The organism is Streptomyces tateyamensis (assembly GCF_003205575.1).
Classification (GTDB): domain Bacteria; phylum Actinomycetota; class Actinomycetes; order Streptomycetales; family Streptomycetaceae; genus Kitasatospora; species Kitasatospora tateyamensis.
This window is the reverse complement of sequence record NZ_PYBW01000083.1, coordinates 18593-64463: the sequence shown is the minus strand read 5'-3', so window position 1 is coordinate 64463 and position 45871 is coordinate 18593. Positions and strand designations below refer to the sequence as shown.

General features: G+C 73.3%; 46 protein-coding genes and 1 riboswitch. Of the genes, 28 read left to right on the top strand and 18 right to left on the bottom strand.

Features of this window, described 5'->3' with window-relative positions; genetic code table 11:
- The coding region (locus C7C46_RS22540; protein WP_146259175.1) for a hypothetical protein at positions 1 to 206 on the bottom strand (206 nt) is incomplete at its 3' end.
- 156 nt (positions 207 to 362) lie between these two features.
- Here C7C46_RS22540 and C7C46_RS22535 point away from each other — a divergent pair.
- The 11 genes from C7C46_RS22535 to C7C46_RS22485 all read left to right on the top strand — a co-directional run bounded on the left by C7C46_RS22535 (position 363) and on the right by C7C46_RS22485 (position 9568).
- Complete coding sequence (locus C7C46_RS22535) at positions 363 to 767, top strand: PPOX class F420-dependent oxidoreductase (protein WP_110671717.1); 405 nt, start codon at positions 363 to 365, stop codon at positions 765 to 767.
- Positions 768 to 811: 44 nt separating this feature from the next.
- Positions 812 to 1618 (top strand): MOSC domain-containing protein, encoded by an 807-nt coding sequence (locus C7C46_RS22530; protein WP_181442469.1) that lies wholly within the window; start codon positions 812 to 814, stop codon positions 1616 to 1618.
- 137 nt (positions 1619 to 1755) lie between these two features.
- A riboswitch (FMN riboswitch) is annotated at positions 1756 to 1883 on the top strand.
- 175 nt (positions 1884 to 2058) lie between these two features.
- Positions 2059 to 2748, top strand: coding sequence for a riboflavin synthase (locus C7C46_RS22525; protein ID WP_110671716.1), 690 nt, complete (start codon positions 2059 to 2061; stop codon positions 2746 to 2748).
- Entirely contained in the window at positions 2745 to 3386 is a 642-nt protein-coding gene (locus C7C46_RS22520) for a nicotinamide mononucleotide transporter family protein (protein ID WP_110671715.1), read from the top strand. The genes C7C46_RS22525 and C7C46_RS22520 overlap by 4 nt, the downstream gene beginning before the upstream one ends.
- Positions 3383 to 4648 (top strand): bifunctional 3,4-dihydroxy-2-butanone-4-phosphate synthase/GTP cyclohydrolase II, encoded by a 1266-nt coding sequence (locus C7C46_RS22515; protein ID WP_110671714.1) that lies wholly within the window; start codon positions 3383 to 3385, stop codon positions 4646 to 4648. The genes C7C46_RS22520 and C7C46_RS22515 overlap by 4 nt, the downstream gene beginning before the upstream one ends.
- Positions 4649 to 4687: 39 nt before the next feature.
- Positions 4688 to 5173, top strand: a complete 486-nt coding sequence (gene ribH, locus C7C46_RS22510) for a 6,7-dimethyl-8-ribityllumazine synthase (protein WP_110671713.1) — start codon at positions 4688 to 4690, stop codon at positions 5171 to 5173.
- A 125-nt stretch (positions 5174 to 5298) separates the two neighbouring features.
- Positions 5299 to 5571 carry a phosphoribosyl-ATP diphosphatase gene (locus C7C46_RS22505; RefSeq protein WP_110671712.1) on the top strand — a complete coding sequence of 91 codons (273 nt, stop codon included), beginning with the start codon at positions 5299 to 5301 and terminating at the stop codon, positions 5569 to 5571.
- 42 nt (positions 5572 to 5613) lie between these two features.
- Positions 5614 to 6459, top strand: a complete 846-nt coding sequence (gene hisG / locus C7C46_RS22500) for an ATP phosphoribosyltransferase (protein ID WP_110671711.1) — start codon at positions 5614 to 5616, stop codon at positions 6457 to 6459.
- Positions 6460 to 6537: 78 nt separating this feature from the next.
- On the top strand, positions 6538 to 7002 hold the full coding sequence (locus tag C7C46_RS22495; protein WP_110671710.1) for a PH domain-containing protein: 465 nt from the start codon (positions 6538 to 6540) through the stop codon (positions 7000 to 7002).
- Positions 7003 to 7217: 215 nt separating this feature from the next.
- Positions 7218 to 8531, top strand: a complete 1314-nt coding sequence (locus tag C7C46_RS22490; RefSeq protein ID WP_110671709.1) for a hemolysin family protein — start codon at positions 7218 to 7220, stop codon at positions 8529 to 8531.
- Positions 8528 to 9568 carry a hemolysin family protein gene (locus tag C7C46_RS22485; RefSeq protein WP_110671708.1) on the top strand — a complete coding sequence of 347 codons (1041 nt, stop codon included), beginning with the start codon at positions 8528 to 8530 and terminating at the stop codon, positions 9566 to 9568. Before C7C46_RS22490 ends, C7C46_RS22485 begins: the two co-directional genes overlap by 4 nt.
- Before the next feature lie 33 nt (positions 9569 to 9601).
- Here the strand turns inward: C7C46_RS22485 and C7C46_RS22480 are convergent, their stop codons facing one another.
- The 3 genes from C7C46_RS22480 to C7C46_RS35215 form a co-directional block, all read right to left on the bottom strand.
- A complete protein-coding gene (locus C7C46_RS22480; RefSeq protein ID WP_110671722.1) occupies positions 9602 to 11512 on the bottom strand; it encodes an AAA family ATPase in 1911 nt (636 codons plus the stop codon).
- A gap of 299 nt (positions 11513 to 11811) precedes the next feature.
- Positions 11812 to 12453 (bottom strand): uridine kinase family protein, encoded by a 642-nt coding sequence (locus tag C7C46_RS22475; protein WP_110671707.1) that lies wholly within the window; start codon positions 12451 to 12453, stop codon positions 11812 to 11814.
- A 168-nt stretch (positions 12454 to 12621) separates the two neighbouring features.
- Entirely contained in the window at positions 12622 to 13080 is a 459-nt protein-coding gene (locus C7C46_RS35215; protein ID WP_181442468.1) for a hypothetical protein, read from the bottom strand.
- Positions 13081 to 13284: 204 nt separating this feature from the next.
- Between C7C46_RS35215 and C7C46_RS22465 the strand changes: the two genes are divergently transcribed.
- The 4 genes from C7C46_RS22465 to fxsA all read left to right on the top strand — a co-directional run bounded on the left by C7C46_RS22465 (position 13285) and on the right by fxsA (position 17788).
- Positions 13285 to 13725: an Lrp/AsnC family transcriptional regulator gene (locus tag C7C46_RS22465; protein ID WP_110671706.1), complete on the top strand. Its 441-nt coding sequence runs from the start codon at positions 13285 to 13287 to the stop codon at positions 13723 to 13725.
- A gap of 42 nt (positions 13726 to 13767) precedes the next feature.
- On the top strand, positions 13768 to 15372 hold the full coding sequence (locus tag C7C46_RS22460) for an amidohydrolase (RefSeq protein WP_110671705.1): 1605 nt from the start codon (positions 13768 to 13770) through the stop codon (positions 15370 to 15372).
- 99 nt (positions 15373 to 15471) lie between these two features.
- Positions 15472 to 17133, top strand: coding sequence for an apolipoprotein N-acyltransferase (lnt, locus tag C7C46_RS22455; RefSeq protein WP_110671704.1), 1662 nt, complete (start codon positions 15472 to 15474; stop codon positions 17131 to 17133).
- Positions 17134 to 17191: 58 nt separating this feature from the next.
- Positions 17192 to 17788, top strand: a complete 597-nt coding sequence (fxsA, locus tag C7C46_RS22450) for an FxsA family membrane protein (protein WP_110671703.1) — start codon at positions 17192 to 17194, stop codon at positions 17786 to 17788.
- 81 nt (positions 17789 to 17869) lie between these two features.
- Here fxsA and C7C46_RS22445 read toward each other — a convergent pair whose 3' ends face one another.
- The 3 genes from C7C46_RS22445 to C7C46_RS22435 all read right to left on the bottom strand — a co-directional run bounded on the left by C7C46_RS22445 (position 17870) and on the right by C7C46_RS22435 (position 20330).
- Entirely contained in the window at positions 17870 to 18244 is a 375-nt protein-coding gene (locus tag C7C46_RS22445) for an RNA polymerase-binding protein RbpA (RefSeq protein WP_110671702.1), read from the bottom strand.
- A gap of 219 nt (positions 18245 to 18463) precedes the next feature.
- Complete coding sequence (locus C7C46_RS22440) at positions 18464 to 20050, bottom strand: P-loop NTPase family protein (RefSeq protein ID WP_110671701.1); 1587 nt, start codon at positions 20048 to 20050, stop codon at positions 18464 to 18466.
- 85 nt (positions 20051 to 20135) lie between these two features.
- Complete coding sequence (locus C7C46_RS22435; RefSeq protein WP_035840595.1) at positions 20136 to 20330, bottom strand: hypothetical protein; 195 nt, start codon at positions 20328 to 20330, stop codon at positions 20136 to 20138.
- A gap of 318 nt (positions 20331 to 20648) precedes the next feature.
- Here C7C46_RS22435 and C7C46_RS22430 point away from each other — a divergent pair, with 318 nt between their 5' ends.
- The 4 genes from C7C46_RS22430 (at position 20649) to C7C46_RS22415 (ending at position 22778) form a co-directional block, all read left to right on the top strand.
- Positions 20649 to 21077, top strand: a complete 429-nt coding sequence (locus C7C46_RS22430; RefSeq protein WP_110671700.1) for an ankyrin repeat domain-containing protein — start codon at positions 20649 to 20651, stop codon at positions 21075 to 21077.
- A gap of 83 nt (positions 21078 to 21160) precedes the next feature.
- Complete coding sequence (locus tag C7C46_RS22425) at positions 21161 to 21646, top strand: GNAT family N-acetyltransferase (RefSeq protein WP_110671699.1); 486 nt, start codon at positions 21161 to 21163, stop codon at positions 21644 to 21646.
- Positions 21647 to 21876: 230 nt separating this feature from the next.
- On the top strand, positions 21877 to 22188 hold the full coding sequence (locus tag C7C46_RS22420; protein ID WP_110671698.1) for a hypothetical protein: 312 nt from the start codon (positions 21877 to 21879) through the stop codon (positions 22186 to 22188).
- Entirely contained in the window at positions 22185 to 22778 is a 594-nt protein-coding gene (locus tag C7C46_RS22415) for an acyl-CoA thioesterase (RefSeq protein WP_110671697.1), read from the top strand. The genes C7C46_RS22420 and C7C46_RS22415 overlap by 4 nt, the downstream gene beginning before the upstream one ends.
- Before the next feature lie 91 nt (positions 22779 to 22869).
- Here C7C46_RS22415 and C7C46_RS22410 read toward each other — a convergent pair whose 3' ends face one another.
- The 3 genes from C7C46_RS22410 to C7C46_RS22400 are packed head-to-tail and all read right to left on the bottom strand — an operon-like array spanning position 22870 to position 25051.
- Positions 22870 to 23277 (bottom strand): RidA family protein, encoded by a 408-nt coding sequence (locus tag C7C46_RS22410; protein WP_110671696.1) that lies wholly within the window; start codon positions 23275 to 23277, stop codon positions 22870 to 22872.
- Between the two features lie 53 nt (positions 23278 to 23330).
- The gene (locus C7C46_RS22405) at positions 23331 to 24071 is read right to left on the bottom strand and encodes an IclR family transcriptional regulator (protein ID WP_110671695.1); all 741 of its coding nucleotides are present in this window, start codon (positions 24069 to 24071) and stop codon (positions 23331 to 23333) included.
- Positions 24068 to 25051, bottom strand: coding sequence for a sugar kinase (locus C7C46_RS22400; protein WP_281278576.1), 984 nt, complete (start codon positions 25049 to 25051; stop codon positions 24068 to 24070). Before C7C46_RS22400 ends, C7C46_RS22405 begins: the two co-directional genes overlap by 4 nt.
- Positions 25052 to 25168: 117 nt before the next feature.
- Here C7C46_RS22400 and C7C46_RS22395 point away from each other — a divergent pair, with 117 nt between their 5' ends.
- The 3 genes from C7C46_RS22395 to C7C46_RS22385 are packed head-to-tail and all read left to right on the top strand — an operon-like array spanning position 25169 to position 28709.
- Positions 25169 to 26416 (top strand): alanine racemase, encoded by a 1248-nt coding sequence (locus tag C7C46_RS22395; RefSeq protein ID WP_220040674.1) that lies wholly within the window; start codon positions 25169 to 25171, stop codon positions 26414 to 26416.
- Entirely contained in the window at positions 26416 to 28014 is a 1599-nt protein-coding gene (locus C7C46_RS22390) for an N-acyl-D-amino-acid deacylase family protein (RefSeq protein WP_110671694.1), read from the top strand. Before C7C46_RS22395 ends, C7C46_RS22390 begins: the two co-directional genes overlap by 1 nt.
- The gene (locus C7C46_RS22385; RefSeq protein WP_220040673.1) at positions 28011 to 28709 is read left to right on the top strand and encodes a bifunctional 4-hydroxy-2-oxoglutarate aldolase/2-dehydro-3-deoxy-phosphogluconate aldolase; all 699 of its coding nucleotides are present in this window, start codon (positions 28011 to 28013) and stop codon (positions 28707 to 28709) included. The genes C7C46_RS22390 and C7C46_RS22385 overlap by 4 nt, the downstream gene beginning before the upstream one ends.
- Here C7C46_RS22385 and C7C46_RS22380 read toward each other — a convergent pair.
- Positions 28678 to 29583 (bottom strand): SGNH/GDSL hydrolase family protein, encoded by a 906-nt coding sequence (locus C7C46_RS22380; RefSeq protein WP_110671693.1) that lies wholly within the window; start codon positions 29581 to 29583, stop codon positions 28678 to 28680. The genes C7C46_RS22385 and C7C46_RS22380 overlap by 32 nt on opposite strands.
- A gap of 141 nt (positions 29584 to 29724) precedes the next feature.
- Positions 29725 to 30615, bottom strand: coding sequence for a hypothetical protein (locus tag C7C46_RS22375; protein ID WP_110671692.1), 891 nt, complete (start codon positions 30613 to 30615; stop codon positions 29725 to 29727).
- Positions 30616 to 30840: 225 nt separating this feature from the next.
- On the opposite strand from C7C46_RS22375, the gene C7C46_RS22370 reads away from it, so the two are divergent.
- From C7C46_RS22370 to C7C46_RS22355, 4 genes are all read left to right on the top strand, one after another.
- The gene (locus tag C7C46_RS22370; RefSeq protein WP_110671691.1) at positions 30841 to 31281 is read left to right on the top strand and encodes a DUF6299 family protein; all 441 of its coding nucleotides are present in this window, start codon (positions 30841 to 30843) and stop codon (positions 31279 to 31281) included.
- A gap of 485 nt (positions 31282 to 31766) precedes the next feature.
- Positions 31767 to 33404, top strand: a complete 1638-nt coding sequence (locus C7C46_RS22365; protein ID WP_110671690.1) for an APC family permease — start codon at positions 31767 to 31769, stop codon at positions 33402 to 33404.
- 221 nt (positions 33405 to 33625) lie between these two features.
- A complete protein-coding gene (locus tag C7C46_RS22360; RefSeq protein ID WP_245984702.1) occupies positions 33626 to 34885 on the top strand; it encodes an esterase/lipase family protein in 1260 nt (419 codons plus the stop codon).
- 11 nt (positions 34886 to 34896) lie between these two features.
- Entirely contained in the window at positions 34897 to 35940 is a 1044-nt protein-coding gene (locus tag C7C46_RS22355) for an alpha/beta hydrolase (protein WP_110671688.1), read from the top strand.
- A gap of 113 nt (positions 35941 to 36053) precedes the next feature.
- On the opposite strand, the gene C7C46_RS22350 is transcribed toward C7C46_RS22355, so the two are convergent.
- The 5 genes from C7C46_RS22350 to C7C46_RS22335 all read right to left on the bottom strand — a co-directional run bounded on the left by C7C46_RS22350 (position 36054) and on the right by C7C46_RS22335 (position 41170).
- Entirely contained in the window at positions 36054 to 38300 is a 2247-nt protein-coding gene (locus C7C46_RS22350) for a protein kinase domain-containing protein (RefSeq protein ID WP_110671687.1), read from the bottom strand.
- Positions 38301 to 38773: 473 nt separating this feature from the next.
- The gene (locus tag C7C46_RS22345) at positions 38774 to 39223 is read right to left on the bottom strand and encodes an SRPBCC family protein (protein WP_110671686.1); all 450 of its coding nucleotides are present in this window, start codon (positions 39221 to 39223) and stop codon (positions 38774 to 38776) included.
- Positions 39224 to 39227: 4 nt separating this feature from the next.
- Positions 39228 to 39389: a hypothetical protein gene (locus C7C46_RS35210; protein WP_181442467.1), complete on the bottom strand. Its 162-nt coding sequence runs from the start codon at positions 39387 to 39389 to the stop codon at positions 39228 to 39230.
- Positions 39390 to 39483: 94 nt separating this feature from the next.
- Complete coding sequence (locus C7C46_RS22340; RefSeq protein WP_110671685.1) at positions 39484 to 40182, bottom strand: thiaminase II/PqqC family protein; 699 nt, start codon at positions 40180 to 40182, stop codon at positions 39484 to 39486.
- Between the two features lie 79 nt (positions 40183 to 40261).
- Complete coding sequence (locus C7C46_RS22335) at positions 40262 to 41170, bottom strand: glutaminase (RefSeq protein WP_110671684.1); 909 nt, start codon at positions 41168 to 41170, stop codon at positions 40262 to 40264.
- A gap of 66 nt (positions 41171 to 41236) precedes the next feature.
- On the opposite strand from C7C46_RS22335, the gene C7C46_RS22330 reads away from it, so the two are divergent.
- Together C7C46_RS22330 and C7C46_RS22325 are read left to right on the top strand one after the other, a co-directional pair.
- A complete protein-coding gene (locus C7C46_RS22330; protein WP_110671683.1) occupies positions 41237 to 42109 on the top strand; it encodes an Fpg/Nei family DNA glycosylase in 873 nt (290 codons plus the stop codon).
- Between the two features lie 111 nt (positions 42110 to 42220).
- Positions 42221 to 43861, top strand: a complete 1641-nt coding sequence (locus C7C46_RS22325; protein WP_110671682.1) for an AMP-binding protein — start codon at positions 42221 to 42223, stop codon at positions 43859 to 43861.
- A gap of 51 nt (positions 43862 to 43912) precedes the next feature.
- Here C7C46_RS22325 and C7C46_RS22320 read toward each other — a convergent pair.
- Positions 43913 to 45871, bottom strand: a 1959-nt coding sequence (locus C7C46_RS22320) for an elongation factor G (RefSeq protein WP_110671681.1), incomplete at its 5' end; no start/stop codon positions are given.

Sequence of the window (45871 nt, the reverse complement as noted above, 5' to 3'; positions counted from 1 at the left end):
ACCGGGCCACCGGCGCGTCCGGGTAGCGGCACTGCCCCGAGCGGGGTGCCGAGGTGGTGGTGCCGCGGCCGGGGTGCGAGGGTGTCGGCTGAGCAGGCCAACGGGCCGGAGACGGTGTCGTGCAGCTCCACCCCGCCGGTGTTGCCCGTCAGGGCGAGCGGGCCGTGCAGCTGGTTGCCCGCGCAGCCGTCGCCGCCGATCAGCACCAGCCCGTGGTGTCAACCCATTGGAGATCCACCCGGCCCTGGCCTCACCCCATTGGGCGAACACCTGGCCGGGCTGCCGGGCAGCACGGGGAACCGGCCGCCGGTCTGGTAGATCTGTCCTTCGACAGCCATCGGTTTGGTAGGAAAGGGATTGATATGTCCACAGCATTGTCTGACAAGCTGAAGGAACTCCTGGACACCCCGGTCTTCGTGAACCTGGCGACCATCCAGCCGGACGGCTCCCCCCAGGTCTCCCCGGTCTGGGTGAAGCGCGACGGGGACGACGTGCTGATCTCCACCACCGTCGGCCGTCAGAAGGAGAAGAACCTGCGCCGCGACCCGCGGGTCACGGTGCTCCTGCAGCCCTTCGACTCCCCGTACACCTACGCCGAGATCCGCGGCACCGCGGAACTCAGCACCGAGGGCGGCCAGGAGCTGATCGACGAGCTGTCCGTGAAGTACAGCGGCAAGAAGTACCGGGAGTTCAACCCCGCCTCGGTCGACGACAGCCAGCGGGTCGTGGTCCGGATCACCCCGCGGAAGATCGTCGGCGGGCTCTGATCCCAGGACTGCGCCGGGCGGGCCCGGTGCGGCAGGATGGCCGGGTGGAGATCGAACTGCTGTGCCGCTACCCGGTGAAGTCCATGCTGGGCGAACCGCTGCCGCACGCCGAGGTGACCGGGCGGGGCCTGGCCGGAGACCGGCGGCTGGCCCTGCTGGATCTCGCGACGGGGAAGGTGGCCAGCGCCAAGTACCCGGCCCGCTGGCGGGAGTTGCTGCAGCTGACGGCGGTGCTCGGTTCGGCCGGGGTGGAGATCACCGGACCGTCCGGGCTGCGGTTGCACGCTGACGACCCGTCGAAGGCCGGCGAGGTGCTCTCCGGGCTGCTCGGCCGCCCGGTCGCGCTGATCGCCGAACCGCCGGCGGAGGGCGAGCTCGACCGGGCGGTGCCCGAGGAGGTGCTCGCCGCCGGACCGGCGGCCGAAGTGGGCTTCACGGTGAGCCGCTTCGGCTCCGGTGCGCCGGCCGGGACCTTCTTCGACTTCGCCCCGGTCCACCTGGTCACCACCGCCACCCTGGAGCGCACCGGGGCTGCCTGGCAGCGGTACCGGCCCAACCTGGTGATCCGCACCGACGGACCGCCGGGCTACCCGGAGAACGCCTGGCTGGGCCGGGAGTTGGCGATCGGCCCGGAACTGCGCCTGAAGGTGGTCGCGTTGAGCCCGCGGTGCGCCGTGCCGACCCTGGCGCACGGCGAGCTGCGGCCGGATCCGCAGGTGCTGCGCGTGGTCGCCCGGGAGAACCGGGTCGAGCCGCTGGCGGGCCTGGGCCCCCTGCCGTGCGCCGGGGCCTACGCGAAGGTGCTGCAGCCGGGCCGGATCGCACCGGGGGACCCGGTCGCCCTCGGATGAGCCCGGTGCCGCACCGGTCACCCGGCCGACACCCCGGCATTCCCGCACCCGGAGTGAAACAGAGCACAGCCACGCCCTCTCCCGCCCGCCTCACGGCGCGTGGCACAATGACGGCAATGCAGTAAGCAGTGACGTTCAGCGCACTCCGGGGTCGGTGAAAATCCGAACCGGCGGTTACAGTCCGCGACCCGTCCGCAGCCAGCGGCCGGTTGACCAGGTGAAACTCCTGGACCGACGGTTAAAGTCCGGATGGGAGGCGTGCGCGACGGGTTCGTGACGGCAGTGCCGCGGCATCCCTCCCGGGGGTCCGCGTCCACTTGAACAACGGCAGAACTCCCTTCTTCGGCAGGGGTGTCGCCGCCGTTGGCCGACATACCCGTAGTCAGCTTCCCTCGTGCCGCCCCGGAGTCCGCGCCCCTAGTAGCGCGAGGAGAACCCGGGTGTTCACCGGCATCATCGAAGAGCTCGGCGAGGTCGTCTCCATCGAGGAGTACGGCGACTCCTCGCGCATCCGGCTGCGCGGCCCGCTGGTGCGGACCGGCGCCCGGCACGGCGACTCCATCGCGGTCAACGGCGTGTGTCTGACCGTGCTCGACTCCAACGACGAACTCGACGCCCAGAGCAGCGAGTTCAGCGCGGACGTGATGAAGGAGACGCTGGTCAGGTCGAGCCTGGGCAGCCTGGGGCCGGGATCGCGGGTCAACCTGGAGCGGGCCATGGCGCTGGGCGCCCGGCTCGGCGGCCACCTGGTCCAGGGCCACGTGGACGCGACCGGCGAACTGCTCTCTCGCGAGCCCGGCGAACTGGACGCCGAGGGCGGCCTGCGCTGGGAGGTGCTGCGGTTCTCGCTGCCGCCGGCCATCGCCCGCTACCTGGTGGACAAGGGCTCGATCACGGTGGACGGCATCAGCCTGACCGTGGTGGAGGCCGCTGCCGACAGCTTCTCGGTCAGCCTGATCCCGGCCACCCTGGCGCTCACCACGCTGGGCGCCAAGCGGATCGGCGAGCCGGTCAACCTGGAGGTCGACGTGCTGGCCAAGTACGTCGAGCGCCTGCTGGCGGCGGGCACCGTCCCAGGGTCCGCCGCGGCCGCCGCCACCGTCCCGGCGACCGGGAAGGACGCCTCGTGAACTCGCTCAACACGGTCGCCTTCTCGCTCTTCGGCGAGCATTTCAAGTGGAACGACACAATCGGCAACCTGCTCGGCCTGATCGCGCTGGCGCTCGGCTGGCGGCGCTCGATCGTCTCCTGGCCGGTCCAACTGCTCTCCGGCCTGGTGCTGGTGGGCGCCTACTGGTCGGCGCACCTGTCCGGCGGCGTCGGCAAGCAGCTGGTGGTGATCGTCACCGCGGTGTGGGGCTGGGCCCAGTGGCAGCGCGGCCGCCGCGAGCACGGTGACATCCGGATCCGCTTCGCCACCTGGACCGAGCGCGCGCTGCTGGTGGCCGGCACCGGCGTGGTCACCGTCGCGGTCGCGCTGGTCTTCCAGCACTGGAACCTCTCCTGGTCCCCGTGGGCGGACGCGTACATCTTCACCGGCACGCTGGCGGCGATGGTGGCCCAGGCCCGCGGCTGGGTCGAGTTCTGGATCGCCTGGATCGCGGTCGACCTGGTCGGCGTCCCGCTGGCCTTCAACAGCGGCCTGCCGTTCTCCGGTCTGGTCTACAGCATCTACTTCGTCCTGGTGCTGGCCGGCCTGCGCGCCTGGTGGCTGCGCACCCGGCTGCCGCAGCACCCCACCACGAGCCTCCAGGGAGCCCCGGCATGAGCAGCAGCACCGCACAGCGTGACGAGCTCGACCTGACCCTCGACCCGGTCGAGCGGGCCGTCGCCGACATCGCGGCCGGCCGCGCCGTGGTCGTGGTGGACGACGAGGACCGCGAGAACGAGGGCGACCTGATCTTCGCCGCCACCGCGGCCACCCCCGAACTGCTCGCCTTCACCATCCGCTACAGCTCCGGGGTGATCTGCGTCCCGGTCACCCAGGGCGACGCCGACCGGCTCGGCCTGCCCCCGATGACCCAGGTCAACGAGGACCGCAAGGGCACCGCCTACACCGTCTCGGTGGACGCCCGGGACGTCGAGGCCACCGGCATCTCCGCGGTGGACCGCGCGCTGACCATCCGGCTGCTCGGCGAGCCCGCGAGCACCGCGGCCGACTTCACCCGCCCCGGCCACGTCTTCCCGCTGCGCGCGGTGGACGGCGGCGTGCTGGCCCGCCCCGGCCACACCGAGGCCGGCGTGGACCTGGCCCGGCTGGCCGGCCTGCCGCCGGCCGCCGGGATCTGCGAGATCGTCAACGACGACGGCACCATGGCCCGGCTGCCCGAGCTGGTCGCCTTCGCCCGCGAGCACGGCCTGTCGATCATCTCGATCGAGGACCTGATCGCCTACCGCCGCCGCACCGAGCAGCACGTGGAGCGGGTCGCGGTCACCAGGCTGCCCACCGAGCACGGCGACTTCACCGCGGTCGGCTACCGCTCGGTGATCGACGGCGTGGAGCACGTGGCGCTGGTGGCCGGCGGGCTGGACGGCACGGGCCGGCTGGCCGACGGCGAGGACGTGCTGGTGCGCATCCACTCCGAGTGCCTGACCGGCGACGTGTTCGGCTCGCTGCGCTGCGACTGCGGCCCGCAGCTGCAGGCCTCGCTGGCCCAGGTGGCCGCGGCCGGCCACGGCGTGGTGCTCTACCTGCGCGGCCACGAGGGGCGCGGCATCGGCCTGGGCCACAAGCTGCGCGCCTACCAGCTGCAGGAGCAGGGCCGTGACACGGTGGACGCCAACCTGGAGCTCGGCCTGCCGGCCGACGCGCGCGACTACAGCATCGGCGCCCAGATGCTCACCGACCTCGGGGTGCGCTCGCTGACCCTGCTCACCAACAACCCCGACAAGCACGCCGCGCTCACCGAGCACGGCCTAAAGGTCAAGGGCCGCGAGCCGATCCCGGTGCAGGCGGGCGAGCACAACCTGGCCTACCTGCGGACCAAGCGCGACCGGATGGGCCACGACCTGCCGTGGCTCGCCGGCTGAGAACCCACCGAACCCTTCACCACCCCTAGGAGAACGAACGTGGCTGGCCACGGAGCCCCCGAGCTGACCGTCAAGAACGCCCAGGACCTGCGGGTCGCGGTGGTGGCCGCGCAGTGGCACACCCAGGTGATGGACGGCCTGCTGGCCGGTGCGCACCGCGCCCTGAAGGAGCTCGGGATCGACGAGCCGACCGTGGTGCGGGTCCCCGGCACCTTCGAACTGCCGGTGGCCGCGAAGCACTTGGCCGATCGCGGCTACGACGCGGTGGTCGCCCTCGGGGTGGTCATCCGCGGGGGCACCCCGCACTTCGACTACGTGTGCGAGGCGGCCACCCTGGGGCTCACCCAGGTCAGCGTGAACACCGGCGTGCCGGTCGGCTTCGGCGTGCTGACCTGCGACAACGAGGAGCAGGCGCTGGACCGGGCGGGCCTGCCGGACTCGGCCGAGGACAAGGGCCACGAGGCGGTGACCGCGGCGGTCGCCACCGCCGCCACGTTGCGCGCGGTCGCCGAGCCCTGGCGCTGAGCACCCCGGCGCGCGGGCGCCGAGGGCCGAGGGCTGACCCGCCGGTGGGCGGCGTCCCAGAACGGTGTCCACCGTCCGGGACGCTTCCCACCGGTTGCGCGGGACCCCGTATGGTGAATCCCATCATGGCTTCGAAGACATTCGAGGAGCTCTTCGTCGAGCTCCAGCAGAAGGCCGCCACCGGCGACCCCGTGTCCTCCCGCACCGCCCAGCTCGTGCAGCAGGGCGTCCATGCGATCGGCAAGAAGGTGGTGGAGGAGGCCGCCGAGGTCTGGATGGCGGCCGAGTTCCAGACCAAGGAGCAGACCGCCGAGGAGATCTCGCAGCTGCTGTACCACCTTCAGGTGATGATGGTCGCCCGCGGCCTGACGCTCGACGACGTCTACGCCTACCTGTAAACCCCAGCCCGCCAGTACGTCCTAACGAAGGATCTTGCTCCCATGCTGCGCATCGCCCTCCCCAACAAGGGTTCGCTCTCGGGTCCGGCGGCGGAGATGCTCCATGAGGCCGGCTACCGCCAGCGCAAGGACCCCAAGGAGCTCGTGCTGGTCGACCCGGAGAACCAGGTCGAGTTCTTCTTCCTGCGCCCGCGCGACATCGCCGTCTACGTCGGCTCCGGCCGCCTGGACGTCGGGATCACCGGTCGGGACCTGCTGCTGGACTCCGCCGCCGGCGCCGAGGAGGTGCTGGCGCTCGGCTTCGGCGGCTCCACCTTCCGCTTCGCCGGCCCGGCCGGCTCGCCCAAGGACGCCCAGGGCCTGCAGGGCCTGCGGATCGCCACCTCCTACACCGGCCTGGTCGAGCAGCACCTGGCCGAGCACGGCGTGCAGGCCACCGTCACCAAGCTGGACGGCGCGGTGGAGACCGCGGTGCAGCTGGGCGTGGCCGACGTGATCGCCGACGTGGTGGAGACCGGCACCAGCCTGCGCAACGCGGGCCTGGAGGTCTTCGGCGAGCCGATCCTGGTCTCCGACGCGGTGGTCATCCGGCCCAAGGGCGCCGGTGAGGACACGCGGGTGGAGCAGTTCCTGCGCCGCCTGCAGGGCGTCCTGGTGGCCCGCCGCTACGTGCTGATGGACTACGACATCCGGGCCGAGAAGGTCACCGAGGCGGTCGCCCTGACGCCGGGTCTGGAGTCGCCGACCGTCTCCCCGCTGCACACCGAGGGCTGGGTCGCGGTCCGGTCGATGGTGCTGCGCAAGGAGGCCCAGCGGATCATGGACGACCTGTGGGCGATCGGCGCCCGCGGCGTCCTGGTGACCAACATCCACGCCTGCCGCCTCTGAGCCGCCTGCCGCCGCCGGCACCCCGGCTGCCGCGGACACCCCTGCTGCCTCCTCTGCATCCTCGAAAGCACCAGCGCCATGTCGACCAGTGAACTGCCCGCCCTGCCCGTCACCTGGGTACCGCGCCGCAACCGCGTGGTGCTGCTGACGGCCAGTGGGCTGCTCGCGGCGACCTTCCTGACCATGGCGCTGGTGCTGCCGCAGAGCTGGCAGCTGAACGACCGGGTGATGCTGGCCTGCCTCGGCCTGGCGCTCTCCTCGGTCGGGCTGATGCTGGCCCGGCCGAAGATCCTGGCCGATGCCGAGGGCGTCACCGTGGTCAACCACCTGCACACCCGGCGCCTGCACTGGGCCGAGATCGTCCGGGTGAACCTGCGTCAGGGCGACCCGTGGGCCACCCTGGACCTGGCCGACGGCACCTCGCTGGCCGCGATGGGGATCCAGCCCAGCGGCGGGCGGGCCCAGGCGGTGCAGGCCGCCCGCGCGCTGCGCGACCTGGCCGAGCTGCACGGCGCCCCGGCCGAGCCCGACGTGACCCGGTAGTCACCTCTTCGTACGGATCCTCGTGCCTCCTCCAAGCACTCGAACAGGCATCGGCTAGGCTGGTAAAGCCGGGGCAAAATCGCCCTGTCGCACCGCCCGCGACCTGAGGAGTGACTCTCCCCCTCGATGGACGATCCGTCCGGTAGTACCGACGCCGCCTGGCCCCCGCACCGCGCCGCAGCGCGCACCGGTGAATCCGGGAAGCGGGCGGCGCTGTGATCACCGCCTGGCTGCTGCTCGCCGCGGCCCTGCTGCTCATCCTCGCCAACGGCCTCTTCGTCGCCGCCGAGTTCTCCTTCGTGACCGTGGACCGCGGTGCGGTGGACCGGGCCGCGCAGGCCGGCGACCGCCGCGCCGCGGGCCTGCGCACCGCCCTGCGCCACCTCTCCTTCGAGCTCTCCGGCGCCCAGTTGGGCATCACCGTCACCTCGCTGGTGGTCGGCATGCTCGCCGAGCCCGCGCTCTCGGTGCTGCTGAGCCCGGTGCTGACCGGGATCGGCGTGCCGGACGCGGCCGCCACCGGGATGGCGCTGGTGGTCGGGATGGGGCTGGCCACCGTGCTGCAGATGGTGATCGGCGAGCTGGTGCCGAAGAACTGGGCGATCTCCCACCCGCTCCGGGTGGCCCGTGCGGTGGCCGCGCCGCAGCGGCTCTTCTCGGCCGCCTGCCGCCCGCTGATCCGGGTGCTCAACGGCGCCGCCAACCGGCTGGTCCGCGCCCTCGGGATGGAGCCGGCCGAGGAGCTGGAGCAGGCCCGCACCCCCGGTGAGCTGGCCTTCCTGGCCCGGCACTCGGCCGAGGCGGGCGCCATAGCGCAGGACGCGGCGCAGTTGTTCGTGCGCACGCTGGGCCTGGGCGAACTGACGGCCGAGAGCGTGATGACCCCGCGGGTGGCGGTCTGCGCGCTCCAGCAGGACGCGACCGCCGCCGACGTGGTCAACCTGACCCGGGCCACCGGCTTCTCCCGGTTCCCGGTCTACCGGGACAGCCTGGACGAGGTCACCGGCACCGTCACGCTCAAGGACGCGCTCGGGGTGCGCCCCGAGCGGCGGGCCGGCGTGACGGTCGCCCAGCTGGCCGGCGCCCCGCTGCTGGTGCCCGAGACGCTCTCCGCCGAGCGGCTGCTGGACCAGCTGAGGCGCCGTCAGCCGATGGCCATCGTGATCGACGAGTACGGCGGCACGGCCGGCGTGGTGACCCTGGAGGACATCGTCGAGGAGATCGTCGGCGAGGTGCAGGACGAGCACGACCCGGGCCTGGCGCCAGAGCTGCTGGCACTGCCGCCGCAGGACGGACGGTCGGCCTGGCTGGCCGACGGCCGGGCCCGGCTGGACCAGCTGGAGGTGATCGGCCTGCAGGCCCCGCACGGGCCCTACGAGACGCTGGCCGGCCTGCTGGCCGACCTGCTCGGCAAGATCCCCGAGCCCGGGGAGGCCGCCGACCTGCCCGGCTGGCGGCTGACGGTGCGGGCGGTCGACCGGCACCGCACCACCAAGGTGCTGCTGGTGGCCGAGGGGGCCTCGCGGTGATCGCGCTGCAACTGCTCGCCTCGCTCCTGCTGCTGCTCGGCAACGCCTACTTCGTCGGCGCCGAGTTCGCGGTGATCTCGGTGCGGCGCAGCCAGGTCGAGCCGCTGGCCGAGGCCGGGCACAAGCGGGCCCGCACCGTGCTGGACTCGCTTTCGCACATCTCGGCGCTGCTGGCCGCGGCCCAGCTGGGCATCACGGTCTGCTCGCTGCTGCTGGGCGCGCTGGCCGAGCCGACCATCGCGCACCTGCTGGAGGGCCCGGCCCAGGCGGTGGGCCTGCCGTCGGCGGTGGTGCGCCCGCTGGCCTACGTGCTGGGGCTGGCGCTGGTGGTCTTCCTGCACATGGTGATCGGCGAGATGGTGCCCAAGAACATCGCGCTCACCTCGCCGGAGAAGGCGGCGCTCTGGCTGGGGCCGCCGCTGGCCCGGCTGGCGCGCTGGCTGACGCCGGTGATCCGCTTCCTGAACGCGAGCGCCAACCTGGTGCTGCGGCTGTTCGGGGTCACGCCCAAGGACGAGGTCGAGTCCGTGGTCAGCGCCGAGCAGCTGCTCTGGATCCTGGCCGAGTCGCGGGAGGCGGGCCTGCTGGCGGCGACCGAGCAGGAGCGGCTGGAGGACGTCCTGGAGCTGGGCCGCCGACCGGTGCGCGAGGTGCTGCTGCCCACCGAGCGGCTGGTCTCGGTGGACACCGAGGTGACCGCCCGCCGGATCGAGGAACTGGCGGTGGCCACCGGCTTCTCCCGCTTCCCGGTGGTCGACGTGGAGGAGCGGATCCTCGGCTACCTGCACGTCAAGGACGTCCTGGAGGCCGAGGACCCGGACGCCGCGCTGCCGGTGCGGCTGTGGCGGCCGGTCACCGTGGTCCCGGCCGGGATGCCGCTGGACGACGCGCTCACCGCGATGCGCCGGGCCGCCGCCCACGTGGCGGCGGTGACCGGGGCGGACGGGCGCACCCTGGGGCTGGTGACGCTGGAGGACGTGCTGGAGGAGCTGGTCGGCGAGATGCACGACCCGGACCACCGCCCCGCCGTGGTCTGAGCGCGGGACCGCCTTCCCGCCCGGCCGGGCGGGCTACTCGCTGCGGCCGTCGATCAGTTCGCCGTAGGCCTGCACCAGGTCGGGCAGCCGCAGGGTGGCCAGGTCCTCGCGGCCCGGCCGGCCGCGGCCCTGGGTCAGGCGCAGGTCGCGGTAGGCGCAGGACTTCTCGTACAGGGTCCTGATGAACCGTCCGTTGCCCAGCTCGTCGATCCAGCCCTCGCCGACCACGTGGGCGCAGATGCTGGCCAGCTCGTCGGCGGCGTCCTCGTCCCAGCGGTCGCCGTCGCGGGCGGCCAGCGCGCTGCCGATCGCGGTCAGTTCGGCCGGGCGGTAGCTGGGGAAGTCCACCCGGGTGGTGAACCGGGAGTTCAGGCCCGGGTTGGCGGCCAGCAGCCGGTTCATCCCCTCCGGGTAGCCGGCCAGGATCACCACCAGCCGGTCGCGGTTGTCCTCGGCCCGCTTGAGCAGCACCTGCAGCGCCTCGTCCCCGTAGGCGTCGCCCTTGCTGTAGCCGGAGTTGGCCAGGCTGTAGGCCTCGTCGATGAAGAGTACGCCGTCCAGCGCCGAGTCGATCAGCTCGTTCGCCTTGACCGCGGTCTGGCCGAGGAACTCGCCGACCAGGTCGGCCCGCTGGGCCTCGACCAGGTGCTCGCCGGAGAGCAGGCCCAGGGCGTGGAAGACCTGGCCGAGGATCCGGGCCACCGTGGTCTTGCCGGTGCCGGACGGGCCGGAGAAGACGAAGTGGCGCTTGGGCGGCTGCACCGGCAGGCCCTGCTCGGTGCGCAGGCCGGCCATCTGCAGCTGGGCGGAGAGGGCGCGGACCTGGCGCTTGACCGGGTCCAGGCCGACCATCTGCTCCAGCGCGGCCAGGGCCGCCTCCAGCCGGGCCTGCTCGGCGGCCGCGGGCCGCTCGGCCGGGCGGCGGCCGGACTGCACCCGGACCGCTGCCGCCGTGGCACCGGCCGGGGCCGGTTCCGGGGGAGCGTCCGGAGTGGCCTCGGTGGAGCGCTCGGGGACCGGCAGCTGGTCGGCGGGGTTCTGGCCGGCGGGGGTCTGGTCCGGCGCCGGCTGGGCGGGCGCGGGCGGCGGCTCGGCCAGTGAGTCGGCCAGTGAGTCGTTCAGCGAGTCGGCGAGGGAGTCGGCCAGCACCAGGTCGAAGGCGTCGGCCAGGCTCGCGCCCTCGCCCGCCTCGCCCTCGGCGGGGTCGTAGCCGGGAAGCTCCTCCAGCAGGCCCAGGCCGTCCTCGGCGGCGATCGCGGCCAGCCGGGCGGCGGCGTCCATGAACGAGGGGTCGGCCCGGTTGACCGAGCGGTACAGCGGCAGGGCGGCGGCGCTGCGCCCGGCGCCCTCGTAGGCGCGGGCCAGCCAGTAGCGCAGCTCCTTGCGCTGCGGCTGCTCGGAGCGGCAGCGGGCCAGCGAGGCGGCGAGCGGGGCCTGGGCCTGCGGGCACATGTCCAGCCGGACCCGGGCCATGCCGCCGAACAGGCCGGACTCGATGCCGAGCAGCGGGTCGTCCAGCAACTGGTCGGTGTCGCGGATCAGTTGCTCCCAGTCCTTGAGCAGGTAGGAGCGGCAGGCGTGCAGGAAGCGGACCGAGGGGTCGGACTCGACCGGCGGGCACTGGGCCAGCGCGCGGTCCAGCTCGGCCAGGTGGCGCCCGTCCAGCCAGTGCGAGGCGTGGGCCAGGGCCAGGTCACGAGTGTCCTCCAGCACCGGCTGCACCCACCAGCCCAGCCAGTACCAGGAACTGAGGGGCCGTTGGTGGCGGCTGCGCTGCTCGCCGAAACGTTTCTTGTGACGGTGCATCGCCAACAGGGCGCCCGAGGTGTCGCAGCGCAGCGCGTGCAGGCCGAGCCAGGCGTCGGCCATCCCCGGATCGAGGCGGACGGCGGTGCGGAACTCCTCCTCGGCCCGGGTGTAGGCGCCGGCGGTGTAGGCGTCCATCGCCCGCAGCCAGGCCCGATCGGCCGGCCCGTGTGGGCCGCTGCTGCCCGTGTTGTCGACAGTGATCACTCACGCCCCCCGTGATGTGTCGGCGCCGTGCGCCCGGGGCGCAGTTGCGCCTAAGCCGATCGTACCCAAGTGGGGCTGATCCGGAAGCGTGTCGTACGAGGCCAAATCGCTGCCACGAATTGATCGTTGGCGTACTGACGGCGGGCCGGCGCGGTGTCCGGGCAGACGAAACGGCACCTCCGGCTCACGGGGGAACAAGCCGGAGGTGCCGCATCTTGTTGCGGGCTCAACTACTCCGGCAACGAGAGAGAACTTAGTTCCTCTGCCGCGCCCCGGTCAAGCGACCGCTTAGCCAGCTGGGGCTGGAGTGGCCTGCTGGTTCGGCCGTCTACCCTGAGCTGCGCAAACGGACGACTCGGGTCCGCCGTGAAATGCGCCACTTCGGCGCGCGACCAGTCGGCCCAGAACCCGGCGAGCTCCGGACCGTCCCGACGCAGCCCGCGCTCCCGGGCGTCCTCGGCGGACAGCTCCATCCAGAGCAGCGCGGCCAGTTGCGGACGCAGCGCGCGGCGCCCCGCGCCCACGCCCTCGAGGAGCACGACCGGCGCAGCCGGAATCGTGCGCGCCCCCTGGAAGCGCCGGGCCACCCAGTCGTATGCCTCGAAGTGCGCGGTCCGGCCGGCCGCCAGCGGCGCGAGCACCTGCGCGCGCAGCCGCTCGGTCCAGCCGAAGAACTCCTGATGGGTCGCCAGATCGTCCAGGTGGACCACCGGCGCACCGCCGAGGGCCGCGGCCAGCAGCCCCGCGAAGGTGGTCTTGCCGGAGCCCGCGTGCCCGTCCACCGCGACCAGCCGGACCGGCCCGAGCGAGGCGGGCAGGGCGCGCAGCTCGGCGGCGAGGGGGCGCAGGTCGGGGGCGGTGCGGTGGTCCATGCTGTCGACCCTAGGGCCTGTCTCATCATTCGCGCCGTGCGTGCCGGGAGGGCCGGGCCCGGCGGGAATGATGAGACAGGTCCCAGGGTCGGCGGGCCGCGAAGTGCGGGGGAGGGCCGCCCGGCTGGGCGGCCCTCCCCGTGGCTGTGCACCGGCCGGCGACCGGTATCAGGCGGCCCGCTGCGGCGGGACCAGGCGCAGCGCGGTGGGGGCGCCCGGGGCGCCGGGCCGGCCGGCGTGCGAGAAGGGCTGGGTGCGCCAGTCCAGCTCGGCGGGGAGAGTGAGCAGCGCGGCGAGCGCGCCGGCCTGGCCGGCGCCGGACTCCGGCTCGACCACCTCCTCCAGGTCGTCGGTCGGCAGGCCGGAACCGGGGCAGAGCGCGGGCTCGAACGGGTGCCAGGCGGTGCGCAGCACCGCGTGCTGCGGCAACTGCTCCTCGTCGCCCACCAGGGCGATGGCGCGCCGGCACTCGGGGCAGGTGACGCGGACGATCTCCCAGGCCTCCGCCTCGCCGGGGTCGGTGCCCGGGGCGTGGTCGGGGCCCGGGAAGCGTTCCTCGCCCTCCGGTTCGTCGTGCGAGGTGAGGGCGGAGTCGGCGCGCAGGGCGCGCTGCTCGGTAGCAGGCATGATGATCCCCCTTGGATCGGGCCGGGCCAACTCGGCCGGGGCCACCACAGCCATGCCCGCTGGTGGGGCGTCATAACCCTGCCCCCGGACGCACGGTGATGCACCGGAGTGTGGCCTTCGCCACATTCCAACGGCATGTGCCAACGGCGCACCAGCCGGGCCGCGCCGGGGTCCGGCAGTGGTCCGGTCCGGTAGGTTGGGCGGGTGGAGGATCTCGACCAGCGCATCGTTCAGCTCCTCGTCCAGGACGGACGGATGAGCTACACCGACCTCGGCAAGGCCACCGGCCTGTCCACCTCGGCCGTGCACCAGCGGGTGCGCCGGCTGGAGCAGCGGGGGGTGATCCGCGGGTACTCGGCGATCATCGACCCGGACGCGGTCGACCTCGCGCTCACCGCGTTCATCTCGGTCAAGCCGTTCGACCCCAGTGCCCCCGACGACGTGGCGGACCGGCTGGCCCCGCTGCCGGAGATCGAGGCCTGCCACAGCGTGGCCGGGGACGAGAACTACATCCTCAAGGTCCGGGTCGGCGCCCCGAGCGACCTGGAGGACCTGCTGGCCCGGATCCGCAGCGCGGCCGGCGTCTCCACCCGCACCACGGTGGTCCTGTCCACCCCGTACGAGGCCCGGCCGCCCAAGCTCTGACCGGTGGGCCGGACCGCTCCCCGGGCGGCATAGGCTCCAGCCATGACCGAACGCACCTCCCGCACCGTGCTGCTGCGCGGCGGCACCGTCTACAGCCCGGCCGACCCCTTCGCCACCGCGATGCTGATCGAGGGCGAGCAGGTCGCCTGGGTCGGCAGCGAGGGCGCGGCCGACGCCTACGCCGCGGTCGCCGACCAGGTGGTCGAGCTGGACGGTGCGCTGGTCACCCCCGCCTTCGTGGACGCCCACGTGCACGCCACCGCCACCGGCCTGGCGCTCACCGGCCTGGACCTGACCGACTGCCCCACCCTGACCGAGGCGCTGCACCGGATCGCCGCGTTCGCCCGCACCGGCGAGCCCGGCGGTGTGCTGATCGGCCACGGCTGGGACCAGACCCGCTGGCCCGAGCAGCGCCCGCCCACCCTGGCGGAACTGGACGGGGCGGCCGGCGGCGCGCCCCTCTACCTCTCCCGCACCGACGTGCACTCGGCGCTGGCCAGCTCCGCACTGCGCGCCCTGACCCCGGGGCTGGCCGAGCTGCCCGGCCACCACCCGGCCGAGCCGCTGACCGGCGAAGCCCACCACGCGGTGCGCCGGACCGCGCTGGCCACCCTGACGCCCGGTCAGCGCCGGACCGCCCAGCTGACCACGCTGCGCCACGCCGCCTCGCTGGGCATCGCCGCGCTGCACGAGTGCGCCGGCCCCGAGATCTCCTCGGAGCAGGACCTGGCCGCACTGCTGGCGCTGGCCGCCGAGACCCCCGGCCCGGAGGTCTACGGCTACTGGGGCGAGCTGGGCGGCGTCGGGACCGCCCGGCGGCTCGGCGCGGTCGGGGCCGGCGGTGACCTCTTCGTGGACGGTGCGCTCGGCTCGCACACCGCCTGCCTGCACGCCCCCTATCGGGACGCCGCGCACACCGGCACCGCCTACCTGACGGCCGATCAGGTGGCCGACCACGTCACCGCCTGCACCGAGGCGGGCCTGCAGGCGGGCTTCCACGCCATCGGCGACGCGGCGCTGACCGCGGTGCTGGCGGGCGTGCGCACCGCCGCCGGGCGGTGCGGCGCGGCCGCGGTCCGGGCACTGCGGCACCGGGTCGAGCACGCCGAGGCGCTGGACAGCGCTGCCGTCGCGGCCTTCGCCGAGCTGGGCCTGGTGGCCTCCGTGCAGCCGGCCTTCGACGCCGCCTGGGGCGGCCCCGAGGGCATGTACGTGCAGCGGCTGGGCGCCGAGCGGGCGGCCGGGCTCAACCCGTTCGCGGCCCTGCTGCGGGCCGGGGTGCCGCTGGCGTTCGGCTCGGACGCACCGGTCACCCCGCTGGACCCGTGGGGCACGGTGCGCGCCGCCGCCTTCCACCAGACCCCTGAGCACCGGATCTCGGTGCGGGCCGCGTTCGCCGCGCACACCCGCGGCGGCTGGCGGGCGATCGGGCGGGACGCCGAGGGCGTGCTGGCGCCCGGTGCGCCGGCCACCTACGCGGTCTGGGAGAGCGGCGAGCTGGTGGTCCAGGCCCCTGACTCCCGGGTGGCCGGCTGGTCCACCGACCCCCGCTCGGGCACCCCGGGCCTGCCCGACCTGACCCCGGGCGCCAAGCTCCCCGGCTGCCTGCGCACGGTGGTCCGCGGCACTCCGGTCTACTCGCGCTGACCTGGGGATTCTCACGTACCACCGGCTACCGGCCGAGCCGGTGCAGCAGGTACCTTCGGCACAGGCCCCAACCTCCCGTCCGGCCCCAGAAAGCAAGGTATGCAGGTGGCAGTCCCCGTCGACGAGGCGCCCCACGCCGTCGAGTCGTCCGCCGAGCCCGTGGCCGCGCCGGGCCGGTGGGCCCGGGCCAGGGCGCGGGTGCGGGCCGGCTGGCGGCGCACGGCGCTGGCGGCCGGCGCCGGCCTGCTGCTGGCCGCCGCCTTCCCGCCCTACGACCTGTGGCCGCTGTCCGTGCTGGCGGTGGCCGCGCTCTCGCTGCTCACCTTCGGGCGCACCGTTCGCCAGGGTCTGTGGACGGGGTTCGTGTTCGGGCTGCCGTTCTTCCTCTGGCTGCTGGTCTGGATCCGGGTGATCGGCTCGGACGCCTGGATCGGCCTGTCGCTGGCCGAGGCGCTGTTCGTCACTGCCCTCGGCGGAGCGCTCGCGCTCACCTCGCGGCTGCCCGGCCGGCCGGTGTGGGCGGCGAGCCTGTGGGTGACCCAGGAGTGGGCCCGCGACCGGCTGCCGCTGGGCGGCTTCCCGTGGGGGCGGCTGGCCTTCGCCAACACCGCCAGCCCGTACACCCCGCTGGCCGCCCTCGGCGGTGCGCCGCTGGTCTCCTTCGCGGTCGCGCTGAGCGGCACGCTGCTGGCCTACCTGGTGCTGCTGGCGGTTCGCCGGCGCACCGCGGGCCCGCGCACCGCGGTCCGCGCCACCGCCGCCGTGCTCTGCGCGGCGGTCGCCACCACCGGCGGGATGCTGGTGCCGATCCCGACCAAGGGCGACGACACGGTAAAGGTCGCCCTGGTGCAGGGCAACGTGCCGCGCCCGGGGATGGACTTCCTGGGCCGCCCGATGCAGGTGCTGGACAACCACGCCGACGCCACCGAGCAGCTGGCCGAGCGGATCAAGGCCGGCCAGGAGCCCAGGCCCGACGTGGTGATCTGGCCGGAGAACTCCTCCGACCTGGACCCGTACAGCGACCCGCTGGCCTACCAGCGGATCGACCAGGCGGTCCGCTCGATCGGCGTGCCCACCCTGGTCGGCGCGCTGGTGGACGGTCCGGACGCGCAGCACGTGCAGAACGAGGGCATCGTCTGGGACCCGGCCACCGGCCCGGGCGCGCACTACACCAAGCAGCACCCAGTCCCGTTCGGCGAGTACGTGCCGTTCCGCTCGGTGCTGATGAAGGTGATCACCCGGCTGCAGCGGGTCGCGCACGACTTCTACCCCGGCAAGGGCACCGGCGTCATGCAGCTGGGCCCGGCGAAGATCGGCGACGTGATCTGCTTCGAGGTCGCCTACGACGAGATCGTGCGCGACACCGTCAACGGCGGCGGCCGGGTGCTGGTCGTGCAGACCAACAACGCCACCTACGCCCGGAGCGGCCAGCCGGACCAGCAGCTGGCGATGTCGCGGCTGCGCGCCGTCGAGCACGGCCAGGCCGTGCTGATCGCCGCCACCAGCGGGATCAGCGCGGTGATCCGCCCGGACGGCAGCATCGAGAGCCGCACCCAGGAGCTGACCGCCGCCGAGCTGAGCGCCGACGTGCCGCTGCGCGACGGCCGCACCCTCGCCGACCGGCTCGGCGCCGCCCCGGAGTGGACGGTGGCCGTGCTCGGCCTGCTGGCCTGCGGCGCCGCGGTGCTGGCCGGCCGGCGCAGGGCGGGCGGCAGCGGAACACCGGCGGCGGGCGAGCCGTTGTCCAAGGTGGCGCCCTGACCGTGCGGGACCAGTCCGGACGGTGGCCAGCCGCGCCGCGACGGAGTGGATTCGTACCGTGACCCAGCATGTTGACCCGACCCGCGTTCCCGGGCCCTGCACCGCCGGCTCCGGCGGTCCGAGCGGCGGCGCCCAGAGCGCGCGACCAGGGCCCCGGCGCAGCCGGCTGCGCCGGGCGGTGCCCCTGCTGGTGGCCGTCTGGCTGGTGCTGGAGCTGTGGGTGGTGATCCAGCTGGCCTCGGTGCTGGGCTGGTTCCTGGTGCTCCTCCTGCTGCTGCTCGGCGTGGTGGTGGGCGGCCGGCTGATCAAGCGGGCCGGCCTGCGCGCGCTGCGCGCCGCCTCGGCCTCCTTCGAGCAGGGGCAGATGCCGCCCTCGGGCGCCGCCGAGACCAACACCAGCCTGACGGTGCTGGCCGGCCTGCTGCTGATCCTGCCCGGCTTCCTGTCCGACCTGCTCGGCCTGACCCTGCTGCTGCCGCCCACCCGGGCGGTCTGGCGCGCGGCCGGCCGCCGGGTCGCACAGCGGATGCTGCGCGCCGCCCCCGCTGGTGACCCGGTGGCCGACGCGATGCGGCTGCAGGAGCAGATCCGGATCCACCGCCCGGACGGCAAGGTGATCCAGGGCGAGGTGGTCGACCCGGACCAGCGTCCGTGACTTACCGCCCCGGCGCCTGCGCCGGGGCAAGCCGAAGGGCCCCGATCCTCCAGGAGGACGGGGCCCTTTCGGGGTCGTGCGTCAGGCGCTCTTGCGGGAGTCGCGCGGGTGGACGGCGAGGTTCATGCCGCCGGAACGGAGCACGGCCAGCCGCTCGGCCAGCACCTCCTCCAGCTCCTCACGCGTCCGACGCTCCATCAGCATGTCCCAGTGGGTGCGGGTCGGCTTGACCTTCTTCTCCTCGGGCTCGTCCCCATCGAGCAGGACGGCCTCGGTGCCGCAGAAGCGGCACTCCCACACTGCCGGGATCTCCGCTTCCACGGAGAAGGGCACCTCGAACCGGTGTCCGTTCTGGCATGCGTACTCGACGGTCTGGCGCGGGGCCAGGTCAATGCCACGATCGGTCTCGTAGCTAGTGGCGCCGAGTCGCGTGCCTCGGAGAGCTCGCTCGCTCATGAATCGTGCCTCCAGGGCTTATCGCCCACAGGACTAGTCGGGGTCTTCAGTCGTTCGGTCAACGCTTGGCCGCCGACGAAGATTCCCGCCGTGGGGCATGCGTCGTCTGTCGTGCCGCCCCTGTTTGTACCCATCTCCGTCCGATTTGTCACATCTGGACAGTGCTATCACCCTGAGTGTCACGAATTTCGCACCCGGTGACCGAAACGGCATTCGGCATTACCCAATTCGCTCCTTGCCCAGTTCGACCCGCCCGCCCTCGGCGGCCGGCTCGGCCGGCGGCACCTGGGGCTGGTGCTGCGGCATCGGCGGGGCGGGCGCCTCGATCCGGGTGTCGCGGTGCGGCAGCAGGGCGATCACCGCCTCGCGCTGGCGGGCCGGGGCCTCCTCGTCCAGCGGGTCCACGGTGGCCGGCACCTGCAGCCGGACCGGCGGCTGGGCGCCGATCCGGGCGTAGCCGCGCCCGGGCGGGGTCTGCGCGGCCGGTGCGATCTCCAGCGGGACGCCGAGGGCCCGGCCCAGCTCCTCGCCGGCCACCTCGCCCAGCACCACCCGGGCCCGGGCGGCCGAGCGCACGGTCGGTGAGATCCGGTCGAAGGCCTCGACGGAGTCGACCACCACCACGGTCACCCGGGCCGCCCGGCCGTGCCGCAGCGGGACCTCCAGCAGCTCCTGCGGGTCGGGGCGGCCCTCGGCCTGGGCCAGCTCGGTGAGCTCGGTGGGGTGGTCGAGCAGCAGCCAGAGCGGGCGGGTCGCGTCGGCGGGGGCCGGCTCCCCGCGGTAGCGGGCGGTGTTCAGCGCGGCGAGCCGCCGCTCGGTCTCCTGGGCCGCCCACTCCAGTGCGGCCAGCGCGCCGTGCAGGCTGGTCTCCACCGTGTGCACGCCGGGACGGTTGACCAGGCAGGCGTGCTCGCCGGTGCCGGCGCCGTCGATCACCAGCAGGTCGCCGTGGGCCAGCGCCTGCAGGGCGACGGTGCGCAGCAGGGTGGAGGTGCCGGAGCCAGCGCTGCCGAGCGCGAGCAGGTGCGGCTCGGCCGAGCGCGGACCGGTGCGCCAGATCACCGGCGGCTGATGGCCCGGTCCGCCGTCCTGGACCACCGGGATCATCCGCTGGGTGGCCTGGCTGTCGGTGAAGCCGAGCACGATCTCGCCCGGCGTCGTCACCCAGGTCTGGGCCGGCACGTCCTGCGGCAGCGGGGCCAGCGCGGTGACCTGGAGCTTGTTGCACTCCTGGTCCCAGTCGAAGCGGTACTCACGGGCCCGGCCGGCCTTGCCCTGGACCACTTGTTCGATCCGGTTGCGGGCGCCCGGCTCGGTGTCGGTGAAGTAGGCGGGGTAGCCGATCTCCAGCGCGGCCAGCCGCCCCTCGGCGTCGAACTGCCAGCCGGCGAAGGCGTCCTGGTAGCTGCCGTCGGGCCGGTAGAGCGGGCAGACGTCGTCCGGCGAGGTCAGGTAGGGGGTGAGCGCGGCGTACAGGGCGGGCAGCTTGGCGTCGGCCGGGTCGGAAGCCGGGTCCGCGGCGGCCTTGGGTTCGCGGCCGGTCCAGGCGGCGCTGCCGACCAGCGCCACGACGGCCAGGAGCGGGCCGTGCGGCAGCAGGAAGACGCCCACCAGTACGGCGGCGGCGAGCAGCAGGGTGGGCCCGCGCCGCTCCTTGGGGGTGGCCTGCCAGCGGCCCTTGGCCCAGCCGGCGTGCCGGCGCAGGCCGCGGCTGATCAGGGTGAGCGGGGCGAACATGTCGGCGGCGTGGTCGCCGGCGGTGCGGGCGAGGTCGCGGCCGCGGGTCAGGTGGCGGTTGGGGGACATGGTCTCCTGGACTCCCGGGCGGAACGGACGGCGGAGCCCGGGGCGGTGGGACCGCGCCCGGGCCGGGGGACGGGCTGGCGCCCGGTCAGAACTTGATGCCGCCCAGCAGGTTGGCCAGGCTCGCGCCGCCCGCCTGGATGCTCGGCGCGATCGCGGTGCCCGCCAGGTAGAAGCCGAAGAGGGCGCAGACCAGTGCGTGCGAGACCTTGAGGCCGTCCCGTCGGAAGAAGAGGAAGGCGATGGTGCCGAACAGGACGATGCCGGAGATGGACAGGATCACGGGACTGCTCCTCCTAGGGACGGGACGAACGCGCGACTGCCGTGGGATGGCGGCGCGGTGGGTCCGCGAAGCCATACTGGGGACAGTGTCACGAAAAGTGCCACAATCGTGACAAAAAGTAATAGATGATGGAACGGGGCAAACGGGTGGTTTTCCCAGGTCACACCCGTCGCATCCGCAACACCCGCATCAGCAGACGGATCGCACCCCAACTGAATTCATCCGATTGGCGGCGTAACCCCGATGGCGGTGTGTCGTCCGCTACGGTTCGGGTGGCCGACCGGATGGACGAGTGAGGCTCGTGATGGGAGACGTGAGATGACCGACGCACCGAACGCCGTACCGCAGGCCCAGGATGCCGACGGCGAGGAGGCGGCGCTGATCGAGCTGGCCGGCCGGATCTTCGAGGCCGCCCGCACCGGCGACGAGGCGGCGCTGTCCGCCTTCCTGGCCGGCGGTGCCCCGGTGGAGCTGACCAACGAGCGCGGCGACGGCCTGCTGATGCTGGCCGCCTACCACGGCCACGCGGGCGCGGTCCGGGTGCTGCTGGCGGCCGGCGCCGACCCGAACCGGGCCAACGACCGCGGCCAGACCCCGCTGGCCGGGACCGTCTTCAAGGGCGCCGACGAGGCGCTGGAGGCCCTGCTGGCGGGCGGTGCCGACCCGCGGGCCGGGCAGCCCTCGGCGCTGGAGACGGCCCAGATGTTCGGCAAGCAGGAGCTGGTGGCCCGGTTCTCCCGGGGATGAGCCGCCGGCGGCCCAACGGCCGTCAGTGCCCCGACGGCTGGCCCGATCATCCGATGATCGGGCCAGCCGTATGCTTGGCGCCCATGGAACTCCGCATCACCGGTTACGACCACCCCGACGCCGCCCTGCTCACCGCGGAGGTGCAGCAGGAGTACGTGCGCCGTTACGGCGACGTCGACCTCACCGAGATGCGCGCCGACCACTTCACCGCCCCGGACGGCGTCTTCGTGGTCGGCTACCTGGACGGCGCGCCGGTCGCCTGCGGCGGCTGGCGGGCCAAGGACGGCAGCTACCCGTACCTGCGGGACGGCGACGCCGAGCTCAAGCGGATGTTCGTGGTCCCGGGCGCCCGCGGCCGGGGGCTGTCGCGGGCGCTGCTGCACCACCTGGAGGAGGTCGCGCTGGCGGCCGGCCGCACCCGGATGGTGCTGGAGACCGGTACCGAGCAGCCGGAGGCGGTCGCGCTGTACAAGTCCGAGGGCTACCTGCCGATCACCAAGTTCGGCATCTACCGCGACCACCCGCAGAGCATCTGCCTCGGCAAGGAACTGGTCGCGGTCGGCGGCTGAGATTCCCGCGGGGCGCTCGAATTCGCTCTGCCGACCGCCGATTGGCTGGTCACGTGCCCGAAGACGGTGAATTCCCGGTACTCCGCCCGTGGGTTTGCAGAACCGCTCGGCCGAACATTCGCGAATTGGCCGGTTGCACTGGGTTAGCGTTCCTCACGCTGCGTCAAAGCGGCGGGTCCGGAAATCCGGGCCCGTTCGACCCTGCCAACCGTGAAATTCCGGGAGACACCGTGCACGACAATTGCCAGCCGGCGAGCAGTGCGGCCGCGGCCGACCGACTGCGGCTCGCGGTGAACGCGCTTGCCGAATTCCCCAGCCGGGCCGGGAGCGAGAACGTGGCCGGCCGCACCGGTGCGGTCGCCCAGCTGTGCCGGGCGGTGGGCACGGCGATGGACTCGCTGGTGGTGCGCACCGCGGCCGGGGCGGCCGAGGAAGGCCGGACCACCGGGCGGATGCGGGCGGCCGGCGCCGACCACCACGCCCGGCTGCAGCGGGCGCTGGCGCCCGCGCAGGCCGCGCCGGCCCGGGCGGAGGCGCGATGACCGCCGCCTGGCGCAACGCGCACGTGCTGCGCTGCCCGACCCGCTGGAGCGACGTGGACGAGAACGGGCACATCAACAATGCCCGGCTGGTCGGCTACATCCAGGAGGGAATCTACGACCTGTTCCGCCACCACGCGCAGGCCGTCCAGGACTCCCTCTTTCCGGCCGGTTTCCTGATCGCCCGGCACGAGATCGACTATCTGGCACAGCTGCACCACGAACCCGAACCGCTGCAGGTGCGGCTGACGGTGGAACGGCTGGGGAACTCCTCCGCGCACGTGCGGGTGGACGTCTGCCGCGACCACGACCGCTACATGACGGCGCGCACGGTGGTGGTGGCCCGGGACCGTGCCTCGGGGCGCTCGCGCAAGCTCAGCCAGCCGGAGCGGCGGTTCCTGTCGGACTACCTGAGCGCCAGGCCGGTGGCCGTCCCGTCGGTCCCCGCCCCGGTGGCGGTGACGGTGCCGCGGATCACCCCGAAGGCGATGCCGCAGCGGCGCCCGGTTCGCCCGGCGGTTCGACAGCCGGTCGCGCTGCACAAGATCCCGCAGCCGGGGCGGGGTCCGGGCCGGTCGCTGTGCCGGGTCTGACGCCGAGTGGGTTCTGACGCCGGGTCGGTTCTGGCCCGGCGTCAGCGCCGCCGCCGGGCCCCCGCGCAGCGCGGGGGCCCGGCGCGCGGGCTCAGTCGACCACGGCCTGGGCGTCGATCTCCACCAGCATCACCTCGTGCGGCAGCTCCACGAAGACCGTGGTCCGGCACGGCTTCACCGCACCCTCCGCCAGGTTCTCCGCCAGGAACGCGGCGTACACCTCGTTCATCGCCGCGAAGTCCGCCCGGGTGGTCAGGTAGACCCGGAAGATCACCACGTCCGCCACCGAGGCGCCGCCGGCGGTCAGCACCGCCTTGACGTTCTCCAGGGTCCGCCGGGTCTGCGCCCGCACGTCCCCCTCGTGCAGGTAGGCCCCGGTGGCCGGGTCCTGCGGGCCCTGGCCGGAGACCTGCAGGATCGGGCCCTTGCGCACGCCCTGGGAGAACACCCAGGCCGGGGCCGGGGCGCCGTCGGTGCGGATCTCGGTCTTCTCGCTCATCTGGTCACTCTCTTCGGTGGTCGGGGCCCGGCCGGCCGGCCCCGGACGGCGGGTCAGCTCGCGCCGCAGTCGGCGGAGATCGCGGCGCAGGCGGCGCGCAGCTGCGGCAGCAGCTCCAGCACCTGCTCGTAGGGCAGCACCAGGTCCGGGACGGAGAGCGAGGCGGCCGCGACCACCCGCCCGGTGGCGTCCCGGACCGGGGCGGCCACGCAGTTCATGAACGGCTCGTGCTCGGCCCGGTCCTGCGCCCAGCCCTGCTCGGCCACCCGGTCCAGCTCGGCCAGCAGCGCCTTCGGGGTGGTCAGGGTGCGCTCGGTGAACGGCGTGAAGGTGAGGCGGGCGACCAGCTTCTGCCGGCGGCCCGGCGGCAGGCCGGCCAGCAGCACCTTGGCCACCGCCGCGCAGTGCATCGGCACCGGCAGCCCGATCCGCGAGTACATCCGCACCGGTTGGCGGGACTCGTACTTGTCGACGTAGACCACCTCCTCGCCCTCCAAGGCCGCCAGGTGCACGGTCTGGCCGGTGGCCGCGTTCAGCTCGGCCAGGCGGGCGGTGGCGATCCGGCGCACCGGGCGCTGCTCCAGGGCCCGGCCGGCCAGCGCGAACAGGCCGGCGCCCAGGTAGTAGCGGTGGTCCGCGTCCCGGTGCACCAGCCGGCCCTCCTCCAGGCTCTGCAGCAGCCGCAGCACGGTGGTCTTGTGCACCCCGAGCAGGGCTGCCAGCTGGTCCAGCGAGCGCTCGCCCTCGGCGAGTTCGGCGAGCAGGGCGACGGCCCGCGAGACGGTGCCGCTCATCGCGGGCCGTCCGCGGTGACCCGAAGGGCGGCCCAGCGCTCGGGGGAGGCGGCCAGCAGGTCGGCCCGGAGCGCGGGCGGCGGCACGGTGCCCTGGTCGCCGGGCGCGGTCAGCGCCGCGGCGGCCGCCAGGTGGCCCAGGCGCAGGCGGCCGCGCTGGTCCAGGCCGCGCAGGGTGCCGGCCAGGTAGCCGGCCGCGAAGGCGTCGCCCGCCCCGGTGGGCTCGACCACCTCGACGCGCAGCGCGGGCTCGGCGGTGCACCGGCCGTCCCGGTCGACGGCGACCGCCTGCCGGTCGCCGTCCTTGACCACCAGGGTGGCCGGGTGCGGCAGCAGCGCCCGCAGTTCGCCCGGGTCCCCGGTGCCCAGCGCGGCGGCGGCCTCGTCGGCGCCCAGCAGCACCAGGTCGGCGGCGTCCAGCAGCCCGGGCAGCACCGAGGGGTCGCGGTGACGCCACAGGGCCGGCCGCCAGTTGAGGTCGAAGCTGACCAGCCGGCCGCGCCGCGGGGCCGCCAGCAGGGCGCGCAGCAGCGCGAGGCAGTCGTCGGAGAGCGCGGCGGTGATGCCGGACAGGTGCAGCAGCCGGGCGCTGTCGAGCAGCCGTGCGGCGGCGGGGTCGGCGAGCAGGGCCGGGGAGAGCGCGGCGGCGGCCGAGCCGGCCCGGTAGTAGCGCGGGAGCGGTCCGGCGGGGCCGCACTCCTTGATGTAGAGCCCGGTCGGGCGGCCCGGGTCGACGGCGACCGCCGAGGTGTCCACCCCGTGCGCGGCCAGCTCCGCGAGCAGCCGCTCGCCGAAGCCGTCGGCACCGACCCGGCTGATCCAGGCGGCCGGTATCCCGAGGGCCGCCAGCGCGCAGGCCGTGTTGGACTCGGCGCCGCCCACCCCGGCCGAGAAGGAGGCCACACCGGCCAGCGACCCCGGCCGGTCCGGCAGCAGCACGGCCATCGACTCGCCGAGGCAGACCGCCTCCACCGCTGTCACCAGGCACGCTCCGTTCGTTGACTGGTCTGGACCAGCATGTTAGAACCACCGTAGCAGCATGCGCAAAGGGTGTTGCAGATAGTGCAATCATGCAGGTCAAAGCGGTGGAGGTGGCTGGTGGACGAAGCCAGGGTGGCCGAGCTCGGGCAGGAGCGACTCGACTGGCGGTTCAAGGCGGTGCCGGCTGGGGCCTGGGGCCTGACGGTGCGTGAGTACCTGGCGAGCGGCCCGGCGCTGGACGGGCTGGGCACTCCGCTGCTCACCCTGGACGCGGGCGCGCTGGCCCACAACCTGCGCACCATGGCCGACTGGTGCACCACCGCCGGGGTCCGGCTCGCCCCGCACGGCAAGACCACCATGGCCCCGGCCCTGTGGCAGGCCCAACTGGACGCCGGCGCCTGGGGCATCACCCTGGCCAACCTCTCCCAGCTGCGGGTCGCCCGCGCCTTCAAGGTGGCCCGGGTGCTGATCGCCAACGCCCTGCTCGACCCGGCCGGGCTCGGCTGGCTGGCCGGCGAGCTGGACGCCGACCCGGGGTTCAGCTGCCTGAGCTGGGTCGACTCGCAGGCCGCCGTCGCGCTGATGGACCGGGCGCTGCGGGCGGCCGGGGCCCGGCGGCCGGTGGAGGTGCTGGTCGAGCTCGGCGGACCGGGCGGGCGCACCGGCGTGCGGGACCTGGCGACGGCGCTGGCGGTGGCCCGGGCGGTCGCGGCGGCCCCCACCCTGCGGCTGGCCGGGATCGGCGGCTACGAAGGGGTGTTGGCGCACGACGCCCAGGCGGACTCGCTGGCGGCCGTGACCCGCTACCTGGAGCGGATGGCCGAGCTGTACCACCGGCTGCGCGCCGACGGCCTGCTGACCGGGCGGGCGGTGCTGACGGCCGGCGGCAGCGCCTACTTCGACCAGGTGGCCGCCGTGCTCGGTGCGCTGCCCGAGGCCGAGGTGGTGCTGCGCTCGGGGGCCTACCTGGTGCATGACGACGGGTTCTACCGCGGCATCTCCCCGCTGGCGCGCGGAGCCGGGCCGGTGCCCCTGCGCTCGGCGATGCACGGCTGGGCCCGGGTGATCTCCCGGCCCGAGCCCGACCTCGCCCTGCTGGACGGGGGCAAGCGCGACCTGCCCTACGACGAGGGCCTGCCGGTGCCGCAACTGGTGCGCGGGCGCGGCCCGGTGGCGGGCACCGTGACGGCGGTCAACGACCAGCACGCCTTTCTGCGCGGCGCGGCGGTCGAGGTCGGGGAGGTGGTCCGGCTCGGGCTGTCGCACCCCTGCACCGCCTTCGACAAGTGGACGCTGATCCCGGTGCTGGACGACGCCGGGGCCGCCGAGCCGCGCGTGGTCGACCTGGTGCGGACCTTCTTCTGATGGGCACGCTGCTGTTCCGCGGGGCCACCGTGGTGGACGGGTCGGGCGCGCCGGGGGTGCGCGCGGACGTCCTGGTGCGCGACGGGATGGTCGCGGAGCTCGGCACCGGACTGATTGGCCGTCAGATCGTGGACGCGGACGGGCTGGTGCTGGCACCCGGGTTCATCGACATGCACGCCCACTCCGACCTGCAGCTGCTGGTCGAGCCGGCCCACCCGTCCCGGGTCACCCAGGGCGTGACCTGCGAGGTGCTCGGGCAGGACGGACTGTCCTACGCCCCGGTGGACGAGCGGACCCTGGCGCCGCTGCGCCGGCAGCTGGCCGGGTGGAACGGGGACCCGGACGGCTTCGACTGGAACTGGCGCACCGTCGGCCAGTTCCTGGACCGGCTGGACGCGGCCGGGACCGCGGTCAACGCCTGCTACCTGGTGCCGCACGGGACGCTGCGGGCGCTGGTGCTGGGCTGGGAGCGGCGGGCGCCGGGCCCCGGCGAACTGGACCGGATGCGGGCGCTGCTGGCGCAGGGGCTGGCCGAGGGCGCGGTCGGCATGTCCAGCGGCCTGAGCTACACCCCGGGGATGTACGCGGACACGGCCGAACTGGTGGCGCTGTGCGAGGTGGTGGCCGCCCACGGCGGGTACCACTCGCCACACCAGCGGTCCTACGGGGAAGGGGCGTTGGCCGGTTACGCGGAGATGGTCGAGATCGCGCTGGCCACCGGCTGCCCGCTGCACCTGGCGCACGCGACGATGAACTTCGGGGTGAACCGGGGCCGCGCGGGCGAGCTGCTGGCGCTGCTGGACGCGGCGGTGGCGGCGGGCTGCGACCTCACCCTGGACAGCTATCCGTACCTGCCCGGGTCCACCACGCTGGCCGCACTGCTGCCGAGTTGGGCCGCCGAGGGCGGGCCGGGGGCGACGCTGGCCCGGCTGCGCGACGCCGGGCAGCGCGAGCGGATCCGGCAGGCGTGGGAGGAGCGGGGGAGTGACGGCTGCCACGGGGTGACGGTCGACTGGGCCACCGTGCAGATCTCCGGCGTGCGGACGGTGCAGTCGGCGGGCGTGGTCGGGCGCACGGTGGCCGAGCTGGCCCGCGAGCGCGGCACCAGCGGCACCGAGGTCTGCTTCGAGCTGCTGCAGGCCGACGAGTTGGGCACCACGATCCTCCAGCACGTGGGCCACGAGGAGAACGTGCGGGCGATCATGCGGCACTCCGCGCACACGGCGGGCAGCGACGGGCTGCTGGTCGGGGCCCGCCCGCACCCCCGCGGCTGGGGCACCTTCGCGCGCTACCTGGGCCACTACGCACGGGAGTTGGGGGTGCTGACGGTCGAGCAGGCGGTGCACCGGATGACCGGGCGGCCGGCCCGGCGGCTGCGGCTGGTGCGGCGCGGCCTGGTCCGCCCGGGGTACCACGCTGACCTGGTGCTCTTCGACCCCGCGACGGTCGCGGACGCGGCCACCTTCGAGGACCCGCGGCGCCCGGCCGTCGGGATCCGGCACGTCTACGTCAACGGAACCGCGGTGCTGCGGGACGCCCGCCCCACGGGCGCGCGGCCCGGGCGGGCGCTGCGGCGCACCGAGGGAGGAACCCAGTGACCGACTTCCTGACCGAACTCGCCGCGGACCCGGTCATCGCCGTGGTCCGAGCGCCGTCCATACCCGATGCCGCCGCCCTGTGCGCGGCGCTGGTGGCCGGGGGCATCCGCTGGGTCGAGTTCACCTGCACCACGGACGGGGTGACGGCCCACCTGGCGCGGGCGGCGGCCGCGCGGACGGGGTGCCGGCTGGGCCTGGGCACGGTGCTGACGGAAAGCCAGGCACGGGACGGGCTGGGGGCGGGCGCCGAGTTCCTGGTCACCCCGGGCTGCCGCGCCGAGGTGGCCCGGGCGGCCGGGGCCGCGCCGGTGGTGATGGGGGCGCTGACACCCACGGAGGTGGCGGCGGCGGTGGAGCTGGGGGCGGCGGCGGTCAAGATCTTCCCGGCCCGCGCGTTCGGGCCGGGCTACTTCAAGGACCTGCGCGGGCCGTACCCGGCAACCCCGCTGGTGGCCTCCGGCGGGGTGAGCGCGCAGAACGCGGGCAGCTTCCTGGCCGCCGGCGCGCTCGCCGTCTGCGCGGGCAGCGAGGTGGTCGCGCCGGACCTGGTGGCGGCCGGGGAGTGGGGCGAACTGACCCGCCGGGCCAGGGCGTTCCGGGGGGCACTGGAACAGACACGGGCGCGCCCCGCGCGGGTGGGGGGCGCGCCTGGTGGCGGGCGGGTCAGATCTTCGCGAGGAAGGCGTCCGCGATGACCTGGTAGCCGGTGTCGTTGGCGTGGATGTCGCCGCGGGACATGTTGGTCCAGCTCATGATGCGGGCCACGTTGAGCGGGACCTGCTGGCCGGCCACCGGGACCAGGGGGAGGAAGGCGTTGGTGGAGAAGGCCTTGGCCACGTCGGCCGTGGGTATCCCGTGGGCCGCGTCCACCAGGCCGAGGGTGGCGTTGAGGCTGTCGGCGAGCGGGACCGACAGGCCCGCCAGCACCTTGCCCTGCGGACCGGTCATCCAGGCGGCCAGGAACGGGTCGTAGAGGTTCATCCCGACGATCCGGGTGTGCGGTCCGGCGGCCGCCCGCAGCCGGTCCAGGATGGTGGACAGGTCCTTGCCCGCGGTCGCGATGCCCTTGACCGCGCAGGCCGCGTCCAGGCTGCCGCCGGCCGCGCAGCCGTCCACGTTGTTGGCGCCGATGTCCAGCGTGACCAGCAGGTCGTCCTTGTGATGGGCCTTCAGGAAGGCCACCGCGGCGTCCAGCTGGGAGCCGGGGAAGGGGTGCGGGTAGGGGCAGCCGCCGCCCAGCATCGAGCCGGTGGTCTCCCCGGGGCACCCCAGGTCGGTGAAGGAGAAGCCCCGGTGCGCGGCCGCCGCCCGGGCCTGCAGGGTGCGCGCGAGGTCCTGCGCGTAGCCGTGGCCCACCTCGCTGCCACCGCCCGGAAGCGTCTGGTAGCCGGCCGCCAGCGAGTCGCCGAGCGCCAGGTAGTAGCGGGTGTGCCTGGCGTGGTCCGGTGCGGCCGAGGCCGGGCTCGCGCCGGCCCCGAGCAGCGTGGCGCCGAGCAGCCCGACCGTGGCGGCCGCCCGCAGCCGGCGCGAGGCGCGGTGGGACGCGCGGCGGGACAGAGAAGAACGCATGAGCCCTCCCGAGGCACCCGCGGGCCGCCCCGATGGCGGGACGCGGGTGGAACGCGGTGAGGCTACTGCCTGGTAGCGGCCACGGATAAGGGGTTGAACAGGAGTTTCTGGAGCACCGCCCGGCGTCGGCGCCTGATCCCGCTACGGGATCCGCACCAGCCCGAGCGCCGCCAGGTCCGCCAGCGGCTCACCGATGCTGCAGGTGCCGAAGCCGGTGAACGCCGCCCGGGCCGCCCGCTGCTCGCCCGCCGTCAGCGCGGCCACCCGCGCGGCCACCACCGCCCCGTCCTGCTCGCGCAGCAACTCGACCAGCTCCGGGTGCTCGGCACCGCCGAGCGCCGCATGGGTGGCCAGCAGCACGTTGAGGAACCCGTGGTGCGCGAACCCGGTCCCGGCGTCCTCGTGCCGGACCGCATGGTGCAGCCCGGCCGTGCACTTGAACGGGAGCTTGCGGTAGACCGCCGCATACAGGAAGGAGGCCAGCTCCAGCTCGCCGGGGAAGGCCTGGGCCACCGTCCCGCCGGTGCGGAACTTGGCCCGGTACGGCCCGCCCTCCAGGGCGTCCAGCGCGAGCAGCAGCTGCGGGCCGCGGTCGAGCTCGACGGCGACCGGCAGCCCGGGCGGCCACTCGGGCAGCAGCCGGTCCAGTTCGGCGCGGACCCGGCGCACGCCCTCGGCCGCGTCGTCCAGCCGGTCGGCCGGCACCTCGATCCCGGCCAGCCGCAGCTGGGGCCTGGCCGCGATCGCGCGCAGCGCCGGCGCCAGGCCCGCGCTGCCCTCCGGCACGACCAGCGAGACGTCCAGCCCCTCGTCCGCGCCGACCAGCTCGGCCAGCGGGTCGATCCGGGCCGGGCCGCACAGGAAGGGGCCGACCAGGTCGGCGTACCAGGCCGAGCGGTGCGCCAGGTGCGCCGGCACCGCCTGGGCCGGCGCCAGCTCGCCGGGCGGGAACAGCGCGGCGTCGTCGCAGAGCCCGGAGAAGAGCACGGGGATCGCGCGCTCGGGGGTCTCGGGGGCCTGGGGGGTCGTCATCGCGGGCTGTCCTCCGAGGTCACGGGCGGCCAGCCGGTGTGTCCGCTGGTCACGAGCCTGCCGCAGCGGCCCGGCGGCGAGCAACATCAGCCGCGGCCCGGCCCCCGCCACGGGCGGGACACGCCGCCGAACGGGCGAGAATGCGGCCCGAGTCCGGGCTCCGGCGGTACCACTGGCGCTGACGCACGGTAATCCACTGTGCGGAGAGTGTTACGGGAGGTAGTCGTGGCCCTTCGTCCCACCGCCGTCGCCGTGCTGGCCGGCACCCTGCTGCTGGTCCCGCTGGCCACCGCCGCACCGGCCGGGGCCGCCGAGCGGTCGGCCGGCGGCTCGGCCGTCACCGTCGCGCCCACCGGCACGCTGGCCGCGGACGGCACGGTCACCCTCTCCGGCAGCTACCGGTGCACCGCGTCCGGCACCGTCCTCGTCTCCAGCAAGCTGCGCGCGGGCAGTGAGGAGCACGGGATCGGCGGGACCGCCGCCACCTGCGACGGGCGCGAGCACAGCTGGACCAACCAGGACACGCCGCGCCGCTCCGCGCTGCAGACCGGGCCGGCCGAGGTGGAGGCGACCCTGCTGAAGCTCGACACCTCCTCGGGCCTGCCGCTGCCGGTGCTGCTGGCCGCCGACCGGGAGCCGATCAGCCTGGTGGCCGCGCCGAACTGAGCGCCGCCCGGCAGCCACGGCAGCCCCCTGCGCCCCTCGGCCGTTGGCCGAGGGGCGCAGGGCCGTCTTCGGGGCCCCGCGGGACTTGAGCGGAATTTGAGCTGAATTGCCGTCACAATCCCGCCAGTGGGCCTGAACGCGCCCCCCGTGCACCCCATTCCACCGGCGTGTCGCTGCATCGGTATGCGGTGTCGATAAAGTATATGAACGACAGTTGCGCCGGATAATGCCGCACGGGCCAGGAAACCTCAAATGCGGCTCAGATATTGGTACGGACTTTTCGAAGGCGGTAAGTGGCCAACCGGGCCCGTGGGGCTGACGGGAGGGTGTACCGGCTGGTAGGCGGCCTGCTGGGAGCTCAGAAAACTGTGCTATGGGGAGCGGCAGAACATAACTATTCGCAAATTGGGTCTTTGCAGATCCCTAATCGACGGCTAGCGTTCACCGCACTCTCGTCCCGCCGTCCTTGAAGAGGGTCCCCACACATGGCAGTTGTTGACAAAATAGCCCGGCAGGGCGCCGGAACCGGCACCAAGCTCAAGCGCGAGATCGGCCTGATCGGCCTGCTCTGGGCCTCGGTCGGGTCGATCATCGGATCCGGCTGGCTCTTCGGGGCGAAGAACGCGGTGGTCGTCGCCGGACCCGCGGCCGTCATCTCGTGGGGGATCGGGGCGGTGGCCATCGTCCTGCTCGCGCTGGTGCACGCCGAGCTGGGCGGCCTGTTCCCGGTGTCGGGCGGCACCGCGCGCTACCCGCACTACGCGTTCGGCGGCCTGGCCGGCATGAGCTTCGGCTGGTTCTCCTGGCTCCAGGCGGCCACCGTGGCGCCGATCGAGGTCGAGGCCATGATCGGCTACTCCAAGTCGGTGTTCCCGGGCCTGCAGCACGACAACGGCACGCTGACCGTGACCGGCTTCCTGGTCGCCATCGTGCTGATGGCGGTCTTCGTGGCCGTCAACTTCCTGGGCGTGCGCCTGCTGGCACTCACCAACAGCGTGGCCACCTGGTGGAAGGTCGCCGTCCCGCTGGGCCTGATCTTCGTCCTGGCGCTGACCCACTTCCACCCGGGCAACTTCACCTCGCACGGGTTCATGCCGTTCGGCGTCAAGGGCGTGCTCGGCGCGATCAGCACCAGCGGCATCATCTTCTCGCTGCTCGGCTTCGAGCAGGCGATCCAGCTCTCCGGCGAGAGCCGCAACCCGCAACGCGACCTGCCCCGCGCGGTGATCGGCTCGGTGGTGATCGGCACCCTGATCTACACCCTGCTGCAGGTGGTCTACATCGGCGCGCTGCCGGGCAGCTCCTTCGTCAAGGGCTGGGCCGACCTGGCCTACCAGGGCATCGAGGGCCCGTTCGCGGGTCTGGCCACCGTCATCGGCCTGGGCTGGCTGGCCCTGGTCCTGCGGGCGGACGCGGTGATCTCGCCCGCCGGCACCGGCCTGATCTACACCACCTCCACCTCGCGGATCTCCTACGGCCTGAGCCGCAACGGCTACGTGCCGAAGGAGTTCGAGCAGACCGACGCCAACGGCGTGCCGTGGTTCGGCCTGCTCATGGCCTTCGCCACCGGCGTGCTCTGCTTCCTGCCGTTCCCGAGCTGGCAGAAGCTGGTCAGCTTCATCTCCTCGGCCAGCGTGCTGATGTACGCCGGTGCCCCGCTGGCGCTCGGCGCCTTCCGCAAGCGGCTGCCGGCCCGTGAGCGGCCCTACCGGCTGCCCCTGGCCGAGATCGTCTCCCCGGCCTCCTTCGTGATCGCCGGTCTGATCATCTACTGGGCCGGCTGGGACACCCTGTGGCGCCTGGGCGTGGCGATCCTGATCGGCTACCTGCTGCTCGGGTCCTACGCGCTGTACGCCATCCGCAAGGGCCTGCCGGACGCGCCCAAGCTCAACTGGAAGTCCGCGCAGTGGCTGCCGGTCTACCTGGCGGGCCTGGGGATCATCTCCAAGCTGGGCGGCTTCGGCGCGGGCTCGCTGGACGTCATCCCGCTCTACGCGGACATGGCCCTGGTGGCCGCCTTCTCGCTGGCGATCTACTTCTGGGCCCGCGCGGTGGCGCTGCCCGCCGAGGAGATCGAGGAGAACATCGGCGCCATCGAGGTGGTCGACGCCGGCGGTCACTGACCGCCCGTCAGTTCCGCCGTGCCCGAAGGCGCGCCGACCCGGCGCGCCTTCGGGCGTACCGTCCCCCGTGCCACCGATCCGCGGTTCGCCACCGCCGAGCGGTAGGTGGCCCGCGCACACACCGGGCCGCCCGAGGTGTGCGCGACCGCCATGGGGGGTGGCACCCCGCCCGTCCTAGCGTGTCCCGCACTGGACCCTCGGCGTGGAGGAGTGGACGCGGTATGCGCAGACACATGGGCTGGTTGCTCGCGGCGGTACTGGCGTTGACCGGCGCCCTGGTCCAAGCGGGGCCGGCCGCGGCGGCGGTGCCGTCCTACCTGACGATGGAGGCGAGCTACGGCAGCGTCGCCAACGGCTGGGACCACGTCGAGCGCTACCTGGACAGCACGTCCGGCTTCCACCAGGAGCAGTACCCCCCGGACGGCCGCGGAGACCAGGACGGCCAGCGGCTCACCTTCTTCGGCGGCGTCAAGCAGCCGTTCTCCGGCCGGTTCCTGCTCTACTCGGCCCCCGGCTGGAACACCGGCAGCCACCAGGTGCCGGTGCTGCTGGTGCACGGCGCCAACGACAACCCGGACCGGGCCTGGGCCAACCCGGGCGAGTCCGGCGGCTACGGCTGCGGCACCGCCTCCTGCCCGAGCACCGGCCTGATGCAGTACCTGTCCGGCCGCGGCTACCGGGTCTTCGCGATCGGCTTCGCGCACAAGCAGGGCGACAACCTGATGCAGGCCCAGGAGGTCGGCGACGCCGTCGCGCTGATCAAGGCCAAGCTCGGGGTCCCCAAGGTGGACCTGGTCGGCTGGAGCAAGGGGGAGATGTCCACCCGGGCCTACGTCTCCTCGGTCAAGCCCGGCTGGGGCCGCTCGTACGCCGGCGACGTGCGCAAGCTGATCACTCTGGGCGGCCCGAACGGCGGCTACGACTACCCCTTCGCGCACGGCTGGGCGCACGACTTCTCGATCTGGCCGGAGTGCGGCGGCGCGGTCAACGCCCCCTCCCCGCACCTGCACATGACCTGCTACGGCACGTACACCGCGCACCCCGAGTTCTCCTTCACCCCGAGCGGCGGGTACGACGACTACCCGGGTCAGCGGCAGATGCTGGCCCGCTGGGACTCGGTCTTCGGCGTCGACCAGACCCAGCAGGACTGGTACACCACCTACTACGGCGGCCAGGGCTACTACACCGACGGCGGCGGCATCCAGGCGGCGATCGACGCCGGCTCGCTGGTCGCCCCGCTGCAGAAGGCCGGGGTGCCGAGCACGGTGACCGGCTACCTGCTCGCGGGCGGCACACCCAACATCCTCGGCATCTTCAACGAGAACCGCGGCCCCAGCGACGGCGTGGTCTTCGAGGCCAGCGCCCTGGACACCACCGGCTTCGGCACCGTCGGTGGCACCGCACTGGTCGCCACCGCCAACCACCTGGAACTCGGCTGGGACGGCGCCGCCAGTGCGCAGGTCGCCGGCTGGCTGAACTGAGAGCACGTCACATGAGCATCGAGGAGCGGCAGATCGCCGCCGACCGGCTGATCACCACCGACCGGCTGACCGTCAACTACGCCGAGATCGCGGGCCGCACCGGCGAGCCGGTGGTCCTGGTGCACGGCAACGTCTCCTCCGGGGTCTTCTGGCACCCGACCATGGCCCAACTGCCCGCCCGCTACCGCCCGCTCGCCCCCGACCTGCGCGGCTTCGGCGGCACCGAGCCGCTGCCGGTCAACGCGACCCGGGGCCTGCGCGACCACAGCGAGGACCTGCTCTCCTTCGTCCGGGCACTGGGGCTCGGCCCGGTCCACCTGGTCGGCTGGAGCATGGGCGGCGGCGTGGTGCTGCAACTGCTGCGCGACCGCCCGGAACTGGTCCGCTCGGCCACCCTGGTCAACCCGGTCTCGCCGTACGGCTTCGGCGGCACCCACGGCCCGGACGGGCAGCTCAACTCGCCCGACGGCGCCGGCTCGGGCGCCGGTGGCGCGGCGGCGGAGTTCGTCCGGCTGCTGCGCGAGGGCGAGACGGGCGCCGACTCGCCGTTCGCGCCGCGCACCGTGCTGGACACCGCCTACGTCAGCACCCCGCTGGCCGACCCGGACCGCTATCTGGCCGCCATGCTGACCACCCGGACCGGCGACGGCCACTACCCCGGCGACAGCCGCCCGAGCAAGAACTGGCCCGGCTTCGCCCCCGGCGACCGCGGGGTGCTCAACTCGATGGCGCCGGTGCACTTCCGGATCGACGACCTGGAGCTGATCGAGCCCAAGCCGCCGGTGCGGTGGATCCGCGGCACCGCCGACGTGATCGTCTCCGACACCTCGCTCTTCGACCTGGCCCACCTGGGCGCCCTGGGCGTGGTCCCCGGCTGGCCGGGCGCCGCCGAGTGCCCCGCCCAGCCGATGGTCACCCAGACCCGCACCGCCCTGGCCCGCTACGCCGCAGCCGGCGGCCAGGTCCGCGAGGTCGCGATCGAGGGGGCCGGCCACAGCGTGCACCTGGAGCGGCCGACGGAGTTCCTGGCGGCGCTGGTGGAGGTGCTCACCTAACGGAGCGTCAGGTGATGCGCTGGAATTCGACCTTCGGAGGAGCGGGCCGGTCGTGGGGGACCGGCCCGCTCCTCGGGCTCGGAGGCAGCGCGCAGCCAGGCGCGCATCTGGCTTCAGGACCCTTCGATGCTCGCCACAGTCGTGGCGATCACGTCGCAGACCCGGGCGATCCCTGCAACATTGAACCGAACGTCTGAGATGACCACAAAGACCTGGTACGCGCCCTTGCTGCCAGGGTGCCGCTTCACGGCGTTGCCGTACTTTTTTTGCAAGGCCCGGTCGAGCCTTGCGTTGATCGACTCCCTCGCGGCCTTTCCCGACTTGAGGGATGCGACAGGGAGGCTGCCCATCACCGAGAGCTCGACCTCGACCGTCGCGGCCAGCCTATTCGAGCTTCCCCCCAGTCGCGCGATCACTTCCACCTGCCCGGAGGCGCTGTTCATCTGGACATGGCCGCTGGTGGAGTCGTATCTGCCCATTCCTGCGTACAGTTGCCCGATGCGGCGGCACAGGTCGTCCTCCTCGACGTCCTCGGTCCCGCTGGCGATCTGAATGATCGCCTCGGCGGTGCGAAGGGGCGCGACGAAATCCACTACCGTCTGGGGTCGATCCCCGGGAGCCTTTGAGGTCGCCCGCTTGTACAGCTCCATAAGTGCCTGCGAGGCCCGGTCATCGACCCAGCTGGCTAGCTCTCGGTGGAGCACTTCTTGATTCTTCGCGAAGTTCTCCGCGTTTGGATCGCGGCCGGTCACAAGGAAGAACATGAGTTGAGCGAGACTGAAAACGTCGACGGTCTCACTCCGGGCGGACCTGGTGTTCGGCTCGTAGAGTTGCTCAGGTGCCGCATAGTTGATCACGCCGCCGACGCCGAGGTTTGTCGTGACCGTCCTGTTGGTCTCGTGATAGGCGAGGTCGAAATCAGTCAGGTAGGGTACGAGCTGTCCTTCTGCACCCACGGAAATAACGATGTTCTCCGGTTTGATGTCGCGGTGCCTGACCTTCTTCGAGTGTGCGTGCTGAACGGTTTCGCATATGTCGATCATCAGGCGCAGGGCGACGGAAGCGTCACCGTCCCGGTCGATATAGGTCCTTCGAAGATTTTCGCCAGGTATCAAGTCCATCGCGAAGCCAAACGGTGCAACCATGACTTCATGGACACGAACGATGTGAGGATGTTCCAGCTTCCGCATGTTGAGGTAGCCGTTGGTGAAGCGCTGGACCTTTACCGCATCGTCGAGCTCATTTCCATGGAAAATTTTCAGGGCGTAGCTCCGGCCGTCGGCACCCTGGACTTCCCATACGTGCCCGTAGCCGCCGTGGCCGATGTGCCTGGTGATTCGACCGAACCGTGTCTCCTCGCCCACACTCACCTCGGACAGATTCTTGCGGAACTCTCGTACCCGTCGGCTGAGGTCGACCCAATCCGGATCGCGGCGGAGATCCGATAGTTCCTTCTCGGTCGACTCGAACCACCCCACTACCGATTCGAGCTCTAGTGCGCACTGCCGTGCCCCGCGGTCGAGTCGGACACCCCGATCGGCGAGTTCTCGCAACTGTAGGTAGTAGTACTGATCAACCAAGGTCTGCGCCTTTGACATGAGGCGTGAGCGCTCGCTCCGCTCGATCGGCCTGCCCTGGCGAGGTTCGAAGCCGCTGCCAAGGACCACCGTGCCGGCTATGTCGCCCTTGAAGACCGGGGTCTGCATCCCCTTGGGAATGGCGCTGGCCACGTACTCGTATATGCCCATCAGAGTAACTTCGCCGTCCCAGTTCACCGCCGCGCCCAGGAGGGCGTCGGTAAGCGTGTCGGTAAAGACCCCCCGCTCGCCGACCTCTTTCGCGGTCTCTTCGGGGCGACATGCGGCGAGGATGCAGCGGCTTTCATTGACCGTCGGTACCTCGCGTTCTACGTCGGACGGAGCGAGGGGCCGGCTGTTGGACCACGTGAATGCAGAGCCGGAGTGGCAGCAGTCGAGAATGGATATGACGTGGTCGTAGGCCAGGCTCGCGGACTCCATGAGCTGCGCGAGATGGGCGAGCGAGATCCCCGGATCAAAGTCCTGTGCGTCGTGGGTGACGAGATGCCCGGCCTGGCCCATGACTTGACCGTGCCCCGCAAAGTACAGGAGCAGCGTGTCTCCCTTTTCTTGGTCTTCGGCGCTGTAGGCGAGCTTCGACAGCTCCCTAAGGATGTTGCTCCGGGTTGCCTGGCTGTTGAGCAGTACCATACTGTCGAAATCGTACTGTTCCAGAGAGAGGCAGGAGGCTACATCTTTCGCATCATTTACGCAGCCGTGGAGTGGTGCGTCCGGGTAGCTGTCGATACCAATAATTATGGCTTTATTCAAGATGCTCTCCACTCGCTCATCCCGCCAGGGGTCGAGCAGGACGGGAAGGCGTCGAAAGGTGCTAGAACCTTAGCGTGTCGACGAGTTGGTGGCCACCGATTCACCAAGATTTCGGTTGGGGGCTGTGGCAGTTCGCCGTGAAGTGCATGTGGGGGTATCGGGTGGACATGTCAGGCGAGGTTGCAGACCGACCCATGAAGCATCCTGTCGATCGCGGCCGGAAGGGTGACATCGAGCCGCTTCATCGGGAGGCGGTCCAGGCTTTCATCTGTGTGCTGGACCTGATCACGGGTGCCTGGCCCGTCGCTGTGCCGGTTACGGCTGCGACGGCCGTGCTGCGGGCGTGGATCGCGCACCAGGCCGTCCGCCTGGCCGCGGAACGGACCAGGCGGACGGGGTTGGTGCTGGCCGGGGCGCCAGCGGCGCAGTCGGCGGAGGCGGTGCGGGCCTGCGCGGAGTTGGAGGCGGCGGTGGGGCGCAGCCGGTCAGGGGCCGCCGGGGAGCGGGCGTTCGGCCTCGACCAGGGCCTTGAACTGCACCAGGTCGTGGCGCACGGTGCGCTCGATGGCGCCGGACTGGGCGAAGCCGTGCGGGCCGCCGAAGGTGTCCTCGACGGCTTCGGGCTCGTACTCCACCCGGACCTGGAGCTGGGTGGACCCGGTGTCCAGCTCGCGCAGCACCACGGTGCCGTGCAGGTGGGCGCTGTCCAGGGTGCGCCAGTCCATCACCTGGTTGCCGCCGAGGTCCTTGATCGCGGTCTCGAAGACCCGCTCCTGGCCGGCCACCTCGATGTCCAGGTGCGCCCGGTGCCCGCCGTGCGAGTGGGCGTGCCGGACCCCGTCCACGAACCGGGGATAGTCCTGCACGCGGTGCAGCTGCTCCCAGGCCACCTGGACCGGGACGTCGATGTCGATCTGCTCTTCCAGGGTGTGCATCCGATCACTCCGGGTCCTCGTAGGGGTCGCCCTCCGCGCGGTTCTCGTCCTGGGCGTGCTGCACCTGCTCGGAGGTGACGCCCTCCAGATCGACGGTCGCCTCCGCCGCGGCCGTCTTGGAGGGTTCCCCGGTCGTGCCGGGAGGCTCGGGGCTGACCGTGGACATCGCTGTCTCCCCACGCTTCAGGGGCCGGCCGGATGGCCCGCCGACCCCTCCAGCCTGCGCCCGGGGCCCGGACCGGGGCAACCAGAGCCGGTGCTCAGGCCAGGCCCAGGCCCGGGTCGACCGGTGGTTCGGCGGCGGGGGAGAGGTCGGCCAGGGTGTTCCAGAACATCAGCTCGTAGCTCTGCAGCAGCCGGCCGTACTCGCGGCCGGCTGCCAGCCGCGCCTCGTCCAGGCCGGCCGCGGCGACCACCCGGACGGCCTCCTCCTCCAGCTCGGGGGCCGGGGTGGCGAAGAAGTCGAAGAAGGCGCAGGCCGCGTCGGAGAACCCGTAGTGGCGGCGCAGCGCCCGGGCGGTGGCGGCGCAGTACCCGCCCCAGGCGGCGAAGTTGGCGGCCAGCGCGAGCACCGCGGCGGTCGGCTCGCCGTTCAGGGCCAGCCAGGCGAGCTGGTGCGGGTAGGCCTGGCAGCCGGCCAGCGGGGCGCGCCCGGGCAGCTGGGCCTCGGAGAGCCCGCAGGCGGCGGCGTACCCGGACAGGGCGGCCAGCGCCAGCGACTCCCCGTCCGCGAGCCGGCTGAAGTAGCCGCCGGCCGGGGAGTCAGCGCAGCGCGCCGCCAGCACCAGGAAGCTGCGCCGGTCGCTGCGGATGATCCGGTACTGCTGGGCGGCCAGCTCGGCCAGGAGCGGGACCGGCGCGCTGCCCTGCTCGATCCTGGGCACCAGCCGGTTGGCCGACTCGGCCGGGGTCAGCTCGGCGCGCAGCTCCTGCAGGGCTGCCCGGGGTGTCGGGGTCATCGACGGCTCCTGGTCGCATCGGGGCGCGCCCAGGCTAGCCGCCGCCGTACCCGCCGCCCGGCAGGCGGCTGACGTGTCGTCAGAAGATGGACCAGCCGGTGGCGGTGGTGAAGGCGTCCAGCGCGGCGACCGCGCCCACCGAGTTGCCGGCCCGGTCCAGCGCCGGGCCCCAGGCGCAGAGGGTGCCCCGGCCCGGCACCACCGCGAGGATCCCGCCGCCGACCCCGCTCTTGCCGGGCAGCCCGACCCGGTAGGCGAACTCGCCGGCCGCGTCGTAGGTGCCGCAGGTGAGCAGCACGGCGTTGATCCGCTTGGCCTCGCTGCGCGAGAGCAGCCGGCCGCCGTTGCGGCGCACGCCGTGCCGGGCCAGGAACAGGCCGGCCAGCGCCAGGTCGCGGCAGGAGGCGGTGATCGCGCAGTGCGCGTAGTAGTGGCCCAGCACCGCCTCGACCGGGTTCTCCAGGTTCCCGTAGCTGGCGATGAAGTGGGCCAGCGCCGCGTTGCGGTGCCCGTGCTCGGCCTCGGAGGCGGCGACCACCAGGTCGGTGTCCAGCCGCGGGTTGCCGGACTCGGCGCGCAGGAACTCGCGCACGGCGCCGGCCGCGTCGCCGGTCAGGGTGAGCAGCCGGTCGGTGACCACCACGGCGCCCGCGTTGATGAACGGGTTGCGCGGGATCCCGTGCTCGGTCTCCAGCTGGACCAGCGAGTTGAACGGGGTGCCGGAGGGCTCGCGGCCGACCCGGTGCCAGACCGCCTCGCCGGTGGCCAGCGCGAGGGCGAGGGTGAAGAGCTTGGAGACCGACTGGATGGAGAAGTCGGTCTGCCAGTCCCCGACGCCGTGCACCTCGCCGTCCACCGTGGCGAGCGCGAGCCCGAAGGCGTTCGGGTCGGCCGCGCCGAGGGCCGGGATGTAGTCGGCCACCCGGCCGGTGGCCAGGGTCGGGCGCGCGGCGTCGTGGGCGCGCTGCAGTTCACGGCGGAGGTCCATGTGATCACCATATTTGTCCTGGTGTGGCGCCGTGGCCCGGCGGTGCGGGCGGGGCAGACTGGGAGGGTGCCGGAACTGCCCGAAGTCGAAGCCCTGTCCGCCTTCCTGGCCGAGCACCTGGTCGGCCGGCAGATCGGGCGGGTGTACGCCGTGGCGGTCAACGTGCTCAAGACCTACGACCCGCCGGTCACCGCGCTCCAGGGGTGCACCGTCAGCGCGGTCGGGCGGCGCGGCAAGTTCCTCGTCGTCACCGCCGGTGACCTGCACCTGGTGGTGCACCTGGCCCGGGCCGGCTGGCTGCGCTGGCAGCAGAAGCTCTCCGCCGAGCCGCCGCGCCCCGGCAAGGGACCGCTCGCGCTGCGGGTGGCGCTCGCGGACCCTTCCCCCGATGCCGCCGGCTTCGACCTGACCGAGGCCGGCACCCAGAAGCGGCTGGCCGTCTACTGCGTCGCCGACCCCGCCGAGGTGCCCGGCATCGCCCGGCTCGGCCCCGACCCGCTGGCCGCCGACTTCACCGAGGAGTCGCTGGCCGCCCTGCTGCGCGCGGAGAAGCGCCAGCTCAAGGGGGTGCTGCGGGACCAGAGCGTGCTGGCGGGGATCGGCAACGCCTACTCCGACGAGATCCTGCACGCCGCGAAGCTCTCCCCGTTCAAGCTTGCCGCCAAGCTCACCGGTACGGAGCTGGCCACCCTGTACGGAGCGATCGGTGCCACCCTGCGCGAGGCCGTGGAGCGCTCCCGGGGCCTGGCGGCCGGGGAGCTCAAGGCGGAGAAGAAGACCGGCCTGCGGGTGCACGGCCGGGCCGGCCTGCCGTGCCCGGTCTGCGGGGACACCATCCGCGAGGTGTCCTTCGCCGACTCCGCGCTGCAGTACTGCCCGACCTGCCAGACCGGCGGCAAGGTGCTGGCGGACCGTCGGATGTCACGCCTGCTCAAGTAGGCCGCCGCCGGGCGGGGCCCGGTGGCCCAGGCATGGCCCGGGGGGCGCTGGGTATGGCACCCTCGCTGATCAGCCGATCGTCACCCTCGCTTTCGCCGCCGGAGCCGCCCGATGACCGCCGCCGTCCCGCTCAGCCACGCCCACGGACCGGCCGAGCCCCCGCTGCTCACCGAGACCATCGGCGCCAACCTGGCCCGCACCGCCGCCGCCCACGGCGACCGCGAGGCCCTGGTCGACCTGCCGAGCGGGCGCCGCTGGAGCTACCGCGAGCTGCTCGCCGAGGTGGACGTGGTGGCCCGCGGCCTGCTCGCACTCGGGGTGCGCACCGGCGACCGGGTCGGCATCTGGTCGCCGAACTGCCCGGAGTGGGTGCTGCTGCAGTACGCCACCGCCCGCCTCGGCGCGATCCTGGTCAGCATCAACCCCGGCTACCGCACCCACGAGCTGGAGTACGTGCTGCGCCAGTCCGGCGCGCGCACCGTGGTGGCGATGCCCGCCCACAAGAGCTCCGACTACGCCGGGATGCTGGCCGAGGCCCGGCCGAACTGCCCCGAGCTGCGCGAGGTGCTGCTGATCGGCGAGGACTCCTGGGCCGGGGTGCTGACGGCCGGTCAGCAGGCCGACCCGGCCGAGCTGGCGGCGATCACCGCGGGCCTGTCGCCGGACGACCCGATCAACATCCAGTACACCTCGGGCACCACCGGCTTCCCCAAGGGCGCCACCCTCTCCCACCGCAACATCCTGAACAACGGGTACTTCGTCGCCGAGCTGTGCGGGTACACCGAGCAGGACCGGATCTGCGTGCCCGTGCCGTTCTACCACTGCTTCGGCATGGTGATGGGCAATCTGGCCGCCACCTCGCACGGCGCCTGCGTGGTGATCCCGGCCCCCGCCTTCGACCCCGCCGCCACCCTGGCCGCCGTGGCCGCCGAGCGCTGCACCTCGCTCTACGGCGTGCCGACCATGTTCATCGCCCTCCTCAACGACCCCTCCTTCGACCGGCACGAGCTCGGCTCGCTGCGCACCGGCATCATGGCCGGCTCGCCCTGCCCGGCCGAGGTGATGCGGCAGGTCATCGAGAAGATGAACATGCGCGAGGTGTCCATCTGCTACGGCATGACCGAGACCTCCCCGGTCTCCACCCAGACCCGCACCGACGACGCCTTCGAGCAGCGGATCCGCACCGTCGGGCGGGTCGGGCCGCATCTGGAGGTCAAGGTGGTCGACCCGGTCACCGGGGCCACCGTGCCGCGCGGCAGCGCCGGCGAGCTCTGCACCCGCGGCTACTCGGTGATGCTCGGCTACTGGGAGGAGCCGGCCAAGACCGCCGAGGCCGTCGACGCCGAGGGCTGGATGCACACCGGCGACCTGGCGGTGATGGACCAGGACGGCTTCCTGGCGATCACCGGACGGATCAAGGACATGGTGATCCGCGGCGGCGAGAACATCTACCCGCGCGAGATCGAGGAGTTCCTGCTCACCCACCCCGACGTGCTGGACGCCCAGGTGGTCGGGGTGCCGGACGAGAAGTACGGCGAGGAGCTGATGGCCTGGATCCGGCTGCGCCCCGGCGCGCCTGAGCTGACCGCCGAGGCGCTGCGCACCTTCTGCACCGGGCGGCTGGCGCACTACAAGATCCCGCGCTACGTCCACCTGGTGGAGGCGTTCCCGATGACGGTGACCGGCAAGGTCCGCAAGGTGGAGATGCGCGAGGAGTCGGTGCGGCTGCTCGGCCAGGGACTGCCCGGCTAGGCCTGGCCGGTCAGGTCCTGTCCGGCCGGGGGCCGGTCCGCCCCTGGCCGGTCAGCCCGGTTCGGGGGCGGGCACCTTGGCGGCCAGGGCGGGCGGCATCGGCTCGTAGCGCAGCGGGGCGCGGGTGAACGAGCCGGTGCCGTGGGTGAGGGCGCGCAGCTCGACCGCGTACCGGCTCAGCTCCAGCTCCGGCACCTCGGCCCGCAGCAGGCTGCGGCCCGGCCCGGCCGCCTCGGTGCCCAGCACCCGGCCGCGCCGCCCCGACAGGTCGTTGAAGACGGCGCCCAGGTACTCGTCCGGCACCAGCACGCCCACCTCGGCGACCGGCTCCAGCAGCCGCAGCGAGGCCTGGCCCGCCGCGTCCTTGAGCGCCAGGGCCGCGGCCGTCTGGAAGGCGGCGTCCGAGGAGTCGACCGAGTGCGCCTTGCCGTCCAGCAGCGTCACCCGCAGGTCCACCAGCGGGTAACCGTTGCCCACCCCGTTCGCCAGCTGGGCTCGCACGCCCTTCTCCACCGAGGGGACGTAGTGGCGCGGCACCGCGCCGCCGACCACCCGATCGACGAACTCGAAGCCGCCGCCGGCCGGCAGCGGCTCCACCTGCAGGTCGCAGATCGCGTACTGGCCGTGGCCGCCGGACTGCTTGACCAGCCGGCCGTGCCCGGTGGCCGGGCCGGCGAAGGTCTGACGCAGCGCCACCTGGTAGTCGACCTGGTCCAGTTGGACGCCGTACTGCTCGGCCAACCGGTGCAGCACCACGCCCGCGTGTGCCTCGCCGGTGCACCACAGCACCAGCTGGTGGGTGTCCGGGTTCTGCTCGGCCCGCACCGTCGGGTCCTCGGCGGTCAGCCGGGCCAGCGACTGGGCGAGCTTGTCCTCGTCGCTGCGGCTGCGGGCCCGCACCGCGACCGGCAGCAGCGGCTCGGGCAGCTCCCAGCGCGGCAGGGTGAGCGGCGCGGCCGGGTCGCACAGCGTGTCGCCGACCTGGGCGGTCAGCTTGCCCACGCAGGCCAGGTCGCCGGCCGGCGCGTGCGGGACGGCCCGCTGCAGCTTGCCGAACGGGCTGGTCAGCCCCGCCACCCGGGCCTCGGCACCGGCCACCTGCACGCCCAGGTCGGGCAGCAGGGTGCCGGCCAGCACCCGGACCAGGCTGAGCCGGCCCACGTACTGGTCGCCGGTGTTCTGGATTACCTGGGCGACCAGCGGGGAGTCCGGGCCGGTGCCCTGCGGGCGGGCGGCCAGCGGCTCGGGCAGCGGGCGCTCGGTGGGCGGCGGGAAGGCGGTGACGATCAGGTCCAGCAGGTCCACCGCGCCGGTGCCGTCCTCGGTGACGGGCAGCACCGGGTGGAGCGTGTCCTGGCCCAGCGCGCCGTGCAGGCCGCGGGCCAGCGCCGCCCCGTCCAGGGTCTCGCCGCCGAGGTAGCGCTCCATCAGCTCGTCGTCCTCGCCGGCGATCGCCTCCACCAGCTGTTCGCGGGCCGGCTCGGTGGGCGGCAGCGGGGCGGCGGCGCCGTGCGTCTCGCCGGAGAGCAACTCGACGGTGCCGCGCACCTGGCCGTCGGTGCGCACCGGGAGGTCGACCGGTTGCACCGAGTCCGGGTGGCCCTCGCCGAAGGCCTGCCGACAGGCCGTCAGGACCTCGTCGAAGTCGGCCCGGGCCGCATCCATGTGGGTGACGGCGATGGCTCGCGGCAGCCCCGCCGCCGCGCACTCGCGCCACAGCGCCAGAGTGGGGGAGGTCTGCTCGGGGCTGCCGGTGTCGCCCGGCAGGTCGGTGGCGGAGACCACGAAGACGGCGGCGTCGGCGGCGTGCAGGGCTGCCCGCAGCTCGCCGGCGAAGTCGGCGTGGCCCGGCGGGTCGAGCAGGTTGATCTTGACGCCGCGCCACTCCACCGGTACCAGGGCGAGCCGGACCGAGCGCTGCTGCTGGTGCTCGATCTCCTCGTGGTCGCTCACCGTGCTGCCCTCGCTCACCCGGCCGGCCCGGCTCAGCGCGCCGGCGGCCACCGCCAG

What these genes read in the sequence shown, in the direction of transcription:
- C7C46_RS22375 (WP_110671692.1), bottom strand. Translation starts at nt 30,615, where the DNA reads ATGACGACCCCCCAGGCCCCCGAGACCCCCGAGCGCGCGATCCCCGTG.
- C7C46_RS22345 (WP_110671686.1), bottom strand. Translation starts at nt 39,223, where the DNA reads ATGCACACCCTGGAAGAGCAGATCGACATCGACGTCCCGGTCCAGGTG.
- C7C46_RS22425 (WP_110671699.1), top strand. Translation starts at nt 21,161, where the DNA reads ATGGAACTCCGCATCACCGGTTACGACCACCCCGACGCCGCCCTGCTC.
- C7C46_RS22360 (WP_245984702.1), top strand. Translation starts at nt 33,626, where the DNA reads ATGCGCAGACACATGGGCTGGTTGCTCGCGGCGGTACTGGCGTTGACC.
- C7C46_RS22405 (WP_110671695.1), bottom strand. Translation starts at nt 24,071, where the DNA reads ATGAGCGGCACCGTCTCGCGGGCCGTCGCCCTGCTCGCCGAACTCGCC.
- C7C46_RS22445 (WP_110671702.1), bottom strand. Translation starts at nt 18,244, where the DNA reads ATGAGCGAGCGAGCTCTCCGAGGCACGCGACTCGGCGCCACTAGCTAC.
- C7C46_RS22390 (WP_110671694.1), top strand. Translation starts at nt 26,416, where the DNA reads ATGGGCACGCTGCTGTTCCGCGGGGCCACCGTGGTGGACGGGTCGGGC.
- C7C46_RS22535 (WP_110671717.1), top strand. Translation starts at nt 363, where the DNA reads ATGTCCACAGCATTGTCTGACAAGCTGAAGGAACTCCTGGACACCCCG.
- C7C46_RS22440 (WP_110671701.1), bottom strand. Translation starts at nt 20,050, where the DNA reads ATGTCCCCCAACCGCCACCTGACCCGCGGCCGCGACCTCGCCCGCACC.
- hisG (WP_110671711.1), top strand. Translation starts at nt 5,614, where the DNA reads ATGCTGCGCATCGCCCTCCCCAACAAGGGTTCGCTCTCGGGTCCGGCG.
- C7C46_RS22415 (WP_110671697.1), top strand. Translation starts at nt 22,185, where the DNA reads ATGACCGCCGCCTGGCGCAACGCGCACGTGCTGCGCTGCCCGACCCGC.
- C7C46_RS22480 (WP_110671722.1), bottom strand. Translation starts at nt 11,512, where the DNA reads ATGGACGCCTACACCGCCGGCGCCTACACCCGGGCCGAGGAGGAGTTC.
- lnt (WP_110671704.1), top strand. Translation starts at nt 15,472, where the DNA reads ATGCAGGTGGCAGTCCCCGTCGACGAGGCGCCCCACGCCGTCGAGTCG.
- C7C46_RS22430 (WP_110671700.1), top strand. Translation starts at nt 20,649, where the DNA reads ATGACCGACGCACCGAACGCCGTACCGCAGGCCCAGGATGCCGACGGC.
- C7C46_RS22325 (WP_110671682.1), top strand. Translation starts at nt 42,221, where the DNA reads ATGACCGCCGCCGTCCCGCTCAGCCACGCCCACGGACCGGCCGAGCCC.
- C7C46_RS22335 (WP_110671684.1), bottom strand. Translation starts at nt 41,170, where the DNA reads ATGGACCTCCGCCGTGAACTGCAGCGCGCCCACGACGCCGCGCGCCCG.
- C7C46_RS35210 (WP_181442467.1), bottom strand. Translation starts at nt 39,389, where the DNA reads ATGTCCACGGTCAGCCCCGAGCCTCCCGGCACGACCGGGGAACCCTCC.
- C7C46_RS22410 (WP_110671696.1), bottom strand. Translation starts at nt 23,277, where the DNA reads ATGAGCGAGAAGACCGAGATCCGCACCGACGGCGCCCCGGCCCCGGCC.
- C7C46_RS22515 (WP_110671714.1), top strand. Translation starts at nt 3,383, where the DNA reads ATGAGCAGCAGCACCGCACAGCGTGACGAGCTCGACCTGACCCTCGAC.
- C7C46_RS22505 (WP_110671712.1), top strand. Translation starts at nt 5,299, where the DNA reads ATGGCTTCGAAGACATTCGAGGAGCTCTTCGTCGAGCTCCAGCAGAAG.
- C7C46_RS22380 (WP_110671693.1), bottom strand. Translation starts at nt 29,583, where the DNA reads ATGCGTTCTTCTCTGTCCCGCCGCGCGTCCCACCGCGCCTCGCGCCGG.
- C7C46_RS35215 (WP_181442468.1), bottom strand. Translation starts at nt 13,080, where the DNA reads ATGCCTGCTACCGAGCAGCGCGCCCTGCGCGCCGACTCCGCCCTCACC.
- C7C46_RS22365 (WP_110671690.1), top strand. Translation starts at nt 31,767, where the DNA reads ATGGCAGTTGTTGACAAAATAGCCCGGCAGGGCGCCGGAACCGGCACC.
- C7C46_RS22355 (WP_110671688.1), top strand. Translation starts at nt 34,897, where the DNA reads ATGAGCATCGAGGAGCGGCAGATCGCCGCCGACCGGCTGATCACCACC.
- C7C46_RS22460 (WP_110671705.1), top strand. Translation starts at nt 13,768, where the DNA reads ATGACCGAACGCACCTCCCGCACCGTGCTGCTGCGCGGCGGCACCGTC.
- C7C46_RS22475 (WP_110671707.1), bottom strand. Translation starts at nt 12,453, where the DNA reads ATGGACCACCGCACCGCCCCCGACCTGCGCCCCCTCGCCGCCGAGCTG.
- C7C46_RS22340 (WP_110671685.1), bottom strand. Translation starts at nt 40,182, where the DNA reads ATGACCCCGACACCCCGGGCAGCCCTGCAGGAGCTGCGCGCCGAGCTG.
- C7C46_RS22495 (WP_110671710.1), top strand. Translation starts at nt 6,538, where the DNA reads ATGTCGACCAGTGAACTGCCCGCCCTGCCCGTCACCTGGGTACCGCGC.